The sequence below is a fragment of the Cohnella faecalis genome, assembly GCF_003570905.1.
Lineage (GTDB): Bacteria > Bacillota > Bacilli > Paenibacillales > Paenibacillaceae > Cohnella > Cohnella faecalis.
This window is the reverse complement of sequence record NZ_QXJM01000016.1, coordinates 112,680-170,350: the sequence shown is the minus strand read 5'-3', so window position 1 is coordinate 170,350 and position 57,671 is coordinate 112,680. Positions and strand designations below refer to the sequence as shown.

Below are 57,671 nucleotides of genomic sequence, written 5' to 3'. Positions count from 1 at the left end.
GCCCGCGCTTCAGGGAATGGACAAGACAGGCCGCGTCATCTATCTGGGTACGTTCTCCAAAGCGCTTGCTCCCGCCGTTCGGCTAAGCTATCTGGTTCTGCCTCCCGTTCTGCTGGAACGATTCGACGCAGAGTTCGCGCATTACGATCAGACGGCATCCCGGTTGACGCAAAAAACGATGGAGCTTTTCATAGCGAAAGGGCATCTGGATAGGCATATCCGAAAAATGCGAAAATCGTACGACCTCAACAGGAAGACGCTGATCGCCGCCATTGAGACGCATTTCCAAGGGCAAGCGAATGTGTCCGGCGCCTCTTCGGGCCTGCATCTGCTGCTGCGAGTCCATTCGAATGAACCGATGGAGGAGCTTGTCCGAAGGGCGGCGGCGTGCGGGATCAAAGTCGATCCGGCCTCGCGTTATCATGTTTCGGAAGAGGAATCATCGACCGTATTCGAACAGCCGGGTTCTCCCTTTTCCAGCTTCGTGATGGGCTTTGGCGGGTTAACCTCCGAACAGATCGAACTAGGCATTCGGACGCTGGCCTCGGTATGGACAAGATAAGCGGGAGGGGGACTCGCAAAATACACGCCCTACCTCTCCGGGACGACGTTCGTCTTTGCCTCCGTTGGCCGCCACTGAATCATCAGGATTAGTTGCTCCTGCATATAGGACGACGAGTACGCAAACCCGCTCTCTATCCAATAGAAAATAAGGCCGAGCAGTCCGTGGATCGCGTAATTAGCCAGAAGCTCGGGGTTGATGCCGTTGTCGGAATACACGAGCTCGTTCATCGAAACATCCTTCAACGCCCGGAACATCTTTTCTCGCAAATTCGAAATGACATTGCTTCGAAGCAGAATCGCGTAGACCGATGAATAGTGGAGAACATGTTCGAAAATCCTAACGGAGTTGGCAGTCAGCTCATTAATTCGGAAAATATCCTGGTTCTCGTAGGGAGAACGATAAGACTTCAGCAGCTCCCGAATCAGTTCGTCGATGATGTCGTCGAGCAACGCTTCCTTGTTCACATAATGAGTGTAGAAAGTTCCGCGGTTATAATTCGACAACTCTACAATTTCAGTGATCGTTATAGCGTCGAAATCTTTATCAGCCATCAGCTTCAACAAAGCTTGCTTAAGCGCTTCTTTGCTCCGAATGACTCGGCGATCCACTTTTTTCTCCGGTTGGGACATACTGATCATCCTTTTATTCAACATTGTCGTCCGATTTGTTCGTTAGCTGACATTTGAACGGTTTTTACTGATTGTCCGGTCTGTGCCTTTATTATTATACTCAAATTAAACGGATGTATTGTTATTGAACATCTGTACAACAACGGGAGGTATTTTCAGATGAGACTTTCTGGTAAAGTTGCCGTCATTACAGGTGCCGCTTCAGGCATGGGAAAAGCTATTGCCGAGCTCTATGCATCCGAAGGCGCCAAGGTTGTTGTATCCGATTTGCGCATTGATGCCGCGCAGACGGTCGTAACGGACATTGAGTCCAAGGGCGGCACTGCAATTGCCATAGCGGCGAATGTAGCCAAAGAAGATGACGTTCAGAACTTAATCGATACAACCGTGAAAACATTCGGCACAGTAGACATTCTCGTCAATAATGCGGGGATCATGGATAACTTCGTCCCGGCAGCCGATCTGACCGACGAGCTGTGGGAGCGGATTTTCGCCATTAATACAACCGGCCCGATGCGGACAACCCGCAAAGTGCTTCCGCTCTTCACCGAGAAGAAAAGCGGCGTTATCGTTAATATCGCATCGGCAGGCGGACTGCAAGGCTCCCGAGCGGGCGCTGCCTATACCGCTTCCAAGCATGCGGTTGTCGGATTTACGAAAAACGTCGGGTTCCAATATGCGACCCAGGGAATTCGCTGCAATGCGATTGCTCCGGGAGGAGTCAACACCAATATCGGCACTTCGATTACCGAACCGAACCCATTCGGCATGGAAAGAGCCATGGCCGGGATCAGCTTGAATCCTCGCGCGGGCGAGCCGGAAGAGATTGCCAAGGTCGCGCTGTTCCTTGCCTCGGACGATGCCAGCTTCGTCAACGGCACCGTCGTTACCGCCGATGCGGGATGGACGGCTTATTAAGCTTTGAATGCGAAACAACACGCCGAATGGATCGGCGTGTTGTTTTTTCTTTTTTGGGATAAATTGGTTCTTCCTCACGATTTACGGTATAGATTTCTTTATGCTTTTCTTAGCGGCATAGAAGCCGTATGCAATAATGAGCACTATTGCAATGATGCCTCGATACCAAGGGCCTTCAAAAAGAGATAACGGCGATAAAACAAAGAGAAAGAATAACATCCAATTCAACCAGGAATTGTTGAACCGCTTTTTAATAATAACAAGACTCACCATAGAAATCATAAGTGTTCCATAAATAACGACGGCCATGACCACTGAAATATATAAGATTTGTTGTGTTATTGTCGACTCACTCATTAAAAAAATAAAGTAAATTGTAAGTAACAGCAGAACTAAATTACAAAAGGTAGGCATGAGAGGATAAACAAAAGGAGCAAGCTTGGACTTCATAAAGTTTTCAATTGAAGTTACACCATCACTGCTTTTAGAAGTTATAGAATCGTATTGATTTCGTTTTAAGCGGAGGATTTCATCCTTAATTTTCGTATAGAGCTCTTCAATGAGTCCCTTTCTTTTTTCAATGTCACTTTCATTTTTACATTGCATCGATTCCTTTAACAACTCATAGGGCATTAGAGAAGATGCTTTGGACATCTTTTCTGCGACATCGAAGAAGTCAGATTGATCGTGCAAATATTTGTATATTTCCAACTCCAATTCGGAATAGCAGTCTAATGCCTTATCGGTCCTTTGCTGATCAAATGATAGTGATATAGAAAAAAGCTACATAAGGATTTGGAAATGCTGTTTTAATAAATTCTATTATGTAAGTCAAAGCGCAACCAAGTCCTCCTCCGCTAAAAAGAAATTCCCAATCCTATAATAGCAGAGTTTTCGACAAATTTTACAATTTTTCCATTCCATTGTTAGCATACTTACGAAGAAACAAAAGCAATCACACGGGATTCCCCGCTATCGACCGTCGCAAACTCAAGCAAGCGTGTTCCTTCCTCGGCCAGCGCGTCGCGTTCCCGCGTGGAAAGTGTCTTGAACGGTTCGATAATGAGCGTTGCGGTACCGCCGCTCCGGGCGATTCTCCATAATCCGGAGACGAACCCGTCTACGAGTATCGCGGACCGGATAATACCGTTCTCGGTAAATACCCGCTTCTTGTATTCTTCGGGAAGGATACGCTTGCGATCCTCATAGGACAAAAGGATGTTGTCGAACTCGCCGAGAAATCGTACCGGGCAATCGGTATCCGCATCCGGCCGGGGAGCGTCGGGCACGTCGAACAGCTCCCGGCCAGCCTCGTCGCGGAAAACGGCCAGCTGCGGCCGAAGCTTCTCGATGGTCTCGCCTAGCCGGGTAAGCCCCGACCATACCTGGACGTCCTTGACGGATGCCGGGCCGTACGCGGACAAATATCTTAGAACGATGCTCTCCGCCGAAGGCTCGGCGCAAAGAGGCTGGCCGAGCCACGCTTCCGCGGAAGTGTGCGCCGCCTGCCCGCCCTCGCCCCACAGTCCGCGCGGCGGCACTTGAACTAGCGGCACATAAGTTCGGATAGCCGCAGAGAGGGCGGCAGGATCGCGACCGGGCCACCGCTTCTGCAAGCTTTTGCCAAGCTCGCTGAACGTAAGCGGCTCGGCTTCAACCGCTTCGCGGCCAGCCGCTGCGAGCGCATCAGCATCGATGCCGGCCAGCCGCTTGCCATACGTGCTTGCCAAGCCTTTTTCCTGAACGGCTCGCACCCACGGACGCAGCTGCAAGCAATCCTCGGCGGATGCCAGATGCAAAGTCGAGCGCATCAGCGCGATTCGAACGGCCTTTCTATCTTGAATAAGCCGGGATAGTTCCTCTTGGGCGAAGCCTTCGATGCGGGTCCATAGACCGAAATACGGGGCATTCGGAGCTTGAGCTTGCATGCCGACCAGACGCTCGATGACGTCGAGTGCCGGCAGCTTTTCTCGTCGCAGCAGCATTTGCCTTGCCAGCAAAGCGCGGTTCAAGGCGCGCGTCCCGAGCACGGGAACACGCTGCTTCTCAGTTGCGTCGCTTTTGCGAGGCGTCTTATGGTATGCGCTCATTTTTGGAGACTCCTTAACGAAATTTTCGTTGCTCATCTAATAATAAACAACGAACGCTGACAGCGTGCTGTCAGCGTTCTTCGAAGATCAATTCAAACGACTCGGTCTAAATAAACGGTTTACTTTTTCCGAGGCTAGAAGCATAGCGATACCGTACGCCACGACAAAATACGGAAATATTCCGATTGTGGTCCGTGAGGCGATCCAGCCGAGAAGAGGCGGCAGAAAAGTTGAACCGGTATAAGCGACAGCCATCTGATAGCCCATAATTTTCTGGGACTGCCCTTTGCCGAAGCGCGCGGGCGTCTCGTGCAGCAAGCATGGATAAATCGGCGCGCATCCGATGCCGACCAGAATAAAACCGATCAGGACGCATACGGACGGCAACGGAAGCAGGATCAGCGCCGCCCGGCCAGTACAATGAGCTGACCCGAGCGGGCGAGAATGCGGTTGCCGACCTTCAAAGTTACGAACCCGGTAATCAACCTGCCAACCGTAATTCCCGCGTAATACAGGGATACCCATTGAGCCGCCGTAACCGCCGTCAATTCCTTAACGTTGACGAGAAAGCTGCTCCCCCATAAGCCGACCGTCGTTTCCAAGCCGCAGTAGAACAAGAAGGTAACCAGCGTGAGCTTGACACCCTTCATTCGCAAAGGGTTTACGGCTTCCGTTGCCAACCCCGGCCCCAGCCCCGCTTCGTTCTCTTCCATTTCCGCGCGGCTTTCGGCATGGCCATTATTCACCCTTTTCCATAGAGGAAGAGTAACAAACAGCAGAACGACTAATGCAAACTGGATGACGGCAACGGCCAAATATCCGTTTCTCCAGGAAGCGTCTTCCGCGATGAACCCGGACATGATGACAGGTCCAAGAGTCGCCCCGACTCCCCAGAAGCAATGCAGCCAACTCATATGATGCGCTTTGTAGTGAGTCGCCACGTAGTTATTCAAGCCCGCGTCGACGGAGCCCGCCCCCAAGCCAAGCGGCACCGCTAACGCGATAAGCCAAATTAACGAAGGCGCGAAGGAAAATCCCAATAGCGAGATGGCGGTCATGAAGCAGCTGATGAGCGTAACTTTTCCTGTGCCCAGCCGCTTTATCACCGTTCCGCTCGCCAAGCTGGAGACGATGGTGCCTCCCGCAATAGTCATGGATAGCAATCCGGCGGCCCCAAGCGGCGCTCCGATATCCGACTGCATAACCGGCCATGCGGAGCCGAGCAGCGAATCGGGCAATCCCAGACTAATAAATGCCAAATAGATAATAATCAAAAAGAAAGTAGCCATGTTGTCTAACCGCCTTTAGCTGTAAAACTTATTTTCTCGATAAGACGATCGTCGGCTCCAGCGTAGCCAACGTCAAAGCGATCAAGCCGTTCAAATAGTCGGCCTCGAAATCGTTCGACAGCATAATGGCCGGAACCGCTGTCTTCGGAAGGCGCGCGCCGCATTTATCCGCAATGCTGCATAAATGCTCCTGGCTTATCAAGCGACCGTGCAGAACGACGACATTCGGATCGAGGACGCTGCTTACCGCAACGGTAAGTTTGGCTATCGCTTCGCAGAGCTCATCGAACGAATTCATCAGGGAAGCATCTCCCCAAGAAACACCGAGAGGAATGTTCGCCACCTCGCCCGCGTAATGACCCCTGCCCTTGTATAGCTTTCCTTGAATTAAAATACCGGCCCCAGGAGGGTATCGCTCCGGGAAGAACAAGTAGACGATCGTGGATTGTTCGCCAGCTCCGGTTCTTTCGCCATAACCGATGACCGCGGCGTTCACGTCGTTTTCCATAATGACGGGCTTTCCGTATCGGGTGCGAAGATGCTCGGTAACGGAAACGCCCAGCAACGCTTCATAATCCGACACGATCATTTTGCCGTCGTATTCGGCGCCCGGCAAACCTAAGCCGATTGCCCGCATGGAAGGATACGAGGCTATCCGCTCGTCGATGATTCGTTCAAGAGTCGGCATGTCGATCGTCTCGACCGGTTCGTCCGTTTCAAAAACGAGTGCGCCCATAAGATTGACCACGGTGCTTCGAGCCTTGATCGTTCCGTTCGATTCGTGAGGAAATAGAAGAAGAGCCAGGGCATATTCGGCGTTATATTCATATTGCCGGGCCGGTCTTCCCCCGCTCGAAGAGATCGGCTCTCCCTCCAGAACTTCTCCCTCCAGCAGCAAAAGGCGCAATACCGTACCGACCGTAACGATGCTTAATCCCGTTGCTTGCGCAAGCTGCTGCTTCGTGGCCCGCCCTTGCGTCTTCAACGCTTTCCGCACGAAGTTAACGTTAACCTCTTTGATAACGATAGCGTTGCCGCCGATCTGCTTCATACAAAGGCACCCCTATACAACAACACTTTTTAAAAGTATTTTAATAACTACCCACACAAAATAACATTCGGGATTTCCTTGTCAAGCGGAAACCTTCGACCGGTTCCGCAGCCCATTTCTTGAATTGTCCGCAAGAAAAAATCTCCTATTCCGGCGTGCGATGATATGATGATTTTAGGAAAGCGGACTTGATCGGGAGGCGAATCGATTGTCCAACGAACGCTCCGAGCCGACGGAGGCCTATGAATGGGATGAGCTGACGAATCGAATTCTTGCCGAATACCCGGTTCAGTGCGTGTCTCGAACGGGACCTCTCGGACAAAAAACACTTCATGCCCACGAAGGCTTCGAGCTATACCTGTGCGTAAGCGGCTCCGGATTCTATATGGTGGGAGATCGGCTGTTCCCCTTGCACGCGGGAACGCTCACCGTTATTCCCCCGCACGCCATTCACCGCGCTTATTCCGGCTCTCTATCATCGTTCCGTCGGTTTGTGCTTTCCGTCGACACTTCGTACCTAAAGCTGCTGAACGACGCTTGCCCGACGACCGAACCCGATCTTCTCCAATTGCTGGCGGGCGAAAGAAGCACCGCAGGAAGCCATTATTTTCTCCCCATGCCGCAATTCGGCCGTGTCCAATCTTTGCTTGAGGAGCTCGAACAAACCCTTCTTGAAAAAAGCTTTCTGTACGAGCTAACGATACTTCGGATCATGTCCGAGGTTGTCTTTCTTGTGGTTAATTTGGAGGAAGCCGCCGGGAACGACTCACAGCCACGTTCGGCGGACGAACTGCTGGTCGGCGATGTATTAGCCTACTTGGTCGCGCATTGCCAGGAGGAGATACGGATCGAAGATTTGCTCTGGCGCTTCCCAGTGTCCCGATCTCGTCTGTTCGGACTGTTCAAGGAAACAACCGGGACGACAATCAAGCAATTCCTGACCGAGTATCGGCTGAACAAAGCCAAGCGGCTGCTTGCGGATACGGCTTTATCGATAACCGAGGTCGCAAGCCGTGCCGGCTTCGGCGACTTGTCCCATTTTTACGGCACCTTCAGAAAAGCAACGGGAGTTACGCCAAGAAGTTACCGATTCCAAAAGACGCAACAATAAGACCATCCGGAACATTCCGAATGGCCTGAATAAATAGGGGGGACATGACGGGTCTTTCGTTAATCGCGCTCGTCGCCTTCCTGCCGAATCGATTCGGCCAACAGCATCAGAACGAGGCCTTGACCGTACAAGGTCGGATAGATCGGCACCCGATCGTAAGCCTCCACGCTCTCCATCACAGGCGTTCCGCCGGATACGCCGCCAACCGTGCCGTCGTCCGCTATGAACGGACTAATCGCTTGCAGCGCCCGGTCTGCCGCCTCCTTGAAGCGCCGCTCATACGGGATCAAGCCCCCGTCCATCGCTTTCAGCAGTCCGTAAGCGATACCGGCGCTGCCGGACGTTTCGCGATAATAATTCGGGCGATCCATCACGGTGCTCCACAGTCCGTCGTCCTGCTGAAACCGAACAAGAGCTTCCATCAACCGCGCATACCGCTCCCGCAATTCGCCGGGCGCAGGGATGAGCGGCTCCGTCTCCTTCAGAATAAGCGGCACGCCCGCCGCTATCCAGGCATTCGCCCTCGTCCACCTCGCTGCTGACATATGATCGCGGGAGCCGCAGTTCCAACCGTGGAACAGCACGCCGCTATCCGTATCCTCCAGCAGCCTCAAGTGGATGAGGACTTGCCGCTGCGCCTCCTTGGCATACACTTCGTCGCCAACCATCGCCGCCGTTCGCGCCAAGAACAACACGGCCATGAACACGGTGTCCGCCCATACCTGCTCGGCGAACGCCACGTTCTCCGTCACCGTATGCTCGAAAGCTTCTTCCCGCGTACGCGGTGCTTCCGACACGAGCCATTCGGCGGCGCGGACGGCTTCTTCTCTGTAGCTTTCATCTCCGGTGAGTCTGTACAGCGCGGGGAATATCGCAAAAGGAGCGATCGCGTTAATGACTTTGGCTTGCCCGGCCTTTTCCTTATTGCGGGCTATCCATCGTTCCAGATAAGACATCGCCTCCGGCCGACCGACGGCTTCGCCGTATTCAAGCGTCGCAATGACGCCGACTCCCGGCACCCAGTCCCACTGATCGATATCCATTCCCCATTCTCCGGCATGGTCCTTCGTCATCCGCTCCCACACTTTTTCCGCTAGCGCTCGCAATGTCACCGTATCCCGCTCCCCTATTCGCACGTATTTTTCCCTGACGAACCGTAACCCCACTTTATCATTCGCAGGCCCGCCGCCTCTTGGGATTCCGTCTTCAATTTATGGGGAAAAATCCGTGCTACTGGAAAAATCGGATATGTTTAATTTGCGTCTTCACTCGATCGATCCTCTTGCGAATCGCCCCTCGCCGGTCGGGTAATAGAGGGAGATCGCACATCGAGGCGATCGTTTCCGCCACGGCTTCTATCGACATAAGGTCCGTCTGCAAATGATGCCGGAACGCTTCATCTTCAAAACCGGCCAAACATCGGTCAATCTGCCGCGCAGCCCAAGATTGGCCGCCCTCTCCTCTCGACCGCAATCTTCGAAGCAGAACCTCCTTCGACGCGCATAACGTAAAATGATTCACGACGATGCCGTCATTTCGCAAACTGCCAATTATTTCGTTGAAATAAAGCGGATTCGCCACGGTCATCGGAACGATCAGGATACCGTCGTATTCCGCATCAATGTATTTCAACATGGCAAGATTGAACTCGCGCCACATAACGTAGTCCTGAAAATCGTCCTTGAAAACTTCCTTTGGTATGTTTTTGCGAATGTACAATCCGGCGTTTTCGGGATCGAACACGAACGAATGGCTAAGCCGCCTGTGCAATTCATGTGCCGCCTGCGTCTTGCCGGCCCCGAAGGCGCCGTTGATCCAAATAATCACATCGCTCACCCTATCCGCATTAAAAGGTCATCTTCCTTGGACGTCCGCTTCGGCGATGGAGTTGCGAGATCGGTTAGTCCCGAGCCAGCTTGGCAATGTCTTTGCTGTGCAAAATCGCATTCTCATAGCCATTCGTAACGGAATGGATCATGGCCTTTCCCACCTCGCGAAGCGTAATCACGCTGCCGGGCCACACTCTCCGCAGCACAGGGTACAGCCACGTTAGCGCCGCGTAATAGCGGTGGGTATTGTTAAGCCCCTTCGTCGGGTGAATATAACCGGGCCGGAACATATACGCTCTTCTGAAGGGCAGCCGCAGCAAGCGATTTTCCGTTCTTCCCTTGACGCGGGCCCACATGCTCTTGCCCTTCTCGGTGCTGTCCGTCCCGACTCCCGATACGTAGCAGAACACCATGTCCGGGTTCAGTCCTGCCAGCCGCTCGGCCATGTGAATGGTCAGATCGTACGTTTTCCGGCTGTACTCTTCCTCCTTCATTCCTACGGACGAGACGCCGAGGCAGAAAAAGCACGCATTGTAACCGGCAAGCCTGGATTCGATAGGCGATAGATCGTAAAAATCGGAATGGATGATTTCCGTTAACTTAGGATGAGTTACTCCGCATGGCTTGCGATTGACGACCAGCACGCTTTCGACGTCCGGATGCTGCAAGCATTCGTGCAAGACGCCTTCCCCTACCATTCCCGTCGCTCCTGTCACGATAGCCCGGACTTTTGTGCGCTTTTCCGGCTTTCCCGTCTCTGCCGCCATACGGATTCCCCTTTATCGCGAATTTAATTACACGGTCTCTTTCAGCAAATCATAAGCTATCGTTGCCCGCTTTTCAAACGCGCGCATTCGACTCCAGGTTGTCTCGAAGCCATTCGGATAATGGATTTTTATATACGATTTCAAAGAAATACGGAGCCGTCTGCACAATACTCAATTTCCGGTCGTCCTTGCTATGAAAAAAAGCAAAGTTTACGTAATGCGCATCCCTTCTCGCAACCCCGTCATACTTGATGCCGTCATAGCCGATCCGCTCGCAGCACGCTCCCACAAAGTTAGTAAGCAAATAGTGCCGTTTGATCAGCTTAGTTTCTTCGTTTCCGCTGCCGACGAAGCCTTCGAAGCCTTCGAACGCCTTGTCGATATCGAACAATTTCAGCTCCCGGTTCGCTGTTATCGTCGCTATATCGATTGCCTGTTCATGAGAAGGATGAATTTCATATGGAACCGATTGTTTGTCGCTGCAGCAATACAGCACGGAGACGCCGATCGAATTGTATCTTCCATGGCTGGCCGCTCCGTCCGGAGGAGCCCAAAAATCATGGGCGGAGAACTCGGCGCCATCCTTGTTCCTTGCCCGGCCTCGGAACAATTCGCTGCCCGCAGCTAACGAATAGTAGGAGCCCTCTTCGAATTGCCGTTGAATGGCTGCGAATATTTGCCCCCGACTTCATGCTGCATCGCCAGCATAGGCCGATAGTACAAATGGGTTCGAAACTCTTCGAGATCCGCCGAGCCGATATTAATTCCATAAGAAAAAGCAAAGCTGATCAGCTTCCGTCCCCAGAAGGAATCCATATCGTCCTCGCTGTATACTCGTTGACCGATTTCAAGGTCTCTCCGTCCGCAATTCCGACAACACAATCGCTTCCTGATCTCATTGAAATAACGTTCCGGTATGTCATTGTCGGACATAAATTCCCATACGGTTTGTCCGTAAGCACCCTCTTTGATCAGATCTCTTGCCTCGCCTTTGTTGACAAGATAAATACTTCTTTCAATATCGTAGCCGTCACATCTGGAGCAATAATCGAGCTGGGCGGAAATCTTCTCGGCAATGGCATCCAAAGTCTTCCGAACAAAACTTTCATAATCCCGCTCGTCTTCAAAGTACATCTCCTCGGGAAACAGCACTCTCCCGCATTCTCCGCACGCCAATTCCTTCTGCCGCTTGTACCCGACGATTAGAACTTCCGGGCTCTCGATGTCCGCCACGGACAGCGAATGCTGCTTCATTACAAATCCAAGCTTCGTACAATGAAAGCAAATCGTCATGACGGCTCTCACCTTCTATTCTTCCATGTTGGATCTTCTCAACGCGTTCTTTTTGTACGATTCCCGGCTAATTTCAAGATCGGATTTCTCTTTAGCTCTAACAAATTTGATTTTATTACCGAAATTCCGATCCTGCCTCAATCTTTCATAACTGTCTTGGTCGGTATAGATAGAGATATGGCTGCCATGCAGCTGCACGTCGGTAAAATCAAGAATATTCTCGAAGTACCCGCTAAACCTCGCGCCGGACAAGTTGACGTTCCGGAAGGAGCAATTATAGAAGTACGATTCGCTAAACATGGCGCCTTCCAATGAGCAATTGTCAAAGATGACATTTTCGAAGTAGCAGCCCGTAAGCTCCATGCCTTTGCCTGTCCCCATAATTCGTACGTTAGTCGCAGTGGCGTTATGGAATAAGCTGCCGTTAAGGTTGATTTTATAGAGAGCGGTATTTTGGAATCGAATGTTTCTAAACACGACTCCAGAAAAATCCGAGCGATTGAACTCCCCTTGAACCGGCAGAGGGTCTTCCACATCATAGTGATAAGGAAAGGTCGTTACCCAAGATGGGCAAGCATATCCCGTCCGGTTCTGATGATCCGAAAATAACGTTGCGACACGATTGGGATTCAGCATGGGGGGAAAGCGGACTCGCCTAAAAATCGTTCTGCCAGCGTTGTCCCGCATAGCATCGCGATCCATCGTTCCGTATCCGGATCGAACGTCTTCTTCCGCCCTTCAATTCGATAGACGTCCCGATTGAAGGAATGATTCATTCGTTGCGGCTGAAAAAAGACATAGTCGTCTTCCCCGTTGACGAGGGCTGCAGCGTTCTCTATCATTTTCTCGATATGCTCCGGCTTGATCGGCCATTGCTCCAGCATTCTATCGGAAATTTCGGAGAATCCGCCCCACTGTTCGGCGTTCCACACACGACGGATATAGCTCGAATAAAGATAGCCGTCCCGCTGCGCATTCCCGGCCTTGTCGTCATCCGGCGGTCTGTTATACTCGGCAGCCCCCAGAGACGACATCATCGGGGATAGCGCGCGCCTGATCTTTAGAAGCGAATTTCCGTCCAGCCTATCGTCCCCAATCGTCGCATCGCAGAGCATATTCAGCAACGACTTAACGAACGACACCGTCTGCTCCGTCGGATTTCCGATGGCAAGGAAAGGGCTAAGCTCATTTGCGGTTTTGTTTTCCAGCGCCGACCAGAGAAGCAGCCGCACATAATACTCCGCTATAATGATTTCCGCGAACGACTGATGGTTGAAATGGTAAATGCCGCCCGCATTCTTAAAATAAGAGTGCGACATGAACTGTACTAGCGAAGCGTCCTCTCCGAGCGCCTCCTCAAGGTCGTCCAGCCGAAGGAAACCTCCGCCGTTCAAGTGCAAATTTTTCATCCACATAACCGCCGTTACGTACAACAGATTTCGATACCCGAGCCGCTTCAGCCAATCGTCCTTCCTGCCGGAGTCGTCAACATGCTTGGCATCCTTGGTCAGCAAGTTAATGAAAGACAAATAAATACCGAGCTTGCTGTCCTTCTCCAGCTCGTAATCTTCCTCAAGCAGCTTGTACAGCATATAGGCGAGAATCGGACGCTTGAGCTCCTCCTCGTTGAGCAGCCCATTGAAAGTCTCGTAAATCGATTGCCCGCTCCGAATGGTATCAAGCAGCTTCCGATTATAGGCGTGGACGGATTCGACGGGAAGCTTGGGGTGCAGAGCTTGCATATAATCTGCGAATTGATCGGGCTGAAAGCCGTAAATGGAAGCGAACCGCCAGGCCTGATTCACGGGATCATTCATTTCTTTGATGACCTGACCAAGCACGTTCGGAATCGGACGGGTGGTGACAATGATTTTGGCGCCCCTGCAATAGTCGACAATAGCTTTGACCGATCTTACGACCTGCATCACATCGCTTGCCGATAAAGAACCGCATTCGTCCAAGGAATCGATGAGGAACAAGATCGATTGCGAGAAAATCGGATGCTGCCTGTTCGCAAAATCGATCCCCGTCGTCTCCTTCAAAAAATCTTTGATCACGCCCTCCTTATTCAAATTAAGAACAGGGCCGAATTTCTCATACTTCGTATATTCACGCAGATTAAAATAGACCGGCAGCGGGATTTCACGGGAATCCCGGTACGCCCCCGCCATCTTCGCGGCCATATGACGCAGGAAGGTCGATTTGCCTTTGCCGAAATCGGCGACGACGAACAGCATATTCTCGCCGTTCTCTTCAGCCGCAAAGTACCGTTCGACCATCTCCGATAGAAGCTCCGGCTTCCCTAACGTATAGCGATTGGGATTGTCCAAGGACGTTACATTCTCCCAAGTCGCATAAGTGTCCATATAAGGCAAACTCTCGCCCTCGTCAAATCCAACCTTCGCCATCGGCAGTTGGCGTTCGACGATAATACGTTCATAATCCCGCAACGGCTTCAGGCTGTGGTGAACGATCCCCTGCTCGGCCAGAAAAGCCCGGCATTCCGCGAAGGACAACGCACCAAGCGTATTCCCGGTATCTCTCACTATGATTATTCCGTACACTCCGCCATCCATATAAAGCGGCGACCCTGATGCCCCCGAGAAGTTCATGCCTTCTCTTCCCGCAACGCTCAGCTCCAGATCGTTCTGCGTGAATTGCTCGTAAATATCCATAATTTTACCTTCAAACGTGCAGCTTGGAGAACGTTCGGACGGAAAGCCGTGGCTTATGTAAGAAGGACGGCCTTCCGGTTTTACGGCATAAAGCGCGGGATAGACGCGGCCATCGGCCAGCGCCTCGTCTAATTTTAGAATGGCAATATCGTAAAGCTCGTCCGGGCAACGATAGACATCGCGCACGACGACGCTCCCCGCCGACGGCATATGCGGAAACGACAGCTCGACTCGTCCGCCTTCGGTCAATCGGGACAGGACGTGCCGGGCCGTGATCGCGGTATAGGGATCGATCAGGACGGCCGTTCCGCTATCCAGCGCCTTTTGACCGTCCGTTCCATAAATAAGGAGTTTAGCCGTTGAGGCTTTCATCTCTTTTATCTCTTTTTCGTTCATATCGAGCAGACACCACGCTTTAATTCAATGTCGGTTGCTATGGTTACTTTGTAGTCCAACTCTGTTTTCTTATCCTGCTGCTCGTCCATGAAGGCCGCCGAGTCGTGCGGGTAATTGAACACCAGTTCCCTCTCATAGCGGCTATCCCGATTCACGATTCGAATCAGAGTGCTGCATTCCGGATGACCGTGCTGACTTCCGTTGGTCGAAACCAGATACAACGGGGAGTCGATCATGGCAAGCAGCTCCGGGCTCGTATTGCCGCTGCTTCCGTGATGCGAAATTTTGACCGCCGAAAATTCGTAAGGTCTCTGCTCCTCTTGGTACAGCGAAGCAAGCCCTTCTACGATAACGGTCGGATGGGAGTCGCCAAGATACAGCAGCCGCTTCCCGCGATAAGTCAGCACAAAGGCAATCGAGCTTCCGTTGGTCGCCCGGTCGTCCTCGGAATACGGCTCTTCCTTATACAGCTCCCAATCTCTGACCGGACTATGAATAGGCTGCTTCTTGGGCTTGCTCTTATCCTTGAGTCGGCGAAGCATCATCTCATACGCGTCGTCGAACAACCGATCGCTTGACGGCGCCCCGATATAGTTGTTTTTCCTCAAGTGGTTAAGCCAATCTTGCCCGAGCTCTTGCAGCTTCTCCGGTGTGGGGGAAAGAAGCTCCAGCTTAAGCTCGTCTGACAAATGATGGACGGGCAGCGATTGCGTAGTGACAGCCCTCCCCCCGGCGCTTCCGTTCCAATTGTATCGGCCTTCGTAGAGCAGAGCGCCTAATGTCGAGCCTTGCCGGAAGCTGATCTCCCCTTTGGCATTGGCATCCTCGCGGCTGCCGTCGCCCCGCGCGACGATTTCCTCCAGAACGCGTTGCTGGTGATCGGTCAGCTCGTCCGCTTTGTCCATCTGAAGCTGCAAATAAGAGTTGTGCCAAATCTCCTTGATCCCGATAATGGCGGGAGCTTCTGAAGACTCGTTATGGGTCAGCAGCTCGATGACCCCATGAATATGGTCTTGATCGATATGGGTTACGATGAGCAGATCGATGACTTCGCCCTTCTGATGCATCGACGTCAGCAGCGGACATAGCTGATCTCGAAAGGTCGACTTCATTCCGCCGTCCACCAAAATATTGCGTTTGTCTTCCCCCGTGCCGCAGCTAATCAGGAACGAGTCGCCGTTCAAGGCGGGCAGCATGGTCACCCGGATGTTATCTGGCATTTTTTCCTCCAAAGTATTCTCCGATTGCATAGATATGCCATATTGTACATTTCGATATTTTACCATACTTCTACAATTTTCGAGCATATCGAAGAGCCATGCCAAACGGGACGTCCCCAATAAGGAACGCCCCGTTATTCATGAAGGAAATAAGGTTTATAGCTTGCTCAAAGTATTCAGAAGGATCACAATCGCTTCCGCGCGGGTGGCCGTGCCGTTAGGCACGAATTGATTGCCGTTGCGGCCGGATACGATGCCTTCCTTGCGAGCCGCTTCTACCGAACTCTTCGCCCATTGCGGAATAACGTTATCGTCGGCAAATCCAATGTCAATATAGAATTTGGCTTATTTTTTGATATAATTACACGACTTTTTCCCTAAAAGCCTACTAATCGAATGCACACCAAAGAGCCTCGCAACGAATCTGCAAAGCTCTGAAGTTATCGTTTTGCCGAAGGCTCCGCTCCGAATGCAGCCGTATCTATCCGCTCCAGCCACGAGACGGAGTCGACGTATTTCTTAGGAGAGATGCCCTCGACACGCTTGAACAGCTTGCTGAAATAATAGAGATCGCCGATCCCGACTTTCTCCCCGACCTCCTGAACGGTAAATCTTCTTTGCCGCAGCAGCCGCTTCGCTTCTTCCATACGCAGCCGCAGCAAATATTCCGCGACCGACTGGCCTGTCGCCTGCCGGAATATCGTCCCGAAATATTTGGGCGTCAGCGCCGCTCTCTTGGCCAACAGCCCAACACCGATCGGTTCGGGGTATGATTCTTCCATATAAGAGATAGCTTCGAGCACCAGATCCGCATGGGAGTGGCCAATCCGTACCCCTTCCTTGGTCATCAGTTCCCGATGGATAAGACCGATCAGCTTCAGCATGCAGGCTTTGAGCCACAGCCGCGAGTCCGTCCGCGGGTCCTCGAAGTGCAGCCGCAGCTCCCGGAATATTTCGAAGAACGGCTGAACGGACGACGGCTGCATTTTTTCCGGAATTTCGATCTCGGCTAGCTCTACGGTCGGCCTATGCCCCAGCCAGCTCTCTTCGCCGGACTCCGTCCCTTCTCCCTTCCTGCCCAAGTAGACCGAATACGGTGAAAAATCCATCCCTTCTCCCAGAAATACATAGTCGAAATGCACGGCAGAACAAACCATCGGAGCTTCCTCTCCGACAACCATTTCGTTCGCCAGATGGGGGCGAATGTGCAGAAGATCCCCTCCCCGCATCGAGTAGGAGCGGTCTTCAATCCGGATCGTCCCACTCCCCTTGAGCACATAAATAAACTCGTAATCGTAAATATACCGCTCGGGAAACCGGCTTCCCGCCGGCAGCTCCACCTCGTGCACATAGCGGACGTACGGCGACATAGCCCGGTAATCGATCTTCAACAGTTCGCTCATGATTACCCTCTTTTTAGGATTCGACTTTTTTACAAATAGTTCGGAACTTCCTCCATCGTCCCCAATCTTTGCTCTGATTATAATGAAGCCAAGCCAACTACAAGGAGGATTCATCAATGAGAGCGGATACAAAAGTACAAACTCCGATCACGCAGTCCCACATCGACTTTTATAAGGAAAACGGATTCGTTCAAGTGGATAATATGCTCACGCCCAAGGAGCTGACAGAGCTGCGCGTCTATCTGGAAGAAGCGATGCAATCCGAAGGCGACCTGTCTCTCAAAAGGGACCAGAGTGGAGGCTCGTACTACAAAGTTTTGAATCAGAAAATCAATTTATGGCGCGATCATGCGGGCATGAGCGCTTACAGCTTTCATCCCCGGTTCGCCCAGTCTGCTATGGAGCTTTCCGGCGTATCCGGCATCCGTTTTTTTCACGATCACGGTCTGTGGAAAATGCCCGGAGATTCCAAAGCGACCCCTTGGCACCAAGATACTCCTTATTGGCCGATCCAAGAAGCCGACGCGGGAATGATGTCGATCTGGATTACGCTCGATGACGTGAACGAGCAAAACGGCTGCATGGCGTTCGTGCCGAAATCCCATAAGCTCGGCAAGCTGACCGGCATCGACTTCCTCAATCCGCAAAACATATTCGACTATGTGGAAGGTGGACAGGCCGAGGAGCAGAAGCCCGTTATCGTTCCGCTCAAGGCGGGAAGCTGCACGTTCCACAATGGCTTGACGTTCCACTACGCCCATGCCAACTCTACGGATAAGCCCCGCCGCGTTCTGGCTATTATCTTCATGCCGGACGGCATTACCTACAACGGCAAAGAGCATCCGGTGACAGACGGCAACGGTTTGAAGGCTGGAGAGCCTATCGCGGGACCGCGCTTTCCGCTGTTGGCGAAGGCCGATGTCTAAGCCGCGCTTGATCGCCGAGCCTGTCGCGGGCTGGCCTCGTCTGCCGGAGGACTTGAAGCTCGGATATACGCACGGCATCGCCGTCGATTCGCAAGATCGGATCTACGTCTTTAATATGAGCCGGCATGCGGTCGTTGTTCTGGATCCGACGGGGAGCTACTTGCACTCCTGGGGCGAGGAATTTGCGCTTGGCGCCCATGGCATGCATCTGAGTCAGGAATCGGACGGCGGGGAATATTTGTACTTGACCGATATCGAGCGGCATTTGGTTGCCAAGTACACCTTGGATGGACGGGAGCTGCTGACGCTTGGCGCTCCCCCGTCCTCCGACACTTATCCTTCGCCGGAGCGGTTCGTGCCCACCGATGTGGACGTAGCCCCGAACGGAGACATCTTTGTTGCAGATGGCTACGGCCAATACTTCATTCACCGTTACGACAGCAACGGGACATGGCTCGGGTGCTGGGGCGGCAAGGGCAGCGACGACGGGCAATTTCAGGAGCCGCACGGCTTATGGATCGACTCGCGCGGCTCCGAGCCCTTGCTCTATGTTGCAGACCGAAGGAATCAACGCTTCCCCTGCTTCACGCTGAACGGCAAGCTGCTGCATACTTACACGGGCGATTACTTGTTGCCGTGCGATTTGGTCGGCGACGGGGAACGCTTCTATATCCCCGACCTGAACAGCCGCGTGACGATCGCCGACTCCCGGCTGCAAATAATCGGGCATATCGGCGAACAGCCGCACCACTGGCAGGATGAGCGATGGCCCGACATTCCGGAGGCCGAATGGACGGATGACCGTTTCATCTCTCCGCACGCCCTGTGCCTCGACAGACAAGGCAATCTGCTCGTCGTCGAGTGGGTGCCCCGGGGACGCATAATGAAGTGGAAAATTCGATACGAGTAGCGGTTAAAACCTTCGGAGTCCTCTGGACACCGGAGGTTCTTTTTTACTCCCTCCTCGGAGCTTCTTCCGAGCGCTGCAGCCATACTTTGTTTGGTTACTTCGACTCCCCAGCCTCTTCCGTGAGCAATAGCCCAACTCTTTATGGTTACTCCCCCTCGGCGCTTCATCCGAGCTTCATCCATACTTTGTTTGGTTACTTCGACTGCGCAGCCTCTTCCGGGAGCAGTAGCCCAACTCTTTATGGTTACTCCCCCTCGGCGCTTCATCCGAGCTTTTTAGCCATACTTTGTTTGGTTACTTCGACTACGCAGCCTCTTTCGAGCGCAATAGCCCAACTCTTTATGGTTACTCCCCCCTCGGCGCTTCATCCGAGCTTCATAGCCATACTTTGTTTGGTTACTTCGACTGCGCAGCCTCTTCCGTACGCAATAGCCAAACTATTTATGGTTACTCCCCCTCGGCGCTTCATCCGAGCTTCATAGCCATACTTTGTGTGATTACTTCGACTGCGCAGTCTCTTCCGTACGCAATAGCCAAACTATTTATGGTTACTCTCTCCTCGAAGCTTCATCCGAGCGCTGCAGCCATACTCTGTTTGGTTACTTCGACTGCGCCGCACTTTTCCGATGATAAAGAAGGCGGAAGCGTCTTCGGAATCCGAAACGCAACCGCCCTCTACCCAACCCTTGCGCCCCAACTTGACCCGGGGGCAAGCTTCGTATGCCCAACTTAATAAGCTTTACAAGCAACGAATCGGCCTTGGTCTATCACCTACGCCAGCTTTCCACCATCGCGATAAACGGACTTGAACCGATAACTCCCCGATACGACAAGAAACGTTTCGCAATCGCCTTCTCTGCCTACTGCGCTTACGCCGACCGACTGAGAAGCCGGACGGTCATCTTCGAGCACAGTCGTTCCTTCGTCGGCTGGAACGTACACCAGCGCCGTTGTATTTGCCGGCACGGTCAGCTCCAGCTCGAATTCGCCGTCCCGCAATGTCCAATCTGTGGCGATAATTCCCCGGATAGAGTCATACTCGCAGCGGGTGGACACCAAGCCTCCCAACGGACGAGGACGGATCACCGACCGGCCGAAGCCCGGCGAAAGCGGGTCTGGTCGAATGCCGCCCACATGGCGGTAAAGCCATTCGCCAACCGATCCGAATGCGTAGTGGCATAGGGAGTTCATTCCTGGATCTTGAAAGCCCCGCTCCTCTGTCCAGCCATCCCACCGTTCCCAGATCGTCGTCGCCCCTTGGCGAACCGAATAAAGCCAGGATGGATACTGCTCCCGAAGCAGAAGGCGAAACGCCAACGCTTCATAGCCGCTTTCGGACAGCACTTCCATTAGATGCTTCGTGCCGTGGAATCCCGTTGCCGCCATATCGCCAGCCTCTTCGATCTTCCCGACGAGCCGCCGCAGCGCCGCCTCGCGCAGTTCGTCCGGCACAAGTCTCCACGCCAATGCAAGCGCGTATGCAGTCTGCGTATCTCCTTTAATGGCGGCCGTATCATTGACAAACTCGCGGATAAAAGCTTCCCGAACGCAGGCATGAAGCTTCTCGTATTTGTCCGCGTCCGCTTCCTCGCCGATGACGCGCGCAATATCGGATATGACCTTGACGCCGTAGGCCCAGTACGCTGAGGAAAATACATCGTACGGCGTCGTCGAGTGGCCGTCCACCAGCCAGCCGAACTCGGCCTTCGTCTCCGCGAGCGGTTTTTCGTCAATCGACAACCAATCGCCATACTGTGGAGCGTCGCGGCGAATTCCGTTCGGATAAAGCGCCTCGTTGTAATCCATCCATCGCTTCATCGCAGCATAATGCCGGCGCAGCACCTCTCGATCTCCATACCTCTCGTATAGCAGCCAAGCGATGATCGGCGGCGCATCCGCCCAGCCCGCAGAGCCGGTGTGGGTATAGGTGAAATCGTTATCGAACTCCGTCTTCGGCCCAAAGATGAACGGAGCGAAATCGGTATAAGCTCCCGTCGGGCGCTGCCCGTCTTCCAAATCGTTCAGCCATTTTGCGAGAAACGCGGCAACGTCCATGTTGTAAGCCGCCGTCGGAGCGAAAATCATCGCGTCCCCGGTCCAGCCGTGCCGCTCGTCCCGTTGAGGGCAATCGGTCGGAACGCTCATGTAGTTGGCCCGCTGCGTCCAGCGTATGTTGTCGATCAGACGGTTGACCAGCGGCTCAGACGTTTCCAAAGCTCCCGTCTCCGGAAGGCAGGAGTGAACGACGACGCCCTCGATATCCGCTTCCGCCGGACCCGGGCTTCCCGAAATCTCTACATAACGATAGCCATGGTACGTGAATAGAGGCTCAAACGTCTCGCGATCCCAGCTTCGGCAAACATACGTATCCGTCTGTCTGGCAAAGCGCAGATTATCGGTGTAGAGATTCCCATCCCGATCAAGCGCCTCGGCATAACGAAGCGTGTAGCGCGTACCCGGCCTCCTTGCAGCACGACGCGAAGAAATCCGCTCGTCATTTGCCCCATATCGACCAGAGTGCGATTGTCCGCCAGTGTCCGAACCTCGACCGGCCGTCTCGTCTGTGTCGCACGAATCTGAGGCGACATCTGCGCAACGACCTTTCCCCGGTAATCGTACATCCGCGATGCAGGCAGCCAATCGCAATCGTCAAAATCGGCTTCGCGCCAGCCCAAATGCTCAAGCCGCGCATCCCAGTTCTCTCCCATCTGCAGATCGGAGCCGACGATAGGCCCGAAGGCCGCCCTCCAGACATCGTCCGTTTGAATCGACTGCTCCGTGCCGTCTTCAAACTCAATGTTCAATTGCATAAGAAAGGAAGGCTCCATGCCGTACTTCTGATAACCGTACATGCCGATGTACCCGGTATACCAACCGTGCCCAAGCATGACGGCAAGCGCGTTGTCGCCGTCCCGGATAAGCTCGGTCACATCATAGGTTTGATATTGAACGCGAACGTGATAATCGGTCCATTCCGGCGAGAGCGCATCGTTCCCGACACGCGCCCCGTTGAGGTGAAGACGGTATAAGCCTAACGCCGTAGCGTACACGGTCGCCCTGCGGACGATGCCAGCCGAGCGGAACAGCCTGCGCAGGTAAACGACCGGAAGCGGCTCCTCGCGCGACGGCTTCCGTCCGCTTGAGCGGCCGACCCAATGTCCCTTCCATTCGGAGCGGCTGAGCAATCCCATCGTCCAGCTCGCCGGCTCGCTCCAATCTGTCGCCGTCCCCCGTTCATCCCAAACGCGCACCTTCCAGTAAATTCGCTGCCCTGATTGCAGCGGAGAGCCCTCATAGACAATTTGCTGCGATTCGGACCCGGACACAATGCCGCTGTCCCACAAATCCCCTTCGTCCCTAGCCAATGCCCCGAGAGAAGAAGAAGCGACGAGCCGGTAGGCTGTCTGGCGCGCTCCCCGACGCTGCGACTGCATGATCCAGCCGAGCCTCGGACTCACAACATCGATCCCTAACGGATTGTCCAAATATTCGGTGCGAAGCCTATCGATAATCAGTCTGCTCATCGTCTTATTCCTCCTGCATGCTCCGGTCTTCAGCCCTTCACGCCTCCGGTCGCCACACCGTCGATAACCCTGCCCGAGAAGAAGAAAAAGAGAATAAGCAGAGGCACTGTGGCCATAACGGAGCCTACCATCGCCATATCCATATTGTAGATAGTGTTGTTCGTAAATTTCATGATCATAAGCGGAATCGTCTTCTTCGTCTCGCTGTGAAGAAAAATAAGCGGCACGAAAAACTGGTTCCAGATTTGCATCGACATTATGATGCAAATGCTAAACGTAACCGGACTCGCCAACGGAAACATGACACGGATGAACGTCGTCCATTCGCCAGCCCCGTCTATTTTGGCCGATTCGTACAGATCGTGGGGCAGCTTGGCGAAGAACGTAGTCAGCAGGAACACCGGCATAGACAGGCCGGATGCCAGCACGAGCACGACTGACAGCTGATTGTCGAGCAGCCCCATGTTCCGGATAAGCAGAAAAATCGGGACGATGCCAAGCTGTACCGGAAACATAAGACCGATCAAAAAGTACATCAGCAGCCCGCTTTTAAACTTGAACTGGAATTTCCCTATTCCGTAAGCGACCATCGTCGACAGCATGACCAAAAGCGCCAGGGAGCCGAACAGAATCAGCGCGCTGTTCAACAGGTAGGTGAAAAAGCCCGCTTCAACGAACAGCTTGCGGAAATTCCCAAAGCCCAGATGTTTAGGAATGGCGAATGTTGCGGATAACAGATCCTTCTTGGGACGGAACGACTGATACGTCATATACACAAGCACGAGCAGGGTAAGAAGGGAATATCCCCATAGTATGGCTGCGCTGATCGGCGTTTTTTTCGGTCTCAGTTTCATGTCAATCCTCCGATCTGCGATAAACAAAAAATACCTGCACCAGCGCGACGGCGAACACGATAACGAACATCACGCAAGCAATCGTCGTACCCATGCCCATCGCGTTCACATTGGACGAACCGCCGACAGAGGAGCTGTCGCCGAACGAGATACGGTAGAAGAACAAGGCCATTACGTCCACGCTTCGGTTAATGCCGCCCGCGGCTCCGCCCAGAATAAAACTGAAATCAAATAGAGTCATGGCGAAGATGTATGTCAATATAAGCATATTCAGGATCGTCGTCTTGATCTGCGGCAGAATGATACGGAAAAATCTTCCCCAATAGGAAGCGCCGTCGAGCAACGCAGCTTCGATAATCTCAGCGGAAATCATCTTCATGGCTCCGAGGAAAAAAATCATGCCTACCCCGATGCCGGACCAGGCGACAAGCGCCCAGACGATATAGATGCCGAGCTCCGGAATTCCCATCCATGGCCGCGTCCATTCGCCGAGGCCGACGGTCTCCAGCAGCTTGTTGAACACGCCGATATTGCCGTCGAACACCAAAGCGCCCATAAAGGCGATAACGGGAGTCGCAATGAATTGCGGAGAGAAGATCATCGCTTGAAAAAAACGGTGCCCCCGAATTTTGCCATGCAGCAAATAAGCAAGGTACAGTTGAGCGGGAAGCACGACGAACGCATTCAGAGCAAAAATCGTCGCGCTGTGAGTCAAGGCGTTCGCAAGCTGATCGAACAGCTCCGGATTCGAGAACAGCTCGATGTAATTATCGAATCCGACGAATGTTTTGGCGCCGATGCCATCCCATTTATTCAGGCTGATCTGAACGGCCGACAGAATCGGATATACGGAAAATAACGAATAAAGGACAAACCCGGGCAAAATAAACCATAGAAACGGTTTTCTGCGAATCCAGGTCATAAAGGCCACCTTCTTTCATGCAGAAGCAAGTCAAGCGGCGTCAGTCGTGCGCCGCTTGACCGTCCTGCCAATTCGATTGTTACTTCTGTGCCGGATAAGCGGCGGCTTTATCGAGAATCGCCGCTCCCTGCTCACCCGTAATCTCAGATGTCATCAGTTTTGGAATGACTTCCTTCATGAAGGTGTCCGCTGCGTTCGATTGGGCTGTAGACAGCGCGGTCAGCACGGAATAAATATTGAGTCCCGCTTCGTCGAATACGGCCAATTCCTTAACTCCTTCATCCTTCGGCTGGATGTCCTTGATCGTCGGTACGAGGCCGGTAGCGTCTTCCATAATCTGCTGAGCCTCATGGCCGCTCAGGTAATTGAGGTACGTCACAGCTTCCTCCGGATACTTCGTCCGAGACGATACCGCATAGGTCATAAAGTTGCTGTAGCTGGATTGAACGACGCGTTTGCCGTCATTATTCGGGACCGGGAAGCGGCCCAGATTGATACCCGACGATGTATAGGTGGCGTTATTCCATGTACCGTCGATAATCGCCGCAGCCTTGCCGTTCGTGAAGGAGAACTGCGCCCCGGCCATGTCCTGTGCTAGAAAATCTTTACCGAAGTAGCCTTTGTCCGCAAAGTCGCGGAACGCTTGCAGCGTCTGGGCTACGGCAGGGCTGGTCAGCTTGCCCGTGCCGGCCTGGGCCGCCTTGAGCGCGTCGTTGGCGAAAGCCGGAGCGAAGGCGAAGATCGGCCAAGCGCGATCCCACTCGCTTTTTCCGGCCAAGGCGATCGGCGTAACGCCGGCTGCTTTCAGCTTGTCGAGCCCTTGGACAAACTCGTCCCAGTTCTTAGGAACGTCGATTCCGTTTTTGCTGAAGATGTCTTTGTTGTAATACACGACGTTAGTATCGAAGAAAGAAGGCAGAGAGCAGTACAGCTTGCCATCTACGGTGCAGTAGGATTTCTCGGGGTCGCTATTCCTTGAAACATCCAGATTGTGGGAGCTTAGATCAAGCAAAAAGCCGTTTTTGACCATCTCCCCCATTTTGGAGGTTTTATCTCCCTGCACCCAGAACAGATCGGGCAGCTCGTTCGCCTGCAGCGCAACGTTCAAGCTCTGATCGTTCTGCGCAAAATCATATTTGATCTTTATATTCGGATACTTCGCTTCAAAGGCCGCGTTAATCTTTTTGAACGGCTCCTCCAACACAGCCTGGTTGCCCAAATCTCCCCAAACCTTAAGGGTGACTTTTTCTCCGCCCGAGGGAGCGCTGGACTTCGGACTTGAAGAGCCAGTTGCAGCAGGCGTGGACGTGCTGTCGCTAGTACCGTTGTTTCCGCCGCATGCTTGCAGCAGCAGTGCAATCATGACGGTAACCGCCAGAAGAGTGAATGAGGTGCGCTTTTTCAACATGAACCCCTCCCGTGTATGCTTGCGTAGTGGATGTAGCTGTCTAGCCCGGCGTCATGCGGATCGCGATCTATCTTTATTGTAAGCGGTAACAAAAGCTCTATCCATGCACATTGCTTCTATTCTAATGCCAAACAACCGGAACCTCCTCGGCCCCGGCTATTCGCATGTTCCATATTTTTTGATTTTGATGCCAACTATTGTTTGTCATCTCGTGCTTTTGAAATTTTTGACCGTCTGACCGGTCTTCCGCTTGAACACTTTGATGAAATAATTCGGGTTCGAGTAGCCAACGCGCTCAGCAATTTCCTCGGTCGACAGCCCTGTGTTGCGAAACAGCTGGACCGCCTTGGCAATGCGAAGGTCGGTCAGATAGTCGGAGAAAACCTGTCCTGTTTCTTGACGGAACCGTTGGCTGAAGTGGCTTTCGCTGAAGTTGGCCAGTTGCGCTATATCTTCCAGCCGGATCTGCTCGCCATAATGCGCCTCCAAATAAATCTTCACCCGCTCGACCCATCCTCCTTTTGCCTGTCGGTGTGCAACAACCTCCTGGGTACGAACGCTAACGTCGTGCAGCATACTGCGCCATGCGGCGGCCGAACGGACCGCTCCCGCCGACTCGTCAAGCGGCCACAGCGAGCCGAACCTTTCGCGAAGCTCCACCGTCTCAAGGTCATACCGCTCGATAAGGAAATCGGTCAATTGCGACACCGCGGCAACACCGAGCCGAATCCATTCCGACGGCTTATAGCGGTCCAAATGCTCATCCATGAAACCCGTCAAATCGTCCGACAAAAGCCGGAACTGCATGTATCGTACCCGCTGCTTGATCTGCTTGTACATTTTAAGCCATTCATCTTCGGTGAAAGCTCTCCGTTCTCCGACAGCTTCGCGAAATTGAACGCCGCCGTCGAATAAGGACACTGCGACCGCTTCTTCAGCTTCACGGCGTGCGGCCGTCCAACTCCCGCTCAGAGCAGTCGGCGTACCGAAGCCGGCGGCCAGAGCGACGTTCAGCTTCTGCGAGAACGCCGATGTCCACTCATCCGCCATTCGGAGGCATTCCTCCCGGCTTCCTGGAAATCCTCCGTCTGAATCGCAGGCGTAGCCCCCATGCAGGCAGCCGTCGCTCTCTCCGAACAGAACCGGATTGCGAAGCCGGGAAAACATCTCTTCCGCAAGCAGCAGCATAGCCTTCCGTTCCGCAGACGAATAACCGGCTTCGCGCGGATAAGGCAGCAATGCAATCCAGCGAAATGCATCCCCGCTGCCCGTAAGCGTCCGCGCAAGATTCGGGTAGGCGAGCGCAGAGACGACTCCTTCCTCCTGCTCCCGGCCGCCGAGCAGCCGCTTCGCTTCCTCCGCTATCGGAACTTGCGGGACCGCAAACGGCTTGTCGACGGCCTCCTGCCGCGAAGCAAAGGACAGCGATGCCAGAACGCGCAGCAACTCGTCAGGCTCCATCTCGTATTTGGAGATATAATCCTTCACCCCAAGCTGGATCGCCTGTCGGGTATATTCGAAATCGTTATAGCTGCTAAGCACGATCACATGGAGGCTCGGCGACAGCTTCCTCAATTCGCGAATTAGCTCGAAGCCGTCCATGCCGGGCATCCGTATATCGGTAAGAACGACGTCGAACGGCTGCCGCGTTGCGGCCGCAAGCGCCTCCTCCCCGTTCTTGAACACTCCGGTAATTCGGTAGCCGCGGCTTTCCCAGTCGATCATCGATTGGAGCCCGATACGAACGAGAGACTCGTCATCTACGATCATTACATTACGCATGCTGCTCGTCCTCCTCGTTAGGATGTAGCTGCAGCGGTAAAGTCACCGTAACTTCGGTGCCTTTGCCCGGAATGCTTGTAATCGACAAGCCGTAGCTGCGGCCGTAATGGAGCTGAATTCTCTCGTGAACGCTGTGCAGGCCGAAATGATTGTCCGCTTGACCGAAGTTCCCGACAATCTCGGCTAACCGCTGCGGTTCGATGCCAATGCCGTTGTCTTCCACCGTCAGCAGCAGCGCCGCGCCTTCCGTTCGTGCCCGCACCGTTATTTCTCCCGGACGATCGGCTTGGGCCAAGCCGTGAATCAGTGCATTCTCCATGAGCGGCTGCAACAGGAACTTCGGCACCCGCGCATTCTCAAGCTCATCCGGGATGTCCGCGGTGAATTGAAAGTGCTGATACCTAACCTTCTGAATCGTCACGTAACTATGCAGCACGGCGATCTCCTTGGATAGCCTGACCGGACCGCCTTGGCCCCGCAGCGCATATGTCAGCATCCGGTTCAGAGAATCGACCATTTCCTTAATATTATCCTGCTCCTGTATCATAGCCATCCAACGGATGGAATTAAGCGTATTGTACAAAAAGTGAGGGGAAATCTGGTTCTGAAGCACCCGGATCTCCGCATCTTTCTTCTTCGCTTCCTGCCTTGAAACCTCGTCGACCAGCTGCTCGATCTCGTACATGACGGAGATGAACGTATCATTCATCTCCACGATCTCGATCGCGCCGCCGAATCGCTTCAGCTTGCCGGGGCGAACTCCCTTGATGCCATGCTTCATGTTCAACATTAGCCGCCTGATCGGGATAACCAGATCCATCGCCAGCAATTGCGTGACGACAAGACCAATTGCGATGCAGATAAGCACGATGAATACAGCCAGCCTGGCGGTGCGATAGATCGGCTCGTACAGCTGGTTCAGCGGCAGCTGTGCTGACAGGCGCCATTCGTTGTGCAGCTGATTCTGGGAGTAAGTAAGCAGTTGGCGCTCATCCTCCCGGATCTGCACGCCGTTGCTGAGAATGAGCTCGTTATCCGAGGACAGAAGCTTGATAGCGACGTCCTCATGGAATTTCGTCTGCGAAAAAATATCGGTAATCGCATCCGCGCGGATGATAATCGTCAGCGTACCGAGTACGTTCAGCTTCTTATCCCGAATGGAACGGCCAAGCCGGAACGCTTCGAACTTCTCGTATCCATCGCTGTACGCCTCCGGTATAAACCAGAGCGCACTGCCCTTCATATCGGCCACTTGTCTGTTAAAGTTCGCATCGCCGACACCGAAATCGTTGATCGCATTTTTCCCGTATGTGTACTGGGCGTTCGGCGTAACGATCTTGATCGCCCGAATATAGGCGTTCTGATCGGCCCCGAGCCATAGAACGTTCAGCTTCTCATTTATCGCATTCTGGATTTCAAAATTTTCATAGATCGACTTCGGTTTGACAGAAATCCACGACAGCAGTCCGTCGTCCGTCATAATCTGTTTGCTCAGCTTCTCATAGCTGCTGAGCCGGTCGTCAATCTTCTGCCCCATCAAACTGAGCAGATTGGTGGCGTATTCCGAAGTTCGGGCTTTGGAGGAATCGGTGTAGCTTGCGGTAAGACTGTAAATTCCGGCAAGCGCCGGAAGCAGAATGAGCGGAGTGTAGACGAGAAGCAGCTTGTAAGGAAGCCGGATTCTCCCCCAGCGGAAGAAAAAACGAAGCTTGCGAGCGGACATGGGCGTCCCCCTCGATTCGGAAGAGGTCTGGTTGCTTGGATCACTTTATTCTAACATAACCGACAGCGGGTAGTAACGATTCCTCCCTCCGTCCGATTTCGCAGCTCCACCTCTTTCACGCAGCAGCGACGGTTTTATAAGAAATTTTCTCATTTGTCTCGCTTGACGGTAAGAACCGTTCTCCGCCTTATTGCGCTATGTGAGCAGAACCCTATTGTAAAGACAACCGATGTGAAGCCTTCCCGGCCCGACTTCAAGGTGCTTGGCGTATTAACGCCGGAGTTGCCGTCTATGGAGACGTCGTGGTTTCCTTGATCGACAGCCAGTTGGCTACGTCCGGACAGAATGCCGTCCTTATAAAATTTCGTCGCCCGCTCGAAAGGCTGATCCAGCGATTTTCGCATCCCAGGCGCCGACAACCTTCTTATCCTCCTTACGGCGGCGTTTGTTTCATGATTCCCTTCTAGAACAAAACGGATTAAAAAGCCGAACGAAATCAGGCGTACGCACCTGAAAATCGTTCGGCTCTTGGCATTCATCTTGATCTAAGCATGGTCCCGGATAATTCCCATATCAAACTAATTTACTAGTGTAAATTCTAATTTCATCGGCTTTAATTCTCCCCAGTTTCTGCTTCCGAATCCAATTTCGTCGATTTCAGCTATTTGGTCGGTCTTAAAGGCATCCCGTATAACCCCATTCTGATCCCCGTAAGAAAACACGTAGCTATGATTCTCATATTTCAATTGCAGAAAAGCAACTTTACTCTCTATGTTAGCGCTGAATAGGGGATCCATCGTTTTGGATAGGACAAGCTGTTCATTTTTGAATACTCCCCATATATAAGTTTCGCCATCGATAGTTCGAAATACGATTCCGGCCTGAAATGGCGCGCTTCGCGGAGGATTATGAACAGTGAGCTTAGTCTTGAATAGAAGATTTTGAAAATCCACAGACGGACTTTTATAAAATATTTTCGGACAATCGGCAAAATCGAATTCCAAATCGGCTTCAAATTGGAAAACAACAGATTTATCATTCAACGAAATAACAAGATCTTGATTGTTTTCTTCGTTCCATAACGATTCGGATTTATCGTGCCTTTGCTGTTGCAAATTGAAGTAGAGCAGAGACAGCGACTCCGAACATAACTTTTTAATGGACAGCTCGGTTTCAATCGCGTCCCCTGCCAATTTGCGAACATCAATTGTACTTCCTTTGCGATAGTAATACACGAGAAATAAATTTATAGCGGATTGCCACTGTTGAATTAGCTTTTTTGCCAAATGCTCAAGCTCCGTAAGAATCGCGCTATCCGATAAGTATCTTTTAAGCTGATTAATTAATTCGGTAAATAGAACCTCCTTAAAATTGTTCATACGAATAAGCTGAAAGCCCAAGCTTTCAACCGTCATATGATGAAACTCAGAGCCATTCTGAAAGAACTCCATGAGCACGATTTCATTGTTTTCAACCGGCGCGTCCTGGATTTCCTTTAAACAAAGAATTAGCAGTTCCAGGTAGACTGAATCCGAATGCTGCTGGACTCTCTCGCACGATAATACAGAGGTTGTTCCGAATGTTTCTTTAGATGAAAATGCAAGCGTCCTCATCATTTCCGCCGTCAAAATAAATTCATCAAGCTTATGGCTTTCATTTTTCTTTTGAGTATTATCCAGGATGGAATAAATGTCTCTCTCTTCATCGTATCCGTTAATGAGAAACAGGTGTATCCAATCCAACTTTTTATAGTGATTCGAGTAATAAAGCTCTCTCATATTTCCGAATACAAGAACGGGCTGCTTAAGTTTAATTTTTTCGCGGATTAATGTATCGATATTTTTATCGAATGAATGAAAATGAAGCTGAATACCAAGGAGGCGAAAAACCTCGCTATTGAGATTATTAAAATGAGTTAAATCCCGATCATTCTCCATCTTGTTGATTCGGTATAAATTAAAACACTTGATAAGCATGTAATAGTAACTGGAAAATTGCGATTTCATGCCCTCTGAGACAATAGCCAGAGGTTTTTCCAAACAAGTAATTTGATCCGCCGAGTACTTGTCTCTGTTAGGGTAGATAAAAGGAATTTTGATCATTTATCTTTTATGTCACTTCACTTTCCAGAATATCACCGTATTCAATGAAGTCTACAGTACGTCTTTCTTATTCAACGCCAACAGTAAAAACCCTTCAATTTAAGTAATTTTTATCTTTTATAGGGGTGTTTTATCTTACATGGAAAAACCACTCCATTTGATCCGTGAAATAATCCGTTTCTCGAACAATCACTGTTTTGCGGCTTCTCTCTGCATAGCTTCTATGCCTTTGTTATTAGTTGAATGGAAAATATATAAAAGGGAAAGTACAATCCTTGAGCGATTGGATTGGCTCTCCCAAGAGTTATTTGATCGTTTGATGCAGTTCTATGGTGCTTATATTGGCAGGGCAAAGCGAGGTGCAGGAGTGACTCGGGTACCGGATGTCTAATTGCCGTCTCTGCATGAGAGACGAAACTCACAGCTCCTATCCAAGCACCATGTAATCCTGGAATCGAACGACCGGATCGATTGTTCCGTGCAGCTCGAACACAATGATCTCGTTCTTCCCTTCGAGAAGCAACGGACCTGGAACGTAAAGCGTCTGCTGCGGCCCTTTGGCCCAATAACGGCCCAGATTGAACCCGTTGAGAAAGACGACTCCCTTGTTCCAGCCTTCCAGCTTCAAGAAAGTATCGGCCGGCTCCGAAACTTCGAACGTCCCTCTGAAGAACGACGGCGAGTTTAATGAAGCGACCGAACGCTCTTCCTCTCGCAATAGCCCGAACCGCAATTCCGAGAGGTCGTCCAGCGGCAGCGAGTACATTTCCCAGTTAAACAGAAACTGGCCTGCGAGCCGGACCCCCTCTGTAATTCCTTTGGAATCCTTGAGCATCCATCCGTAATTGACTCGCCCCTGATTCTCTACAAGAATGCCAATCTTCGATCCTTCGGGGGAAATTTCCACGGCGATATCATGAGCGTTCATATCCAATGTATTATCATGCTCGTTCCTGTCAATAACGCCTTGATAATCGCCGTTCAAATATACCAGCGCCCGATCGCGTACTTCTTGGATAACGACCTTGCTCTTCGGTCTTGGTCCCGACACTTGCGTTTGATAGTAAACAAACCCATAATCTTGTCCCAGCCGCTCCATCGTCTCGGGATATACGCTTGTCACCGGCCGGGACAGCCGATCCAATTGATCGAACAGCTTTGCTTGTTCGGTCAGCCGAACGGCTCCGTAGCTCATCTTCTTCACCGGCTCGGGCAGCGGAACGGCAGGCGGGCCGACATGCCTCGCGATAACTTCCCGGACCGCCATGTATTTGTCCGTCACCTCCCCCGCTTCATTAAGAAGAGCGTGGTAGTCATAGCTCGTCACGGTCGGCTCGTAGCGGCCGAAATCATTCGCGCCGTTAAAGAAGCCGAAATTCGTTCCGCCATGGAACATATAGAAGTTAATCGATGCGCCCGAACGCAGCATGTTGTCCAATTCACCGGCCACGTCATCGTACTCTCTTGCATGGTGCTCCTCGCCCCAATGGTCGAACCAGCCGTTCCAATATTCCATGCACATCGCCGGCTTGTCCGGCTGGTATTCCGCCAGCTTCGCGAAAGCCTTCTCCGGCTTGGAGCCGAAATTCGCCGTCGCCAGCACCTCCGGAATTAAAGAGCCTCCTTGGAGCATAGAGTCTTCCGCTCCGTCGGACGTAAACAATAACACATCGACGCCTCGGCGGATCATCCCATCCCTCAAATAGTCCAAGTAAGCTTTGTCATTGCCATAGCTGCCGTACTCATTCTCGATCTGCATCGCAATAATCGGTCCGTCGTTCGTACAAAGCAATGGCTTTAACAGGGGCATTAATACATCGTAGTAGGCATCCACCTTATCCAGATACGGTCGATGCATACAGCGCAGCTTCATGTTCGCGTCTGCGAGCAGCCAGGAAGGCATGCCCCCGAACTCCCATTCCGCGCAAATGTAGGGGCTGGGCCTCACGAGGACGAATAACTCCAGCTTATGCGCCAATTCGATGAAGCGCGTGACGTCCGCAATTCCTTCGAAATTGAACCTTCCTTCTCTCGGCTCATGCAAATTCCAAGGGATATATGTCTCCACAGCGTTGAATCCGCATGCCTTCAGCTTCAGCAGCCTGTCTTCCCAGTAAGCCGGGACAATCCGAAAATAATGCACCGCACCGCTTATCAAGCGAATAGGGCGTCCATTAAAGACGAACAGTCCCGCATCCACGCCGAATGTCGACATATACCGGCCCCTCCTTATCCGTTTTCCCGCTATTTTCTTTCATCAAGATGGCGCCAACCGGGCCAAAGCAATCGAGACCAGAGCGGCGACCCCCGCAGGAAGGCAATCCTCGTCTATTCTGAATTTGGGATGATGAAGCCCATAGGCCGCTTCGCTGCCTTGCTTCGGACCGGAGCCGATCCAGAAAAAACAACCGGGAACCCTCTCCTGGTACACGGCAAAGTCCTCCCCGGCCATCGTCGGATCGGCCGTCCGAACTCGCTCCGTTCCGAACGTCCGGACAAGCGCCTCTCGAACCGCCACCGCACAGCCGGAATCGTTGATAACCGCCGGCACCTGTTCCGTGTATTCGACTTCGGCGCTGCAGTTGTATGCCTCCGCCGTCTTGGAAATTAGGCGGATCAGCTTGCCGCGAATGTCGGCTCTGGCCTTCGGGCTGAGCGTTCGCACCGTGCCGGTCAGCAGCGAGCGGTCGGGTATGACATTGTTGGCATGACCGCCATGGAAGCTGCCGATCGTCACAACGGACGGCTCGAACGGCGACAGTTCCCGGCTCACCGCCGTCTGCAACGCCAGAACTACCGCGGAAGAAGCTACGATCGGATCGGCCGCCAGATCGGGAATCGCGCCGTGTCCGCCTCTTCCCCGAACTTCAATGTCCAACCGATCCACCGCCCCCATCAACGCGCCTTCCTTCACGGCCGCGACTCCCGCCGGCAACGCGGGCCAGTTGTGCAGTCCGTAAATTTCCGCCACTCCTTCCAAGCCGCCGTCCCCGATCATCGCTTTGGCGCCCGCATTGATCTCCTCGGCGGATTGAAAGAGCAGCCGAAGCCGCCCGCGCAGCTCGCCCCGGTGCGAAGCCAGTATACGCGCCGCAACGAGCAGCATTGCCGTATGCGCATCATGCCCGCAAGCATGCATGACGCCCGGAACGGTCGAAGCGAACGGCAGCCCCGTCTCCTCCTCGATCGGAAGCGCGTCCATATCCGCCCTGAGCGCAACGGTAGGGCCGTCCGCCGCCCCTTCCAAATCGGCAATTACCCCGAACTTTCCCGCTCGCTCGCGCACGCGATAGCCAAGCTTGCGCAATTCCTCCGCCACAAGCGCGGAAGTACGCTGCTCTTCGAAGCTCAGTTCCGGATGCCGGTGCAGGTGGCGATAGAATCGAACGGTCGTCTCCCGTTCCTGCTCCGACATCAGCCGTATCTTCTTCTCCCGAGAATCGTTGTCCATCCTTAGTTCGCCTCCATGTTATGTTCCATAACGGCTCAAGGCTCTCCAAGGACCTTTCGGTCAATCGGAGAGCCCTCTATTCCAGTCATGACGGAGCCCCGGCTCCATTCTCCGTCCGCTCACCATTCCTTCATAAGCGCCAATGCCGCCGCGAGAGACAATGATCGTCCCGGAGCATCTCTACCTATTTAAATGACGTCCTGCAGCTCAGAGATTTTCAGCAGCACCTTGATTTCTCGGCCCGGAGCCCGAATCAGCTTGTCGAACCACACGGCGCCGTCCGCCAGCGGCGCGATCTCCATGCGGTCTCCCAGCCCGATGCGTCCCTCGGCGATCCAATCGAGCGCCTGTCTGAAGTTTGCCTTGGAATAGGCGAAGGAACCGATAATTTTGAGCTCGCGACGCACCAGGTCGTTGAAGTCGAGCGCAGTATCGGCCTGATGCAGCCCCGTGAAGATAAGCCGTCCTCCGGTCATGACCGATTCGGCGCACTGGCGGCGCGTGGCGGCAGCCCCCACGGCATCAATCGCCGCGCTGACTCCTCGCCCGTCCGTCAATTCCCGAACGCGCGCGGCAAGATCCTCGGTCCGCGGATTCACGGCAATCGCGCCCAGCGAAGATGCAAAAGAAAGCCGGTCGTCGCTTAGGTCGACGGCGATTACTCGTCCCGCTCCGCTGAGCAGCACCGCCTGAAGCGCGAACACGCCGATCGGACCCATTCCCATGACGAGCACCGTATCCTCCGGACCCGCCGCCGTCAGTTCCGCTACGCGCGCGCCGCAAGCGACGGGCTCCGTCAAAGCGCCGTCGGTCAGCGTCACATGATCGGGCAGCGGATGAACGAATTCGGCGGGCAGCTTAACGAATTCGGCATTGCTGCCGGGCAGCGCGGCACTGAGCAGCTTGCGCTCCGGACACAGCGACTCTTGACCGCCAAGACAATAGCTGCAGCGGCCGCAAGTGACGAGCGGGTTGGCCGTAACGCGCATGCCTCTGCGCAGGCCATGCGATTCGCCGGAGGCACCGGCATCCTCGATGATGCCTGACAGCTCGTGACCGAAGATCATCGGCGGCTTGCGCAGCGAGTTATGTCCCAGGAAGCCGCTCAGCTCCGAGCCGCAAATACCAGAGTACGCGACCCGGATCAGCACCTCGTCCGGACCCGGCTCAGGCACCGGGCAATCCATAAGCTCCATTACTTCGGGAGCGGTATAGACCAAAGCTTTCATCTCGTCGTTCACTCCTTTAGATGAATCGGTTCGTCAACGAGCCGAGACCGTCGATCTCTACGGTGACGATATCTCCCGTCTTGAGGTACACCTGACGATCCTCGGGATAGCCTAACACGACGCCCTCCGGCGTACCGGTCATGATCAGATCGCCCGGCTGCAGCGTCATATGGCGAGAGATGTAGCTTACGATCGTGCGGCAATCGAAAATCATGTCGCTCGTATTCGAGCTTTGGCGAAGCTCGCCGTTAACCGTACAGCGGATGCCCAGCGAATTCGGCTCGGGAACGGCGTCCGCCGTCACCAGGTACGGGCCGATCGGGCAGAAGCCGTCGAGGCTTTTGCCGAGCAGCCATTGCGAAGTTCTCACTTGCAGGTCGCGGGCCGATACGTCATTGACATTGCAGTACCCGCCGACATAGTCCAGCGCCTCTTCGGGCGCCACGTCGAACGCCGTGCGGCCGATTACGATGCCAAGCTCCGCCTCGTAATCCGTCTTGTCCGACGTCTTCGGCAAGCGAATGTCGCGGCCGTGGGCCGACAGTGCATTGTCGAATTTGTTGAACAAAATCGGGTACGCCGGAATGGGCGAACCCGTTTCCTCGGCGTGCCTTCGGTAGTTAAGGCCTACGCAGATCAATTTGCCCGGCCTCACCACGCAAGGCTCAAGCGAGAGCTCCGCTTCATTGCGAAGCGACTCCTTGAATGCCGCCGGCCCTTCTTCCGCGATGCGGCGGTCAAGCTCTCTCAGGCGATCCAACGCTTCGCCGCCGGCCGCGAGCGCGGCGTCCGCAGACTTCAGCTCCGGCGCCGCTTCCCCTCCAACAGCGGCTTCGACGTCGACGACGCCGTGAACGGTCGCAATCCCTAATTTGATTTTTCCGTCTTCTCGATAATGCAGCAGCTTCATCGTACGATCCTCCAATTAGTAAGCCATGTCGAATGAGTACGGTCTTCTTCCGGACAGTCCGGCAGCGCTCGTATCCACGGCGAACAACGCGCCCGAGCGCGGATAGGCGTTCAGCTCCGCCGCCTGCAAGCCGTCGGATGCGCTGGTTATATAAAGCGTCTGCAGCCGCTCGCCGCCGAACGCGCAGCTTGAAGGCTGCAGAACGGGAAGACGCACCTCCGTCAGCAACGAGCCGCCCGCCGGATTCCAGCGGGCTACGCGCGAACCGCCCCACTGTGCGATCCAGAGCATCCCTTCGGAATCGAGCGTCATGCCGTCCGGCACTCCATTCGTGCCTTCCTCCAGACGAATAGCCGTGCGCCTCTCTCCCAGCTCGCCTTGCTTGTCGTCAAAGGCATAAGCGCGAACCTCGCGTACAGCCGAATCGATATAATACATCTCGCGGCCATCCAGGCTCCAGTCCAGCCCGTTGGAACAAGTCACGCCGCGCAAGGCTTCGAAGACGCTCAAGTCTCGGTCGATCCGATACAGGCTCCCGAGCGGCAGACTCCCGTTCATGTCCATCGTCCCGAACCACAACCGCCCGTCCGGGCCAGCTTTGCCGTCGTTGAAACGGACGTGAGCGGGCAAGCCGTCCAAGCGCAGACACTCCTCAAATACCGAACTACCGGGCTCCCAGCGGTATAGACTGTGATAGGCGGCGGCGATCCAGCCGCCGCCCGCGCATGGCACGATCGTGCTAATCCATTCCGGAGCCGGGTACGATTCGACTTTTCCGCTTCCCGGATCGAGACGGCAAACTTTTGCGCTCGTAATATCGATCCACAGCAGCGTGCCTGTGCCTTCGTCCCAGCAAGGTCCTTCGCCCAGCGAGGACGGCGGCAACGCCAGAGCGACCGGCTCCCATTCGTCTGCGTTTTTCATCTATCTCACCCTTCCGCGTCCGGCGATTGGCAGCACATCCTTCACCTGGTCCCCGTCGATCAAGTTGATCACATCCAGCATATTGACGACCGCGCAGCAGTGGACGGGCACAATCTCCAGCTTGTCCCCAACCTTCAGCCCCCGCTCCTCCGGCGGCAGATGCAATACGCCGTGCTCCTCGTTGAACCAGGCAACCGTAATGGCCGGATGACCGATCACAAATCCTCGCCCCGTGCCGATCGGTGAATCCTCTCCGTCCGAAGTGAACACCTTGGTCCCTGCATCGACGACGGCTCTGTCCGGCGCGGGCGGCTAACGACGGTTACCAGCACGGTGAGCGCGCACTGCTCCAGGCTCATCGCCTCTGCCTTAACCTGTGTCAGATCGCCGAAGACGTAGGTGCCGGAACGCATCTCCGTCACGCCCTTCATGGCGGAAGCGAATCGGCTGACCGGCGTCGAGCCCGCGCTGACCGATTCGATAGGAAAGCCCATATCCCGTAACGTATCGGCCGCCTCCGACGCAATCGCCGCCTCGCGCATGGCGATCCGGGCGCGGCCGTCGTCGCTGTCCTCGTCATACGATTGACCGGCAAATACGAGCACGCCGGTTACGCGAATTCCCTTCAACGTCCGCAGTTCGTGCCCAAGAAGCGAAAGAGCCGCTCCCGGCTGAACTCCCGTTCGTCCGTAGCCCGGGTCGATCTCGATCCAGACCTCTATAACTATACCCGCCTTCAACGCCGCTTCTGAAATCCCGGAGGCCGCCTCCAGACTATCGACGGCGACCGTCACCTCCGCGCGGGACGCAAGCCGCATCAACCGCTCTAGCTTGGTCTTCCCAACGATCGGGTAAGCGATCAGAATCGGGCCGATTCCGCCGTCGGCCATCGCTTCCGCTTCTCCGAGCTTGGCCACGGCAATTCCGACAGCGCCGGCGTTCAACTGCATTCCGGCAATCTGGGGAGTCTTATGCGTCTTGACATGCGGCCGGAGAGCTATGCCAGCCTCATCGGCCAGCCGCTGGACGCGAGCGATATTGTCCTTCAGTTTGTCTTGATCAACCACAATGCATGGCGTATCCAAGTCCTGCTTGTTCATGCTGCAGCCCCCTTCTAGAAAGCAAGTTGGCCGCCGTCCACGACGATGCATTCGCCCGTAATGAAGGCGGCATCGTCCGAAGCGAGGAATGCGAATACGCTGGCTACGTCTTCCGGCTTGCCCGTTCGGCCGAGCGGAATGTAGCGTTCGACATATCGCTCGACGACCCCCTCGCTGTCGATCGACGCGGACAACGGCGTTACGATATAGCCCGGACAAACGGCGTTGACCCGAATGCCCGATCTGCCAAGCTCGATGGCCATCGTCTTCGTGAGCAGTACGACGCCGCCCTTCGACGCGTTATAGTGGGCGTAGCCGGCTTCGCCGACCAGGCCGTTGGTTGAAGCCATGTTGACGATCGTCCCCTTGCCTTGGCGAACCATGGCACGGCTGACGCGTTGAGCGACATAGAACATCCCGTTCAGGTTGACGTCGATCATCCGGCGCCACCGCTCGTCGGGGATGTCAACGAACGGCTCCTCCGAGGCGATTCCCGCATTGTTTGCGAGAATGTGAATCTCGCCTCGCTCCCCGATCATCCTGCTGATAGCCTCATCGACCTGATCCGGGCTTGATACGTCGAACGCGTAACGAGATGCCGAATATCCGGCTGCCCGCAGCTTCTCCTCCGCCTCGATCAACGTCGACTCCTTAATGTCCGCGAGCAGGACGTGGGCCCCCTCGGCCGCGAATCGCTCAGCGATGGCAAATCCGATGCCTTGTCCCGCTCCCGTAACCAGCGTCGTGAGATTGGCAAACCGTTGCATATGCAGCCCGCTCCTTCCATTTAATTATGCTTGCATACGATCGCGTCGATCTCGACCTTAATGCCGTCCAGCCCCGCCTCTACGCAAGTCCTAGCAGGATAAGGCTCGTTGAAATACGTCTTGTATACCGCATTGAACCGGTCGAAATCCGCCAGACTGGCCAAATAGACTCCCACCTTGACGACATCGTTCATCGTGAAGCCGCCGGCTTCGACAATCTCCCGGACGTTGTCCATCGTCAGCCTCGCCTCGGCTTCGATGTCCCCGGACAGGATCGCCCCGTTCGCATCCAATGGGCCTTGACCCGATACGAACAGCATGTTGCCTGCCTTGATGCCCTGGGAATACGGGCCGCTGCCGATCGACGCATCCTTCGTTCTTACTGCCTGTCTCATGCGCGCTCCTCCTGTTCTACAGCCAAAATACGATCGTCCGAGGACAAACCGCACCAATTAATGATAGCCCGCGCATAAATTTCGACCAGCGTATCCAAGCTGTCCAGATCGACGAACTCGCCCGGCGCGTGGGCATTGCCGCCCGACGGACCGAGGATGAGCGCCTTGGACGGGCTGTACTCGTTAAAGACAAAGGCGTCGCAGGCGAACGGCGAGCCCGTCACTTCGGCCGGCCGACCTGTGGATGCCTCGATCTCCCTGGCCAAAATCGGCAGCAGCGGGAAGTCCGGATCGACGGAGCTGCCCGGCAAGAAGCGGATCATCCTGGCGAAAGCCGGCCGCGCCAGCCCTTGCTCGCAGCTGCCGCCGCAGAAGCGCTCGTAGCCCGTCAGCAGCTCCTCGCGCAGCCCATCCTCGTCTATGCCGGGATAGCATTCGACCCAAATGTCGACATGGCACTCGACCGGACCGACGTCGCATAGCGGCGAATCGAGATCCCCGGCTTCCAATCTGGTGACGATAATCGGCAGCGTCTCCTTCGAATCCGAATACCAAGGAGCCGGTCCCGACTGCCGAGCCCGCTCCTTCTCGTGCTGTTCAAGATAGACGATGAATCGGGCCGCATCGCTCGCCGGATTGCGTACCGTCTCCCCGTTGAACGACAGCCCCGTTGTCCCCTGGAAGGTGACGCGCCACAGCGCCCCTCCCCGGGTAGCCGGATACAGAGCCAGGTTCGTCGGCTCGGGAATGATGACGGCGTCGGCGTGATCGCCGCGGGCGCGGCCGGCGACAGTGCCGTTAGCGCCGCCGAATTCTTCGTCGACGACCGATTCGATCCGTACGTCCCCGCGCAACGTAACGCCAAGCTCCATCAGGCAGCGCACCGCCATGGCGGAGGCGACTAGCCCGCCCTTCATATCGTAGGAGCCGAGCCCGTACAGCTTGTTGCCCTCGATGTACGGTGCGTGAGGGTCCGTCGTCCAGCCCGGCGCTACGGCCGCCGTATCGATATGGCTGGAGAATAGCAACGATCGCCCGCCGCCTGCCCCTTTCCATGCCGCGCTGACGTTCGGCCTGTCGCGATAATCCTTGCCTGGATAGTAGGCGGGATGCTCGCGGAAGCCGGACACCTCCTCGGGACTATACAGCTCCGCCTCCATTCCAAGCTCCAGAAGCTTGGCGTGCAAGGCAAGCTGGCACTCCCGCTCCGTCCCGTCGACGACCCGATTGACCGTATCGTACCGAATGAGCTCGGACAGCAGGTCCGTCATCCGGCAGCGATTCGACGCGATCCAGTGCCGGATCGACGCCGACAGCCGTTCATTCCCGTTCATGGCATTCGCCTTCCTTTCCGAACGCGGCCTTATTGCGAAATGCGGCTCGGCGTTGGCATATGCTTATACAAATAACAATCTACAAGGCCCTGCTGGCTCTGGAACGGCAGACGCTGCTCTTCAAGCTCCTCCAACCGCTCGACGCGTCCCTCGACATAGCCGGAGATGCGATCGATCGCCGTGTCAAGGCTAGCCAGCAGTCCGCCGTAGCGCAGATCGATAATGTCCCAGCCGAACGGCTTGTTAACAATGTGCCAGCGCTCTATATGATAGGCTCGCAGCTTCACGACCCGCGCCCGAATTTCCGGAAGCGTCTCTTGCGCCAGCTGTGCCAGCGCGGCCCGTTCCCCGGCCAGATAGGCATCCGTGATCCGAATGCCGACGTCCGCCTTAAGCGCGAGCACGCCGCACAGCCGCTCCAGCACCTCGAACACGAAGCCGTACTCCCCGTTGCGGGTCGCGTACAGCGCCATCTCCTGCTGCAATCCGGCGTAATGCCCGGCCATTTCCAGTCCGCGCAGATTGGCGTCGAACATGCCCATCATGACGTTCTGCCACAGCATATAGCGCGAAGGATTGTACGTCTCCAGGTTGCCCGGCTTGATGCCAGGCGGCTCATCGATGTTCTTGATCGCCATGAAGTCGTCCATTTGCGCTCCCGTGCAATAATGGAAGCGGCGGCGCAGCTTGTCCTCGTCGAGCTCCGCCGCGTAGCCATGCTCCGCGAACAGCTGCAAGCCGAGCAGCGCGGAGAACCAGTCGCACTCCGTTCCGTCGTCGCCCCACAGAGTAGCGATCACTTCCCGGACGCCTTCCCGCTTGCACACATTAAGCGCCGCGTTGGTCGAATCTAAGGTGGCGCCATAGTTCAGGACGAACCCCTTCCAATTCCAGATGCCTCCTGCGAATATCGGGGTTGAGCCGAAGCGCTTGTGACGCCGAACCCATTCGGTGTAGAACGCCTCGTCGTAGTGGTAATAGTCCCAATACACGTATTGGATGTTCTTCGGCATGCCCGCGATAACTTCGTCGGAAATGACAGACTCGTGGTCGTAATAATCGCCCTTGGGCGAGCCGGCGCGGAAGTACATGTCGCTCCACATCATCGGCTCGAGGCCGAGCCGCTCAACGATTTCCATAACTCTCTTCAGATGGTCGTTCATTATGTCGAACTTGGAGCGCAGCCCGTTGCGGACCAAATAATCGCCGAGACCGAGCCTCCACGCCTCGTCCATCCCGATATGGATCCGCTTCGTCCGCACAGGCGCGGACGCCGCCGCGATCATCTGCTCCACGAATTCGTAGGTGCGGTCATGTCCGACCAGCAGCGTCTCGTGATCGTCCCGGATGTCCGCGAAGACGTTCCACTTGAGCACGTCGGCCAGATGGCTGAGCGTCTGGATGCAAGGAATCATCTCAATGCCGAGCTTGTACGCATAATCGTCCATCTCTTTGATTTCCGCTTGCGAGTAACGTCCCCGCATATAGCCGAAGTAAGGCTGCTCGGCCACATCGAAGCTGTCTTCGGCATACAGCATGATCATGTCCAGACCCATTAGCGCCATTTTTCGCAGAAAAGCTTTGATGGCTTCCACGCGGATGACGGCACCGCCCTGGGAAACGTCGAACATCGGACCATTCATGTCGAACTGCGGTTCTTCCTCGATTCGGAACGCGTCGCGCTCGCGCAAAGCTTCGACAAGCAGGCCGATTGCCCGGAAAAAGTGTATTTTTTTGCGGTAGGCGATGCGAAGGCTTCCGCCCGCGGCCTCGACGACGATCCGGTTGTCGTCATGGCGGACGACCTCGACAACGCGCCCTTCTGGGGAGAGCTCGATTCCCGCTTCCGCCGCGATCTCGGCGAACCCCTCTTTCACATCCTGTACATCTCCAACAAAATGCAACTTCAAGCCAATCACTCCTTTTTCATTGCGAGATTCATAAGAATATGCTTTAATGGGCTTCAGAAACGTTTTTCAGTATTTTGAATAAGGTGTGCTGATGAAGAGACAATACAGCGTTCCCGCTTTGGCTAAGGGAATGTCGATCATGGAGATGCTGGCGTCCTCCAGGGATACGCTCGGTATTACCGATATTTACGATCGGACCGGCTTGCCCAAATCGTCGATATTTACGATCCTTAGCGAGCTTGAGCATCTCGGATACGTCGCCAAGACGGAAGACGGGAAGTATCAACTGACCCTAAAGCTTTACAACGTCGGAATGGAGCGGCTGTCCAAGCTGGATATTCGCCAGGCCGCAAGGCCCGAGATGGAGTGGATGGCGGAGAATTTAAAGTTTACCGTCCATCTGGCGATTCTGGAGGACGACAAGGCGTTGTATATCGACAAGGTGAACGGCCCCGGCTTTGTGCAATTCTCCACGCAAATCGGTCAGACCCAGCTGCTGCACAATTCCGGCGTCGGCAAGGCGCTGGCCGCCTACATGGCAGACGATCAGCTGTTGCAGGCGATCGCGAAGCACGGCATGCCCAAGACGGCGGCGCATACGATGACCTCGCTTGAGGAGTTCAAGCCGTTTCTCGTCGGCGTGCGGGAGACGGGCTACGCCATCGAGGACGAGGAAGGCGAAGCTGGAATACGCTGCATCGCCGCCCCCATCTTCAATCATACCGGGAAGGTCGCCGGCGCTCTCGGCATTACCGCACTGAGCAGCGAGCTCCCCAGCCGCGCCTTCGGCGAATGCGGCGAGCTGCTCCGCGCCAAAGCGCTGGCTGTCTCCAACAAGCTTGGCTACATACCCGAACCCTGACCCTTACAGTCAGGGTTCGAACAAGACCGCCCGGCAAGGGGCGGCGCACGCATCGGGAATGTGCAGCGGCAGCGCCAGCAGCGTCCAGGGTCCCCTGCCCGCTTCACGCAGATTTACGAGCGGCGCGACCATGAGACGGTCCTTCGCATAATAACGCGCCAGAAGCGTCATCTCGCCGCCAGGCTTGCGCGGGTCCTCGATGGATGTGATGTCCATCCCCAGCAAACCGACATCGCGGGCAATGATCCATTCCATTGCCTCGGGCTCAAAGTACGGGCTGGACTCCGTAAAACCTTCCCTGTTCCAATAAGCGTCCCATCCGGTCGCGATCAGAAGAGCGTCGCCCGGTTCGAGCACGGAGCCAACCGCCTCCTCCAGCTCCGCCGCGCCAATCGATTCAAACGGTCGCTTGTTCGGCAACTGAGCCACCCAAGCCCTCGTCTTCAGACGGTCGATGCTTACATCGCCAAGCCGCTCCCGGTCGGGGAACAGATGGTTGGCCGTCTCCAGATACGTTCCCGCCAGGGAATGCAGTTGAAAAGCGTGGCCTTCATAGCCGAACAACGCCGCGTCCGCAACCTTCTCTATGACGACCTCAGGGAACGGCGCCCCATAATTCCACATCCCGTCTTCCAGCTTCCCCGTCAGGTCGATCCATCTGCTCATACCGGATAGCCGAGCAACGTCTCGCTGACGCGCTGTTCGTCCGACGGCAGCAGCGGCAGCCGCGTCTCCGCACTCTTGAACAGGCCGAGCTGTTTGTACAACGCCTTGGTCGTCGGGATTTCATCCCCCGGACCGAACATATGGATGAACGGCAGAATCTTGTCGGAAAAGACGGCAAAGCTCTCTTGACGCTTGCCTGCCCGGTACAGATCCCAACACTCCTTGAATTCCTTCGGATAGATGATCGGCGCGATAATCATGTTCCCGTCGACGCCCGCTTCGAACGCACGGAAGCAGATGATGTCGTCTCCGCCGAACACCGCGAGCGATGTCTGCTGCTTCAACGCCCGGATTTTGCCCATGTTGTGGTCCGTCATCTTGATCGCCTTGATCGCAGGCACGGCCGCGGCCAGCTCGATTAGTTGCTGGGCGGTGTATACCGTCTTCGTCGTGACCGGGTTATCGTAGAAGACGATCTGCAGCCCCGTCCGCTCAGCCAGACTTCTCACGTACGCCTTCACCGATTCTAGCGAGTTCGGGAAATAATAAGGGCTTGGCACGAGCGCGGAGCGAATGCCGGCCTCGACCGCCGCTCGGCCGATTGCCACGGCTTCTTCCAGATTCGTATGATTGAGGCCGATCACGATGTGCATGTGCGGCACGCGCTTGGCAAAAAAGCGGGCGATCTCGATGCGCTCCTCGGCCGACAATGCCGGCGATTCGCCGGTGCTGCCGCCGATGACATAGCCCTCCACGAAATCGGACGTATGCCGGATCAAATTTTCAAAGCCTTCGTAATCGATCTTGCCGTCGACAAACGGCGTTGGTATAACCGGTATATTACCTTTCATGTCTATTCCTCCTTGTATTTATTTCAAAATACAAAAAACTATTTTAGTTAACTGAACGAGTCCACTATAGCACCCGAAACAAAATAGTGTCAATGACATTTGTACCAAACCTATACCAAAATTATCGCAGACAGTATATTATTAATAAGAAGACAAATAAGGGTATTATTAACGGCTATGGAGGGGTTTTGTGATTAAGAGGGAATTTCGTTATATCGAGCTTGCGGGGAAGCTGCGAACGGAGATTTTGTCCGGCTATCTGAAGCCGGGTCAGTTCCTGCTTCCCGAGAAAGAGCTCTGTCAGGTATACGATATTAGCCGGAATTCGCTGCGGCAGGCGCTTGAGCTGCTGACGAACGAAGGGCTTCTGGTCAAGATGGTCGGCCGGGGCACTATGGTTACGAAAGATCTCGACATCGGCAAGCATGAGAGCAACATCATCAACATCATCTGCCCTCAGCATTCTTCTTACGTGAACAAGGCGCTGCCGATTCTTATCGAGATGTTCAAGGAACAGTATCCGAACGTCGAATTCCGACTATTCGGAATGGGCACGAACAACGAGGATCTACTACAGGATTTGGCCAGCTTCGGCGTCCATGCGGACATCGTCATTATGAACGATGGCGACATGCAGCGATTGCCGCTCGACAAGTTCCTGACGCTTGAGGATATCGTTCCGGAGCAGGGCATGACCCAGGACAAGCTCTTTCAAATATTCGGCCACCCGACAGGACAATACGCCATCCCGCTTACGTATTCGCCAGTATTCCTCGCCTGCAATCCTCATCTGTTTGAGACGAGCGGACTGCATATACCGCAAATAAGCTGGAATTGGGAGCAGTTTGTCGAAGCGGCCAAGTCGATCACAAGAGATTCGAACGGCGACGGCAACCCCGGCCTGAACGACATCTACGGCTTCGGTTTGTCCTCGTCGCTGTATCGCTGGCCGGTGCTCGCCCGCAAGCACAGCTATCGGATGCGGCAGGAGCCGTCCGGCATGCTGAATACCGAAGGGCTGGCGGTTTTTTGGACTTCATCCAGACGCTGCTCTATAGGGACGGCGTAAGCCCGGTCATGGCCGTCAACGATTGGGAGCTGCTCGCCCAGTTGTTCGACGAGGGACGGCTCGGATGTTCCTGACGACGACGCTGACGACCGCCATGAACAATGCAACGTTTCCCGTAACCGTCATTTCCTCTGCCTACCAGCCCGCAAGCGGTCAAAGGAACCTTGCGATCGCCAACGGCATGATGATTCGAAGACGAGCGGGAATACGGCGCTGGCCAAGCAGTTCGCCGGTTAGCGATACATATCGATTACAGAGACGTATGGCTGCCGAAGCCAAGTTCCTGTCCGTTTATACACAGGTGAACGAGGAGGTATGGACGGAGCGCGAGCGCAGCGCGCTAGGCGTGACGGAGGAAAAATTCGGAGCCGTTTTACTCATGAACGAGATGCTTCCCGATCCGATCCTCGAGTCGGCGCTCGTCCATGAGCTGAGCAAGTTCTGGGCAGGATTCGAAACACCGGACGAAGCGACCGTCCGCTTGACCGACAAGCTGAGACAAGCGCTTGAGCTTGACCCTGTCCTGACCGAAGACAGCGTGTAAGTCCATGTCAGTTGATTGCGTTTACAAAGAAACCGCGGATTTATGAAGCGGTTTCTTTTTTTATTTAAGTTAATATTTCTGACGTTTTATTATTGACAAACGGCAATCTCATCGTGATATACTGGAATTGGTTCTAAACCTATACCAATTTTATAGATTAGTAGCTCGCATTCGTGTTATATTGTCTGACATATAAATCGCGAGTGCTTTCATTCACGAGGGAGTGGCACCAAATGGAAATGGGTAACCTAGCAATTGTGAACGAGCCTTCGGTAAGGAAACGAAGAGAAACGTATGGCGTCAACTCTTTCCAAGGCTATATCGAAGAAACGTTGAGCCGCCTCCGCATCCCCTTCCAAGCGTTCGAGTCCTTGCAAGCCGCCTTGGAATGGAAGCCTGATATTCTGATCCCGGCTCTATGCGAAGAGAACGCCGACAACGGACAAAAGCTGCAAGATTACGTCGAGGCCGGCGGCACTGTCGTCTCCTATGCTGGACTAAGAGGACTGGCACACAAGCTTGGGTATTGCGAGGAACGCCCGCTCGGCCCAGGCTACGCCGTCCTGCCGGAAGCGCTCGGCCCGATTCGCTTCCTGTCTGCGACAGGCTGGAGCAAGATTGGCGTGCAAGACGCCGCCAAAACCGGAAGCTTGCACGCCTGCAGTCCAACGGGCGCCGAAGCGGGCCCGGCGCTGCTCTCTATCCCTTGGGCCGGGGAACGTTCGAGCGCTGGTCGATCGACATAGTCGGCTCGATTGTCGCCTTGCAGCAAGGGAGCGGTCCCGTATATGACGACGGCGCATCGGCGCCGGACGGTTCGATCCCTGTACAGGACGGCCTCCTCAAGGCTGACGACCGTTGCGCGATGGACTGGGAATACGACCGCCTGACAACCGCCACGGGCATGAAATATTACGCTTATCCGTATGCGGACTGGTGGCGGACAGAATTGATCCGGCATCTGATCTCGATCACGCTGTCGAAGGGTAAGCTGCTTCCGTTCCTCAGCTTTTGGCCCGCCGGCATTCCGGCCGTGGCCGTCATCTCCCATGACAGCGATATTAACAAGGACGAGCATGCGGCGGCAACCCTCCAACTGCTAAGAGAGGTGGACGCCCGTTCGACATGGTGTATGCTGGAACCGGGATATTCGTCAGCCACCTACGACGAAGTGAAGGCCGATGGACACGACTTGTGCCTTCATTATAATGCATTGGACATGGAGGGCGGCAAATGGGACGAAGAAGCCTTCCGCAACCAGAGCAAATGGCTTCGGGATGCGGCCGGCATCGACCGCATCTCGTCCAACAAGAATCACTATACCCGCTTCGAAGGCTGGGGCGAGCTGTACCGATGGTGCGAGCAGAACGGCATCGAGTCCGATCAAACCAGAGGCCCGAGCAAAAAAGGCAATATCGGCCTGATTTTCGGCACATGCCATCCCTACTTCCCGGTGAGCGATTTTATGGAAGGGAACCGTTCGTACGACGTGCTTGAGATTGGATTTCTGAGCCAGGATCTCAACCACCCCGAACTGTACGATTCCAGTCTCGTCGATCCGTTCCTGAACATTGTTCGGGAATCCGAAGGCGTCGCTCACTTCCTTTTCCATCAGGTTCACATTTACAACTTCGAACCCGTCAGACAAGCGGTCCGGGAAGTCGTAGCCGGAGCCAGGCAGCGCGGCTTCGCGCTTTGGACGGTCGACGAGGTGAACCAATGGGAACGGGCTCGGCGGAGCGTCAGCATAGCCGGGGTCGATGAATCCGGCCGCCCCGTCCTGGAGGGCGAAGAGCTGCCGCAAGCCACAGTCGTGTATGTCCCTGTCTCCGCCGATTCGTCCGCAACGGATGGGGATTGTGAGATCAAGTTCGGATTCGTCTGCAGGAAATATACCATCTGCGAGAGGAACGATGGATGATGGCCAAGGAAAATATCGCGGGTTCCAGCCTCACACAAAAAACTTTTTTTCAATCGCTTTCCCACCGGCTTTGGAGAGACCGCTATATTTACCTGTTATTGCTGCCTGGCCTGATTTACTTTCTAATGTTCAAGATTATTCCGATTTTCGGCAATGTCATCGCCTTTCAGAACTTTAATCCGTTCAAAGGCATCATGGAGAGCGATTTTGTCGGGTTTGCCAACTTCCAGCGGATCTTTGAGGATTCCGAAGTACTTCGGGTACTGCGCAATACGCTGTTCATTTCCTTGATGCAAATCGTTTTCGTGTTTCCCGCTCCGATTCTCCTTGCGATCATGTTGAACGAGCTGGCGAACGAAAGGATCAAACGTTTCATTCAATCTATTGTCTATTTGCCGCATTTCTTCTCTTGGGTCGTCATTATTAGCATCGCGACCATTTTCCTTAAGCCGGAAGGTCTCATTAACCAACTGCTGATGTACATGGGTTACGATTGGGTATCCTTTATGACGAATTCCCATCTGTTCGTCCCGATCGTTATCGTGGAGCTGATCTGGAAGGAAACCGGCTGGTCCACAATTATTTTCCTGGCCGCGCTCGCCTCTATCAATCACGAGCTCCTGGAAGCAGCCATCGTAGATGGAGCCAACCGCTGGAAGCGCATTTGGCACATCATCGTGCCTTCCATCGGCCCTACCGTCGTAATTTTGCTCATTCTTCGTTTAGGCACCGTACTCGATTCCGGTTTCGAGCAAATTTTCCTCATGTTGAATCCGTTCAACAAAGAGATCGGCAACGTCCTCGATACGTTCGTATACGAAAAAGGAATCAAGCAAAGCGACTACAGCTTCAGCGCGGCGGTGGGCCTGTTCAAGGGCTTAGTCGGACTCGTACTAGTCCTCGGAGCTAACCGAATTGTCAAGCGATTCGGGCATGACGGGTTATTCTAAGCTGACCATCAGGGAATAGAGAGGAGATCTGTCATGCATTTCAAAACGAGATCGGATAAATGGTTCGACAGGATCAATTATTTGCTGCTAGCCGTTGTCAGCCTTTGCATGATCTTCCCCCTGCTGTATATCTTCTCCGTATCTTTCTCAACGACGGCGGATTTCGTACAGAAGAAAATCGTTCTATGGCCCTCTCATTGGGATTTTGGGGCCTACCAATATATTTTCGGCACGCAAACGTTCAGCCGCGCCTTGCTCGTCAGCGCTTGCCTGACCGTCGTTATTACCATCTTCAATCTGTTCATGACAAGCACAATGGCATTCGCCCTAACCCATCGCTTCGTCGGCTACAAGCTAATTTTAGGCATGGTCATCCTAACTCTGTTATTTTCGCCAGGTCTCATTCCCAGCTATCTTATGGTTCGCAATTTGCACTTGATCAACTCGTATTGGTCGCTTATTTTGCCCGGCGCAATCAGCACCTTCAACCTCATCGTCATTCGCCAGTTTTTCCAAGGGCTGCCGAAGGAGATTTTCGAAGCTGCGCGCATTGATGGCGCGCATGATCTGCGACTGTTTACGAAAATCGCGCTCCCGCTGTCCAAGCCTGCTCTGGCCGCCTTCGCGTTGTTCTATGCGGTCGATGCCTGGAACGCTTACTTTAATGTCATTCTCTACATCAACGATACGACGAAGTGGACGATTCAAGTCGTCCTGCGGCAGATGGTCATCGTCTCGCCGCCCGACAACAATTTGTTGACCAGTCTGCTGCGGGATCCGCCTCCGCCGCAAACTGTTCAAATGGCAGCCGTGCTAGTCGCTACGTTGCCCATACTTGTCATTTATCCATTTCTGCAAAAGCACTTCGCTAAAGGGTGATGTTAGGCTCGGTAAAAGGATGATTGCAGCAAAGAAAAGTCAGCAGTATGCCGGATCGCGCCTCAGCTCCAACCAAATTCGATGTGAAGGGGATAACAGGTCTATGAACAAGTTGAAAAAAATCGCAATGCCCGCACTTGCATTCTCTCTATTGTTCGTAATGGCAGCATGTTCGTCAAATGACAATTCTTCGAGTCCTTCCGCTCCGGCGTCCGGCAGCCCGACGGCCAGCAGCTCGGCATCCGGCAGCCCGGACACCGGTAAGAAGTACACGATCTCCATGCTCGACTTTACGTATGGGAAAATCCCTCCATCCGACGGACAAGGCGTGAAGCTCCTTAACGAAAAGTTCAACATCGATTACAAACCGACGATCGTACCGTATGAAGGCTATCAAGAGAAGATGTCTACCACGATCGCGGGCGGCGACATGCCCGACGTGCTCGGCATAGAAGAATACTTGGCCGGCGGCACCCTGCACACCTGGGCTGAACAAGGAGCGTTCCTTCCGCTCAACGACTATATTAAGAAATATCCAACGCTGGCGGCGGTGCCCGAAGAGGTGTGGGCGATCGTCACCTCGAAGGACGGAAAAATCTGGGGCATCCCGCGCTATTATCCGAATAACCCGACCCAGAACTGGGTCATCCGTCAGGATTGGCTGGACAACCTCGGCTTGCAAATGCCGACCAGTTATGAAGAGCTGGCCAAAGTCGCGCTAGCCTTCACCAATGACGATCCGGACAAAAACGGCAAAAAAGATACGTATGGATTGGTCATGGGCCCTGGCGCATCTCCGTCTTACGCGATGGGCGCTTACTGGGATCGCGACGCTTGGTATCACAAAAATGCCGACGGCAACCTGATTCCGGGCTATATTAGCGACGCCTACAAAGAAAATGTGATCATGTTCACGGATTTGTACAAGAAAGGCGCGATTACGAAGGGCTTCGGCGCCAACGCCGGCTTCGAAGTCGGCCAAGCCGACTTCTATAACGGCAAAGCGGGCATGTTCATGGGCGGCATCCGCGGCATGGACGAGAATCTGGCTAACTCCCTGCTCTCGGTCGCGCCAAATGCCAAGCTTTCCTCCATCCCGCCGTTCGTAGCGCCGGACGGCACCCAAGGCTTAACCGCTCAACGCGGATACTACCGGATCACGGTTCTGAATGCGAAGCTCGCAGGCGACGAAGACAAAATTAACCGCATCCTGTCCCTGGTCGACTACGGCCGCACCTTTATTCCGGTGAGCGAGCGTACGCCGGACAACGAGACATTCGACTTCCGCTCCGGCAAAGCGAATACGGGCTATACGTATGAGAATAGCGTCACGACCTTTACCCAGCCGGATCAGGGCTTGATGCCTTCGAGCTACTTGCCGGACGCTAATATGTGGGCACCGTCCGTACTGGACAACAAATATTCAGAGCTTATGAATAACCCGCTGCTCAAGCCTTATGTGCAGCAGCTTGAAAAAGAGTATTCCGATTATGAGGAATACGTAGACCCTGGCTATATCGGCTACTCTCCTATCTTGAACACTGGCAAAGGCACCGATGCCATCAATAAAGTAATCGATGCGCAAGTGAAGATGATCATGGGCGAGCTGCCGCTGTCCAATTGGGACAAGGTCATAGCCGATTATATGAAAAACGGCGGCGGGGACATTATCAAGGAAATGAACGAAAGCCTGAAAGGAAAAACCTTGACCGGCTTCAAGAAGATGGGTCAATAAGATCCGAAAAAAAGCCCAAGATGATCTTGGGCTTTTTTCATCCCCTTTCAATCGAGGAGATGACGCCGGCAACGGCATATGAGCCTAACGCGAAGGGAACCGGGTCAGCGAATGAAGCATCCATCGTATTCAAGCTTGGGACAACCATGCCGCAACTTTAATATTCTGGCATCAGCCGTCGTGACCGACCCGCTGGACAACCGAGAGAAGCTGGTTCTCTCCAACTATGCGATGGGCGCGACCGGAAGCCTCATTCTGATAGATCCGTTAACGGGGGAAGGCGAGAGCCTTGAGCTGCCCGTTGGCGCGGGCGCATGGGGGCTCGCAAACCTGGGGGACGAGAAGCTGGTCGTCGGCACTTGCGTCGGCCAAGCGTACTTGCACGTACTGGATTTGCGAACGAGACGCTGGGCGCAGGCGTTGGCGGCCGAAGGCGAATTTTATTTCTGGCAGCTGACGGTCGGCTCGGACGGGAACGTCTACGGCGGCACCTACCCGGGATGCTCGCTCATCAAGTACGATCCGGACAGCCATACGTTGACCAACCTGGGGAAAGTATCAGGCAATGCCGCCAATCAGTACAGCCGTCCCGTATGGGGAGAGGCGCCCGGCTATATCCTTGCTAACTACGGCTTCGACACGACCGGCATGACCGCTTACGACTTGAAGGACGGCACATTTCGGTCGTTCGGCGAGCCGGGCGAGCAGATCCGGTGGGCGACGGACCGGCTCGTCTGCGCGGAGAAGGACGGCGCCCTCTCCTACTATAACGCCGCGACGCTGCTCCCGTTCGCGGGAGACCTCGCGAAAGAGCTCACCCCCCGCACATCGGTCGCCTTGTCCAACGGGCAGCGCATCCCCGTGCGGCGATTGGTCGGCAACCGGCTTGCGGGCGTGAGGGCCAGGACTACTTCATCGTTCCGGAACCGGACGGACCGGTTGATTCGGACGAGCCGGTCGAGGCCGAATTGAAACGCATTCCCGTTCCCGCTCCGGCCACGGCGATATTCACGCTCCAATCCGACGGACAGGGACGGATATGGGGAGCCAGCGGCTTCGGCCAGACGATATTCCGACTCGATCCCGCATCCGGAAAGAGCTGGAGCTCCTCTTCGGTATGCAATGCGGGCGGCGAAGTGTACGGCATGCAGTTCGCCGGCGGCCGGCTGTTTCTGACCGCTTACGTAGGGGGCGACCATATCGTCTTCGATCCCGATGCTCCCTGGGACCAACTGAACAACGTCAATCCGCGCACGCTGCGGTCGGTCGCGCCCGAGCTTATTCGTCCTGAAGGCCGCAGCGCGATCGGACCCGACGGCGGTATCTGGACGGGATGGTCGGCCAAGTACGGCACGTATGGCGGCGGCTTGTCGCGGATCGACCCCGCCACGCTGGCCGTCGAGGGCTGGCTCGATCCCGTGCCCGGTCAGCAGGTTGCAGGCGTAGCCGCCGATGCGAAGTACGTGTACTTCACGACTAACGGCGGCGCCAGCGGTCTGGCCCATCGGGAGGTTCAATGCCGATTCGGCGTATGGGCGCCCGGACGCGGACTCATTCACGAGGAGACGTTCGAGCCCGAACAGGAAGCGGGCAACGCCATCGTCGCGATTGGCGGCAACGTTCTGATCGGCGTCGGCGACGATATATGGATTTTCGACCCGGACCGCCTTGCGTTCGTCCATTCGGTGCCAATCGGTCACGCCAGCAGCTGGCTTGTCGCGATCGACGACCGGATAGCGGGCGCATACGGCGGCGGACAGTATTGGGAAATCGACGCGGCGTCCGGCTCGGGCGTCTTCGTGTCCGAGGTTCCCGGCTATGTGCGGGCATCCGTCATGCATGACGGCAAGCTTTATTTTGCGGTCGACTCGACCCTTTACGTACTCAATCGATAAATGACGGAGGGATTCACAATGTCAGAGCAATTAGCGATCCATGGCGGAGCGAAGGTCAAATCCATTCCGTTCGGCACCGGCCGACGGTTCGGCGAGGAGGAGCTGCAGGAGCTGCGCGAAGCGCTTGAGCAAGATACGCTGTTCTACCACTACGGCGCGAAGGTAAAGCGGTTCCTGCAAAAATTTAACGAGATGTACGGCGTCAAGTACAGCGTCGCGACAAGCTCGGGCACGGCAGCCATCCACGTCGCGCTCGGCGCGGCCGGCGTCACCGCGGGGGACGAAGTGATCACGAGCCCGATCACCGATCAGGGGACGGTCGTCGGCATTCTGTACCAGAACGCGATCCCGGTATTCGCCGACGTGCTGCCGGACACGTACAACCTGGACCCGGCCTCCGTCGAAGCCAGAATTACGAAGCGAACCAAAGCGATCGTCGCCGTACATCTGGCAGGCAACCCCTGCGACATGGACGCCATCATGGCGATCGCGCGCAAGCACAACTTGAAGGTCATCGAGGACTGCGCGCAGAGCTATCTGAGCGAGTACAAGGGCAAGCTTGTCGGGACGATCGGCGATTACGGTTGCTTCAGCACGAACGACTTCAAGCACATCTCGACGGGCGACGGCGGGATGGTCACGATCAACTCGGGTGACGAGGAGGACTACACGATCGCCCACGCGTTCGCCGACAAAAACTATCAGCGCTTCGATACGAAGGTAAACCGCGATATCCATCATTTGGCGCCGAACTACCGCATGACCGAGCTTCAAGGCGCGGTCGGCATCGCCCAGCTGGACAAGCTCGCCTGGATCTGCGACAAGCGCAAGGAATACGGCGCCACGCTGACCGCAGGGTTGGCCGGCATTCCCGGCATTTTGCCCCCTGCCATCACGGAAGGCTCTGCGAGCTCCTACTGGTTCTATCTGTTCCGGCTGGATACGAGCCTGCTGAACGCAACCGTGGACGAGTTCGTCGCCGCTCTCAATGCGGAGGGAATCCCGAGCATTCGCGGCTACATTCCGCAGCCGGTCTACTTGCAGCCCATGTTCCAGAAGAAAGAAGCCTACCCGGGCACGAATTATCCTTTCAGCCTCTCGGACGTATCGTACGACCAAGGTATTTGCCCGAACGCCGAAGCGATTTTGCAGACGTCCGTCCGCATGGGGATCAGCGAGTTCTATACGGCGGACGATATTCGCGACATGGTCGCGGCGATCCGCAAAGTAGCGGCCTATTATCGAATGCCGGGGAGGAGCTAACCGATGCAAAGTTCGTTAAAGCTCGGCATCGTCGGTCTCGACACCTCGCACGTCACCGCGTTCGCCGAGCTGCTGAACGATCCGGGGCACCCCTATCATATACCCGGCGGGAACATCCGGGCGGCGTATCCGGGGGTCGCTTCCCCCGACTTCGAGCTGAGCTATGCCCGACTGCAACCGTATACGGACGAGCTGGCGAACAAGTTCGGCGTAACGCTGCTGGACTCCGAAGAAGCCGTCGCCGAGTCGTGCGACGCCATTCTGCTCGAATCGGTCGACGGACGCGTCCACCTGGACCAATTCCGCAAGCTCGCTCCCTTCGGCAAGCCCGTGTTCGTCGACAAGCCCTTCGCCCTCTCGACGCAAGAGGCTAGGGAGATGATCGCGCTCGCGGAGCGGTACCGCGTCCCTCTGATGAGCTGCTCGTCGCTCCGTTACGCGGAAGCGCTGTCCGAGCAGCTGCGCCGAATGGGCGGCGATCCGATCGCCGGCGCGGACTGTTACGGACCGATGGCGATCCAGGCCACGCAGCCGGGGTTGTTCTGGTACGGCATCCACATGGTCGAGATGCTGTACCGCGTAATGGGCGCCGGCTGCGTCCGCGTCGCCGCGGAGACGAACGCCGACTACGATCTGGTGGTCGGCACTTGGGCGGACGGACGAATCGGCACGATTCGCGGCAATCGCAAGGGGAACAACAAGTTCGGCGTGCTCGTGCATGGCGAAGCGGCAGCTTATTATGCAGACATCAGCTCGCATTCCAAGCCCTTCTATGCCTCGATGCTGGAGCAAGTGATGCGTCTCTTCCATACCGGAGAAGCCGACATCGATCTGGGGGAGACGTTGGAGATTATTCACTTCATAGAATGCGCGAACGAGAGCCGAGAGACGGGACGCAGCGTCGAGCTGAGGCTGAACCGATAGCTCTTCGGCAGGCGTCCTCACGACGACACTAATTTGGAGGTACCGTTATCATGTCCGATAAAGAGAATCGACTGGCTTTGTTCGGCGGCCCGAAGGCGGTAACCGACGCGCCTGGGGATCTATTTACTTGGCCCATCGTTACGAAAGAGGACGAGGAAGCGGCGCTGGAGGTGCTGCGCAGGGGCGCGATGTCCGGCACGGACGTCACGATGCAGTTCGAGGCGGACTTCAGGCAATGGCTTGAGGTCGATTACGCGCTCGGCTTCAACAACGGGACGGCTTCCCTTCAAGCTGCCATGTACGGCTGCGGCGTGGGCATCGGCGACGAAGTCATCTGTCCGAGCATTACGTACTGGGCTTCGGGCGCGCCCGCTTATTCGCTTGGCTCGACGGTTGTGTTCGCGGATATCGACCCGGTCAGCCTGTGCCTCGATCCGAACGATATCGAGCATCGGATCGGCGAGCGGACGAAGGCGATCGTCGTCGTCCACTACTTCGGTCATCCCGCCGATATGGATCCGATCATGGCCATCGCCGACAAGTACAAGCTGAAAGTAATCGAAGACGTATCCCACGCCCAGGGCGGCATCTACAAAGGCCGCAAGCTTGGGACGATCGGACATGTCGGGGCGATGTCCCTAATGGCCGGCAAGTCGCTAGCGGTCGGCGAAGCCGGCATGCTCGTCACGAACGAACGGGAGATCT

53 protein-coding genes and 3 pseudogenes (2 of these 56 cut by a window edge) are annotated in these 57,671 nt (G+C 54.8%); 18 read left to right on the top strand and 38 right to left on the bottom strand.

Features of this window, described 5'->3' with window-relative positions:
• A protein-coding gene (gene pdxR, locus D3H35_RS03055) for a MocR-like pyridoxine biosynthesis transcription factor PdxR (RefSeq protein WP_119147714.1) crosses the window boundary here: on the top strand, nt 1-562 show its final stretch. It extends 896 nt beyond the left edge of the window; only the last 562 of its 1,458 coding nucleotides appear in the window; the start codon falls outside the window, past its left edge; the stop codon is at nt 560-562.
• Between the two features lie 29 nt (nt 563-591).
• Here the strand turns inward: pdxR and D3H35_RS03050 are convergent, their stop codons facing one another.
• A complete protein-coding gene (locus D3H35_RS03050; protein ID WP_119147713.1) occupies nt 592-1,194 on the bottom strand; it encodes a TetR/AcrR family transcriptional regulator in 603 nt (200 codons plus the stop codon).
• Nucleotides 1,195-1,353: 159 nt separating this feature from the next.
• Here D3H35_RS03050 and D3H35_RS03045 point away from each other — a divergent pair, with 159 nt between their 5' ends.
• A complete protein-coding gene (locus tag D3H35_RS03045; protein WP_119147407.1) occupies nt 1,354-2,112 on the top strand; it encodes an SDR family oxidoreductase in 759 nt (252 codons plus the stop codon).
• Between the two features lie 81 nt (nt 2,113-2,193).
• Here D3H35_RS03045 and D3H35_RS03040 read toward each other — a convergent pair whose 3' ends face one another.
• The 4 genes and pseudogenes from D3H35_RS03040 to D3H35_RS03025 form a co-directional block, all read right to left on the bottom strand.
• Nucleotides 2,194-2,805, bottom strand: coding sequence for a hypothetical protein (locus D3H35_RS03040; protein ID WP_147355696.1), 612 nt, complete (start codon nt 2,803-2,805; stop codon nt 2,194-2,196).
• 242 nt (nt 2,806-3,047) lie between these two features.
• Nucleotides 3,048-4,202, bottom strand: a complete 1,155-nt coding sequence (locus tag D3H35_RS03035) for a winged helix DNA-binding domain-containing protein (protein WP_119147405.1) — start codon at nt 4,200-4,202, stop codon at nt 3,048-3,050.
• Nucleotides 4,203-4,289: 87 nt separating this feature from the next.
• A pseudogene (locus D3H35_RS03030) lies at nt 4,290-5,491 on the bottom strand (MFS transporter).
• A gap of 28 nt (nt 5,492-5,519) precedes the next feature.
• Nucleotides 5,520-6,542 carry an ROK family protein gene (locus D3H35_RS03025; protein WP_119147712.1) on the bottom strand — a complete coding sequence of 341 codons (1,023 nt, stop codon included), beginning with the start codon at nt 6,540-6,542 and terminating at the stop codon, nt 5,520-5,522.
• 208 nt (nt 6,543-6,750) lie between these two features.
• On the opposite strand from D3H35_RS03025, the gene D3H35_RS03020 reads away from it, so the two are divergent.
• Nucleotides 6,751-7,653 carry an AraC family transcriptional regulator gene (locus tag D3H35_RS03020; protein ID WP_119147711.1) on the top strand — a complete coding sequence of 301 codons (903 nt, stop codon included), beginning with the start codon at nt 6,751-6,753 and terminating at the stop codon, nt 7,651-7,653.
• Nucleotides 7,654-7,712: 59 nt separating this feature from the next.
• On the opposite strand, the gene D3H35_RS03015 is transcribed toward D3H35_RS03020, so the two are convergent.
• From D3H35_RS03015 to D3H35_RS02965, 10 genes are all read right to left on the bottom strand, one after another.
• Complete coding sequence (locus D3H35_RS03015; RefSeq protein WP_233567720.1) at nt 7,713-8,765, bottom strand: glycoside hydrolase family 88 protein; 1,053 nt, start codon at nt 8,763-8,765, stop codon at nt 7,713-7,715.
• A gap of 118 nt (nt 8,766-8,883) precedes the next feature.
• On the bottom strand, nt 8,884-9,480 hold the full coding sequence (locus tag D3H35_RS03010) for an AAA family ATPase (RefSeq protein ID WP_119147732.1): 597 nt from the start codon (nt 9,478-9,480) through the stop codon (nt 8,884-8,886).
• A gap of 73 nt (nt 9,481-9,553) precedes the next feature.
• Nucleotides 9,554-10,249, bottom strand: a complete 696-nt coding sequence (locus D3H35_RS03005; RefSeq protein WP_119147710.1) for an NAD-dependent epimerase/dehydratase family protein — start codon at nt 10,247-10,249, stop codon at nt 9,554-9,556.
• Nucleotides 10,250-10,322: 73 nt separating this feature from the next.
• Nucleotides 10,323-10,859 (bottom strand): RES family NAD+ phosphorylase, encoded by a 537-nt coding sequence (locus D3H35_RS03000; RefSeq protein ID WP_158593918.1) that lies wholly within the window; start codon nt 10,857-10,859, stop codon nt 10,323-10,325.
• Between the two features lie 14 nt (nt 10,860-10,873).
• Complete coding sequence (locus D3H35_RS02995) at nt 10,874-11,542, bottom strand: hypothetical protein (RefSeq protein ID WP_119147708.1); 669 nt, start codon at nt 11,540-11,542, stop codon at nt 10,874-10,876.
• A 15-nt stretch (nt 11,543-11,557) separates the two neighbouring features.
• Nucleotides 11,558-12,019 (bottom strand): pentapeptide repeat-containing protein, encoded by a 462-nt coding sequence (locus D3H35_RS30240; protein ID WP_158593917.1) that lies wholly within the window; start codon nt 12,017-12,019, stop codon nt 11,558-11,560.
• Nucleotides 12,020-12,171: 152 nt separating this feature from the next.
• The gene (locus D3H35_RS02980) at nt 12,172-14,589 is read right to left on the bottom strand and encodes a serine protease (protein WP_158593916.1); all 2,418 of its coding nucleotides are present in this window, start codon (nt 14,587-14,589) and stop codon (nt 12,172-12,174) included.
• A 20-nt stretch (nt 14,590-14,609) separates the two neighbouring features.
• Complete coding sequence (gene avs1a / locus D3H35_RS02975; protein WP_158593915.1) at nt 14,610-15,833, bottom strand: AVAST type 1 anti-phage system MBL fold metallo-hydrolase Avs1a; 1,224 nt, start codon at nt 15,831-15,833, stop codon at nt 14,610-14,612.
• Between the two features lie 156 nt (nt 15,834-15,989).
• Nucleotides 15,990-16,136: an S-layer homology domain-containing protein gene (locus tag D3H35_RS34570; protein WP_378125140.1), complete on the bottom strand. Its 147-nt coding sequence runs from the start codon at nt 16,134-16,136 to the stop codon at nt 15,990-15,992.
• A 137-nt stretch (nt 16,137-16,273) separates the two neighbouring features.
• Nucleotides 16,274-17,236: an AraC family transcriptional regulator gene (locus D3H35_RS02965; RefSeq protein WP_158593914.1), complete on the bottom strand. Its 963-nt coding sequence runs from the start codon at nt 17,234-17,236 to the stop codon at nt 16,274-16,276.
• Between the two features lie 116 nt (nt 17,237-17,352).
• On the opposite strand from D3H35_RS02965, the gene D3H35_RS02960 reads away from it, so the two are divergent.
• A complete protein-coding gene (locus tag D3H35_RS02960) occupies nt 17,353-18,162 on the top strand; it encodes a phytanoyl-CoA dioxygenase family protein (protein ID WP_119147704.1) in 810 nt (269 codons plus the stop codon).
• Nucleotides 18,155-19,072, top strand: a complete 918-nt coding sequence (locus D3H35_RS02955; RefSeq protein ID WP_119147703.1) for an NHL repeat-containing protein — start codon at nt 18,155-18,157, stop codon at nt 19,070-19,072. The genes D3H35_RS02960 and D3H35_RS02955 overlap by 8 nt, the downstream gene beginning before the upstream one ends.
• A 771-nt stretch (nt 19,073-19,843) precedes the next feature.
• On the opposite strand, the gene D3H35_RS02950 is transcribed toward D3H35_RS02955, so the two are convergent.
• The 21 genes and pseudogenes from D3H35_RS02950 to D3H35_RS02855 form a co-directional block, all read right to left on the bottom strand.
• Nucleotides 19,844-21,286, bottom strand: a complete 1,443-nt coding sequence (locus tag D3H35_RS02950; RefSeq protein ID WP_233567719.1) for an alpha-L-rhamnosidase-related protein — start codon at nt 21,284-21,286, stop codon at nt 19,844-19,846.
• An 84-nt stretch (nt 21,287-21,370) separates the two neighbouring features.
• Nucleotides 21,371-21,712, bottom strand: a pseudogene (locus tag D3H35_RS34565) (family 78 glycoside hydrolase catalytic domain); the annotation flags it as partial.
• A pseudogene (locus tag D3H35_RS35320) lies at nt 21,646-22,596 on the bottom strand (alpha-L-rhamnosidase N-terminal domain-containing protein); the annotation flags it as partial. The pseudogenes D3H35_RS35320 and D3H35_RS34565, both read right to left, overlap by 67 nt.
• A 29-nt stretch (nt 22,597-22,625) precedes the next feature.
• Nucleotides 22,626-23,450 carry a carbohydrate ABC transporter permease gene (locus tag D3H35_RS02940; RefSeq protein ID WP_119147701.1) on the bottom strand — a complete coding sequence of 275 codons (825 nt, stop codon included), beginning with the start codon at nt 23,448-23,450 and terminating at the stop codon, nt 22,626-22,628.
• A 1-nt stretch (nt 23,451) separates the two neighbouring features.
• The gene (locus tag D3H35_RS02935) at nt 23,452-24,372 is read right to left on the bottom strand and encodes a carbohydrate ABC transporter permease (RefSeq protein ID WP_119147700.1); all 921 of its coding nucleotides are present in this window, start codon (nt 24,370-24,372) and stop codon (nt 23,452-23,454) included.
• A 79-nt stretch (nt 24,373-24,451) separates the two neighbouring features.
• Entirely contained in the window at nt 24,452-25,780 is a 1,329-nt protein-coding gene (locus D3H35_RS02930; RefSeq protein ID WP_119147699.1) for an ABC transporter substrate-binding protein, read from the bottom strand.
• A gap of 204 nt (nt 25,781-25,984) precedes the next feature.
• Nucleotides 25,985-27,562 carry a response regulator transcription factor gene (locus tag D3H35_RS02925; protein WP_119147698.1) on the bottom strand — a complete coding sequence of 526 codons (1,578 nt, stop codon included), beginning with the start codon at nt 27,560-27,562 and terminating at the stop codon, nt 25,985-25,987.
• Nucleotides 27,555-29,285 (bottom strand): sensor histidine kinase, encoded by a 1,731-nt coding sequence (locus tag D3H35_RS02920; RefSeq protein WP_119147697.1) that lies wholly within the window; start codon nt 29,283-29,285, stop codon nt 27,555-27,557. The genes D3H35_RS02925 and D3H35_RS02920 overlap by 8 nt, the downstream gene beginning before the upstream one ends.
• A 149-nt stretch (nt 29,286-29,434) precedes the next feature.
• Nucleotides 29,435-29,704, bottom strand: coding sequence for a hypothetical protein (locus tag D3H35_RS02915; RefSeq protein WP_147355718.1), 270 nt, complete (start codon nt 29,702-29,704; stop codon nt 29,435-29,437).
• A gap of 159 nt (nt 29,705-29,863) precedes the next feature.
• Nucleotides 29,864-31,324 carry a hypothetical protein gene (locus D3H35_RS02910; RefSeq protein WP_147355717.1) on the bottom strand — a complete coding sequence of 487 codons (1,461 nt, stop codon included), beginning with the start codon at nt 31,322-31,324 and terminating at the stop codon, nt 29,864-29,866.
• A 490-nt stretch (nt 31,325-31,814) separates the two neighbouring features.
• Nucleotides 31,815-33,602, bottom strand: coding sequence for a glycoside hydrolase family 35 protein (locus D3H35_RS02905; RefSeq protein ID WP_119147694.1), 1,788 nt, complete (start codon nt 33,600-33,602; stop codon nt 31,815-31,817).
• 42 nt (nt 33,603-33,644) lie between these two features.
• Nucleotides 33,645-34,838: a M20 metallopeptidase family protein gene (locus tag D3H35_RS02900; RefSeq protein WP_233567718.1), complete on the bottom strand. Its 1,194-nt coding sequence runs from the start codon at nt 34,836-34,838 to the stop codon at nt 33,645-33,647.
• A 188-nt stretch (nt 34,839-35,026) separates the two neighbouring features.
• Nucleotides 35,027-36,067: a zinc-dependent alcohol dehydrogenase gene (locus tag D3H35_RS02895; RefSeq protein WP_119147693.1), complete on the bottom strand. Its 1,041-nt coding sequence runs from the start codon at nt 36,065-36,067 to the stop codon at nt 35,027-35,029.
• Between the two features lie 16 nt (nt 36,068-36,083).
• On the bottom strand, nt 36,084-36,977 hold the full coding sequence (locus tag D3H35_RS02890; RefSeq protein WP_119147692.1) for a fumarylacetoacetate hydrolase family protein: 894 nt from the start codon (nt 36,975-36,977) through the stop codon (nt 36,084-36,086).
• Nucleotides 36,978-36,992: 15 nt separating this feature from the next.
• Nucleotides 36,993-37,901 carry an SMP-30/gluconolactonase/LRE family protein gene (locus D3H35_RS02885; RefSeq protein WP_119147691.1) on the bottom strand — a complete coding sequence of 303 codons (909 nt, stop codon included), beginning with the start codon at nt 37,899-37,901 and terminating at the stop codon, nt 36,993-36,995.
• Nucleotides 37,902-38,171, bottom strand: coding sequence for a hypothetical protein (locus D3H35_RS02880; RefSeq protein WP_119147690.1), 270 nt, complete (start codon nt 38,169-38,171; stop codon nt 37,902-37,904).
• Entirely contained in the window at nt 38,117-39,001 is an 885-nt protein-coding gene (locus D3H35_RS02875; RefSeq protein ID WP_158593912.1) for an alanine racemase, read from the bottom strand. The genes D3H35_RS02880 and D3H35_RS02875 overlap by 55 nt, the downstream gene beginning before the upstream one ends.
• Nucleotides 39,002-39,015: 14 nt before the next feature.
• Nucleotides 39,016-39,768 carry an SDR family NAD(P)-dependent oxidoreductase gene (locus tag D3H35_RS02870; RefSeq protein ID WP_119147688.1) on the bottom strand — a complete coding sequence of 251 codons (753 nt, stop codon included), beginning with the start codon at nt 39,766-39,768 and terminating at the stop codon, nt 39,016-39,018.
• 20 nt (nt 39,769-39,788) lie between these two features.
• A complete protein-coding gene (locus D3H35_RS02865) occupies nt 39,789-40,163 on the bottom strand; it encodes a Rid family detoxifying hydrolase (RefSeq protein ID WP_119147687.1) in 375 nt (124 codons plus the stop codon).
• On the bottom strand, nt 40,160-41,497 hold the full coding sequence (locus D3H35_RS02860) for a M20 family metallopeptidase (RefSeq protein WP_119147686.1): 1,338 nt from the start codon (nt 41,495-41,497) through the stop codon (nt 40,160-40,162). The genes D3H35_RS02865 and D3H35_RS02860 overlap by 4 nt, the downstream gene beginning before the upstream one ends.
• Before the next feature lie 29 nt (nt 41,498-41,526).
• Nucleotides 41,527-43,416: a family 20 glycosylhydrolase gene (locus D3H35_RS02855; RefSeq protein ID WP_378125040.1), complete on the bottom strand. Its 1,890-nt coding sequence runs from the start codon at nt 43,414-43,416 to the stop codon at nt 41,527-41,529.
• 82 nt (nt 43,417-43,498) lie between these two features.
• Here D3H35_RS02855 and D3H35_RS02850 point away from each other — a divergent pair, with 82 nt between their 5' ends.
• On the top strand, nt 43,499-44,269 hold the full coding sequence (locus tag D3H35_RS02850; RefSeq protein WP_119147684.1) for an IclR family transcriptional regulator: 771 nt from the start codon (nt 43,499-43,501) through the stop codon (nt 44,267-44,269).
• A gap of 9 nt (nt 44,270-44,278) precedes the next feature.
• Here the strand turns inward: D3H35_RS02850 and D3H35_RS02845 are convergent, their stop codons facing one another.
• A complete protein-coding gene (locus tag D3H35_RS02845) occupies nt 44,279-44,935 on the bottom strand; it encodes a cyclase family protein (protein WP_119147683.1) in 657 nt (218 codons plus the stop codon).
• The gene (locus D3H35_RS02840; protein WP_119147431.1) at nt 44,932-45,786 is read right to left on the bottom strand and encodes a dihydrodipicolinate synthase family protein; all 855 of its coding nucleotides are present in this window, start codon (nt 45,784-45,786) and stop codon (nt 44,932-44,934) included. Before D3H35_RS02840 ends, D3H35_RS02845 begins: the two co-directional genes overlap by 4 nt.
• Before the next feature lie 190 nt (nt 45,787-45,976).
• Here D3H35_RS02840 and D3H35_RS02835 point away from each other — a divergent pair, with 190 nt between their 5' ends.
• The 12 genes from D3H35_RS02835 to D3H35_RS02780 all read left to right on the top strand — a co-directional run.
• Complete coding sequence (locus D3H35_RS02835) at nt 45,977-46,855, top strand: extracellular solute-binding protein (protein WP_119147682.1); 879 nt, start codon at nt 45,977-45,979, stop codon at nt 46,853-46,855.
• 64 nt (nt 46,856-46,919) lie between these two features.
• Nucleotides 46,920-47,399, top strand: a complete 480-nt coding sequence (locus D3H35_RS02830) for a hypothetical protein (RefSeq protein WP_119147681.1) — start codon at nt 46,920-46,922, stop codon at nt 47,397-47,399.
• A 233-nt stretch (nt 47,400-47,632) separates the two neighbouring features.
• Nucleotides 47,633-48,145: a hypothetical protein gene (locus tag D3H35_RS02825; RefSeq protein ID WP_119147680.1), complete on the top strand. Its 513-nt coding sequence runs from the start codon at nt 47,633-47,635 to the stop codon at nt 48,143-48,145.
• Complete coding sequence (locus tag D3H35_RS02820; RefSeq protein WP_119147679.1) at nt 48,106-49,320, top strand: polysaccharide deacetylase family protein; 1,215 nt, start codon at nt 48,106-48,108, stop codon at nt 49,318-49,320. Before D3H35_RS02825 ends, D3H35_RS02820 begins: the two co-directional genes overlap by 40 nt.
• The gene (locus tag D3H35_RS02815; RefSeq protein ID WP_119147678.1) at nt 49,317-50,270 is read left to right on the top strand and encodes an ABC transporter permease; all 954 of its coding nucleotides are present in this window, start codon (nt 49,317-49,319) and stop codon (nt 50,268-50,270) included. The genes D3H35_RS02820 and D3H35_RS02815 overlap by 4 nt, the downstream gene beginning before the upstream one ends.
• Before the next feature lie 33 nt (nt 50,271-50,303).
• Complete coding sequence (locus D3H35_RS02810; RefSeq protein WP_325049991.1) at nt 50,304-51,149, top strand: carbohydrate ABC transporter permease; 846 nt, start codon at nt 50,304-50,306, stop codon at nt 51,147-51,149.
• A gap of 103 nt (nt 51,150-51,252) precedes the next feature.
• Entirely contained in the window at nt 51,253-52,884 is a 1,632-nt protein-coding gene (locus D3H35_RS02805; protein WP_158593911.1) for a type 2 periplasmic-binding domain-containing protein, read from the top strand.
• Between the two features lie 111 nt (nt 52,885-52,995).
• The gene (locus D3H35_RS02800) at nt 52,996-53,856 is read left to right on the top strand and encodes an NHL repeat-containing protein (RefSeq protein ID WP_119147676.1); all 861 of its coding nucleotides are present in this window, start codon (nt 52,996-52,998) and stop codon (nt 53,854-53,856) included.
• Nucleotides 53,853-54,779, top strand: coding sequence for an NHL repeat-containing protein (locus D3H35_RS02795; RefSeq protein ID WP_119147675.1), 927 nt, complete (start codon nt 53,853-53,855; stop codon nt 54,777-54,779). Before D3H35_RS02800 ends, D3H35_RS02795 begins: the two co-directional genes overlap by 4 nt.
• An 18-nt stretch (nt 54,780-54,797) precedes the next feature.
• Entirely contained in the window at nt 54,798-56,042 is a 1,245-nt protein-coding gene (locus tag D3H35_RS02790) for a DegT/DnrJ/EryC1/StrS family aminotransferase (RefSeq protein WP_119147674.1), read from the top strand.
• A gap of 3 nt (nt 56,043-56,045) precedes the next feature.
• Nucleotides 56,046-56,966, top strand: coding sequence for a Gfo/Idh/MocA family protein (locus D3H35_RS02785; RefSeq protein WP_119147673.1), 921 nt, complete (start codon nt 56,046-56,048; stop codon nt 56,964-56,966).
• 50 nt (nt 56,967-57,016) lie between these two features.
• Nucleotides 57,017-57,671, top strand: the 5' end (the start) of a protein-coding gene (locus D3H35_RS02780) for a DegT/DnrJ/EryC1/StrS family aminotransferase (RefSeq protein ID WP_119147672.1). It continues 683 nt past the right edge of the window; the window shows 655 of its 1,338 coding nt (coding positions 1-655); it begins with the start codon at nt 57,017-57,019; its stop codon lies beyond the right edge, outside the window.

What these genes read in the sequence shown, in the direction of transcription:
- D3H35_RS02830 (WP_119147681.1), top strand. Translation starts at nt 46,920, where the DNA reads ATGTTCCTGACGACGACGCTGACGACCGCCATGAACAATGCAACGTTT.
- D3H35_RS02790 (WP_119147674.1), top strand. Translation starts at nt 54,798, where the DNA reads ATGTCAGAGCAATTAGCGATCCATGGCGGAGCGAAGGTCAAATCCATT.
- D3H35_RS02800 (WP_119147676.1), top strand. Translation starts at nt 52,996, where the DNA reads ATGAAGCATCCATCGTATTCAAGCTTGGGACAACCATGCCGCAACTTT.
- D3H35_RS02850 (WP_119147684.1), top strand. Translation starts at nt 43,499, where the DNA reads ATGAAGAGACAATACAGCGTTCCCGCTTTGGCTAAGGGAATGTCGATC.
- D3H35_RS02870 (WP_119147688.1), bottom strand. Translation starts at nt 39,768, where the DNA reads ATGCAACGGTTTGCCAATCTCACGACGCTGGTTACGGGAGCGGGACAA.
- D3H35_RS02860 (WP_119147686.1), bottom strand. Translation starts at nt 41,497, where the DNA reads ATGAACGGGAATGAACGGCTGTCGGCGTCGATCCGGCACTGGATCGCG.
- D3H35_RS02965 (WP_158593914.1), bottom strand. Translation starts at nt 17,236, where the DNA reads ATGAGCGAACTGTTGAAGATCGATTACCGGGCTATGTCGCCGTACGTC.
- D3H35_RS02840 (WP_119147431.1), bottom strand. Translation starts at nt 45,786, where the DNA reads ATGAAAGGTAATATACCGGTTATACCAACGCCGTTTGTCGACGGCAAG.
- D3H35_RS02875 (WP_158593912.1), bottom strand. Translation starts at nt 39,001, where the DNA reads ATGAACAAGCAGGACTTGGATACGCCATGCATTGTGGTTGATCAAGAC.
- D3H35_RS02900 (WP_233567718.1), bottom strand. Translation starts at nt 34,838, where the DNA reads ATGGACAACGATTCTCGGGAGAAGAAGATACGGCTGATGTCGGAGCAG.
- D3H35_RS02825 (WP_119147680.1), top strand. Translation starts at nt 47,633, where the DNA reads ATGGAAATGGGTAACCTAGCAATTGTGAACGAGCCTTCGGTAAGGAAA.
- D3H35_RS02785 (WP_119147673.1), top strand. Translation starts at nt 56,046, where the DNA reads ATGCAAAGTTCGTTAAAGCTCGGCATCGTCGGTCTCGACACCTCGCAC.
- D3H35_RS02995 (WP_119147708.1), bottom strand. Translation starts at nt 11,542, where the DNA reads ATGACGATTTGCTTTCATTGTACGAAGCTTGGATTTGTAATGAAGCAG.
- D3H35_RS02905 (WP_119147694.1), bottom strand. Translation starts at nt 33,602, where the DNA reads ATGTCGACATTCGGCGTGGATGCGGGACTGTTCGTCTTTAATGGACGC.
- D3H35_RS02845 (WP_119147683.1), bottom strand. Translation starts at nt 44,935, where the DNA reads ATGAGCAGATGGATCGACCTGACGGGGAAGCTGGAAGACGGGATGTGG.
- D3H35_RS02810 (WP_325049991.1), top strand. Translation starts at nt 50,304, where the DNA reads ATGCATTTCAAAACGAGATCGGATAAATGGTTCGACAGGATCAATTAT.
- D3H35_RS02940 (WP_119147701.1), bottom strand. Translation starts at nt 23,450, where the DNA reads ATGAAACTGAGACCGAAAAAAACGCCGATCAGCGCAGCCATACTATGG.
- D3H35_RS02815 (WP_119147678.1), top strand. Translation starts at nt 49,317, where the DNA reads ATGATGGCCAAGGAAAATATCGCGGGTTCCAGCCTCACACAAAAAACT.
- D3H35_RS02935 (WP_119147700.1), bottom strand. Translation starts at nt 24,372, where the DNA reads ATGACCTGGATTCGCAGAAAACCGTTTCTATGGTTTATTTTGCCCGGG.
- D3H35_RS02895 (WP_119147693.1), bottom strand. Translation starts at nt 36,067, where the DNA reads ATGAAAGCTTTGGTCTATACCGCTCCCGAAGTAATGGAGCTTATGGAT.
- D3H35_RS02980 (WP_158593916.1), bottom strand. Translation starts at nt 14,589, where the DNA reads ATGAAAGCCTCAACGGCTAAACTCCTTATTTATGGAACGGACGGTCAA.
- D3H35_RS03050 (WP_119147713.1), bottom strand. Translation starts at nt 1,194, where the DNA reads ATGTCCCAACCGGAGAAAAAAGTGGATCGCCGAGTCATTCGGAGCAAA.
- D3H35_RS02955 (WP_119147703.1), top strand. Translation starts at nt 18,155, where the DNA reads ATGTCTAAGCCGCGCTTGATCGCCGAGCCTGTCGCGGGCTGGCCTCGT.
- D3H35_RS03035 (WP_119147405.1), bottom strand. Translation starts at nt 4,202, where the DNA reads ATGAGCGCATACCATAAGACGCCTCGCAAAAGCGACGCAACTGAGAAG.
- D3H35_RS02890 (WP_119147692.1), bottom strand. Translation starts at nt 36,977, where the DNA reads ATGAAGCTGCTGCATTATCGAGAAGACGGAAAAATCAAATTAGGGATT.
- D3H35_RS03025 (WP_119147712.1), bottom strand. Translation starts at nt 6,542, where the DNA reads ATGAAGCAGATCGGCGGCAACGCTATCGTTATCAAAGAGGTTAACGTT.
- D3H35_RS02885 (WP_119147691.1), bottom strand. Translation starts at nt 37,901, where the DNA reads ATGAAAAACGCAGACGAATGGGAGCCGGTCGCTCTGGCGTTGCCGCCG.
- D3H35_RS02920 (WP_119147697.1), bottom strand. Translation starts at nt 29,285, where the DNA reads ATGTCCGCTCGCAAGCTTCGTTTTTTCTTCCGCTGGGGGAGAATCCGG.
- avs1a (WP_158593915.1), bottom strand. Translation starts at nt 15,833, where the DNA reads ATGCCAGATAACATCCGGGTGACCATGCTGCCCGCCTTGAACGGCGAC.
- D3H35_RS02930 (WP_119147699.1), bottom strand. Translation starts at nt 25,780, where the DNA reads ATGTTGAAAAAGCGCACCTCATTCACTCTTCTGGCGGTTACCGTCATG.
- D3H35_RS03005 (WP_119147710.1), bottom strand. Translation starts at nt 10,249, where the DNA reads ATGGCGGCAGAGACGGGAAAGCCGGAAAAGCGCACAAAAGTCCGGGCT.
- D3H35_RS02960 (WP_119147704.1), top strand. Translation starts at nt 17,353, where the DNA reads ATGAGAGCGGATACAAAAGTACAAACTCCGATCACGCAGTCCCACATC.
- D3H35_RS02805 (WP_158593911.1), top strand. Translation starts at nt 51,253, where the DNA reads ATGAACAAGTTGAAAAAAATCGCAATGCCCGCACTTGCATTCTCTCTA.
- D3H35_RS02865 (WP_119147687.1), bottom strand. Translation starts at nt 40,163, where the DNA reads ATGAGACAGGCAGTAAGAACGAAGGATGCGTCGATCGGCAGCGGCCCG.
- D3H35_RS03045 (WP_119147407.1), top strand. Translation starts at nt 1,354, where the DNA reads ATGAGACTTTCTGGTAAAGTTGCCGTCATTACAGGTGCCGCTTCAGGC.
- D3H35_RS02925 (WP_119147698.1), bottom strand. Translation starts at nt 27,562, where the DNA reads ATGCGTAATGTAATGATCGTAGATGACGAGTCTCTCGTTCGTATCGGG.